Source organism: Photobacterium piscicola, from assembly GCF_046058925.1.
Lineage (GTDB): Bacteria > Pseudomonadota > Gammaproteobacteria > Enterobacterales > Vibrionaceae > Photobacterium > Photobacterium piscicola.
Genome location: NZ_CP175534.1, coordinates 2,249,188 through 2,306,858, shown reverse-complemented (window position 1 = coordinate 2,306,858; position 57,671 = coordinate 2,249,188). Strand labels below are relative to the sequence as shown.

The window sequence follows — 57,671 nt, the reverse complement described above, 5'->3', positions numbered from 1 at the left end:
CCTTATTTGATTATTTTGAAGCTAAAAAAACCACTTCAGCAGTAAATGTTACCTCATTATCTGTCACTGTAAATGCCCATTGCATACGTTCACAAATTCTCTGCACTATCACTAATCCACAGCCATAGCCCTGATTATAAATTTCATTACCATCATGGCGGTTGATAATAGTAAGGCGATCATGGGCTAGTTTTATTTCTATATCGCCAATGCTATAGCTAAAGGCATTTTTTATCAGATTATTAATAATGATAGTGATGAAACTTGACGGCGCACTAATTGTGGCTGAGTGATTGATCTCAAGATAGTAGCTGGCATCCTGTTTGGCAAATAAGGGTTCCATTATCAATAATTGTTGGCGGAGTTCATGTGCTAAATCACAGTGACTAAAGTGATGGCTTTCAATCGATTCTTTACCTAATAATAAGAAGGTTTCAGTGAGTATCCGCATATCAGCACTGGCTTGATATAATCTATTGATGGCTTTTTTTGCGACATTAGGTTGATTGGGAACTTTATTGAGTAAATCTGTCGAACCTTGAATGATCATTATCGGGGTTCTTAGCTCATGGGATGCAAAACGGCTAAATTCTTTTTCACGTCGAAAAAAACCAGCAATGTTATTTTTACTATCAAGTAATGCTTGTTCAATCTTTCGCGTTTCACGAAATTGAGTTTCAACTTCAAAATTGGGTTGGTCAGGGGGCATTTGACGAATTTTTTGATCTATTTTTGCTAATGGTTGCGATAGTGAACGTATAAAATAAAAACTATAGCTTCCCATGACGAATGATAATAATAAGCCAAATATAAACGTGAAATAATGCAGGTTATCTTCATAATCATCAAGGTAATCATCGGCATCATCTTGATAGACAACGTACATTAGCCCACGACCTGAAGGATGATCAAACACTAAAAAATGTTTATCTTCAGTACCTCGTAAATGTTCAAAAAACCCGGGTTGGTTATATCTTTTTAGCCAATCAGGTAACGAACGTTCACTCCAATAGCTCTTAAATTCACTATTGTTTGGCAGCGGTGCATCATCACCCATTGTTTTATAGTCGATAACATATTGGCTTGATTCTTTATCTAGCCAATGATGAAGACTGATCACTTCTAGTTGGTTTTCTGCGACATAAATAACAGCCCAGAATAAAATAAACATGCCAAAAGTCATTAACCCAAAACTTAAACTGACTTTTCGATAAATACTAGGAAAACTAGGCAGTTTTGATGCGGTAACCTTGTCCATGAATCGTCTCTAATCGTGAAGTAGTGAAGTTTTTATCAATGGCATTGCGTAAACCATAAATATGGCTGCGCAGGGCATCGCTAGAGGGGGACTCTTCGCCCCAGACCGCGTCAATGACTTGCTGACGAGTCACAATATTAGGAGCGTGATGCAATAAAACTTTAAGAATTTTAAATTGAATGCGGCTAAGTTTAATCGTTTTCCCATCACGACTGACTTCATCACTGCGGTTATTCATCACCAGATCGGCATATTTTAATAATCCAATATCTTGACGAGGCCCACGGTTAGCTAAGGCACGAAGTCGTAGGCACAGTTCTTCCATTGCAAAAGGTTTTAATAAATAATCATCACCACCAGCTTTAAAAGCGGCAACTTTATCGTCTAGGGTATCTTTGGCGGTTAAAAAGAGAATAGGAGTGCCACAATATAGATCGTTACGAATTTTTTGAACGGCAGCAATACCATCTATTTTAGGCATCATAATATCCATGATGATGACGTCATAATGGTTATTTTCAATAAAAGTTAACGCGGCTTGACCATGATAAGCGCAATCTGCCGTCATCCCTTCTAGCTCTAAGTAATCGGCAATCGTTTCAACAATTTGATGGTTATCATCAACAATAAGAATTTTCATCTTTTTAGTTAGACTCTTCACGAATATTTCACGTTTGGCGTTTTAGTATACTTACCAATAAAACAATATTCATAATTTATTAATAAAAAGGTCTGTATTCATGAACAAAATCACACTGGCGGCACTGATTGGTCTAATTCTTACGGGTTGTGGTGGTGGCGGCGGTGATGATAGTGGTTCACCTCAGCCACCTGTTGAGACCAAGCCTCTAGCCGTTCAAGGTACAATTAATGCAGTGAATGTTTCAGCGAACACCATTGAAGTTAACGGTTATAGTTACGATGTGGCATCTGTCGCGTATGGTGCGGATACTCAGTACTCAATAAAAGATCTGCAAAAAAATATGATGGTTGCTATTTCTACTTCATCAAAAGCCGGTGCTTTAGTGCAATTAGAGCCAACGATGGTTGGCATGGTTACTCATATTGATCGTGCTAACTCAACATTTGTTATTAATGGCGCAACATTAACCTTTAGCCTTGATCAAAATATTGACGTTAATGATTGGGTGATGGTGTCATCATTACCACAAGCGACTGAAACTGGTTTGGGTTATAAAGTACTTTCAGTGGTGAAATTTGAGCATGAAGGTATTGCTAATCATTATGAGATTGAAGGGCAAATTTCGAATTTGACGGATATTCAATTTAATCTTGGTGCTGGAACAAATATTGATTATAGCAATGCTAGAATTGAAGATAATGCAACATTACAAAATGGTCAGTGGGTTGAAGTTAAAGGTCAAATGAACGGTGACACCTTTGACGCCTCTGAAGTGGACGTTGAAACTTACGATGCATCTGATAATGATAATGAAATCGAAGGTGTTGTAACCTGGGTTAGTAATGATAAGTCTCAGTTTGAATTAAACGCTCGCGGTCGTTTTATGGTAACAGGTTCAACTTATTTTGAAGACGGCACGAAAGCAAATTTAAATATTGGGGTGATGGTTGAAGTTACTGCCGTAAATGGTATTGCTCGTGAGATAGAATTTGAAAATGACTTCGATGGTGAGACTGGTAATCAATGGCGCGAGTTTGAAGATAAAGGCATAGCATCAAGTATTGCTGATAAAGGCACCTTTACTGTAAATAGAAACTTGATTCATATTGATGCTTATACTGAGTTTGATGACGGCTTAAATGAAGATAACCTTCATGACCAACGCATTGAAGTTGAAGGTATAATTATTAACGGTAAAAAAATTGCACGTGAAATAGAACGTGATTAAATAACCTCGAACCTCGAACCTCGAACCTCGAACCTCGAACCAAAAGCGCCTATTGCTCAGGCGCTTTTTGCGTTTTAGAACGGTTGGTTTATTTATAGTGACTACTCGTTGATGCAAAACCGTTGTTCTAAGTAACATCGAATCGACTGCTCACTGGCATCAAATTGTGGTGAAGGGACTTGAGTTGGATTTACCCATTGCCATCCTTCACATTTATCTGGTTCTTTTAATGTTAATTCACCGCTGAACTCAGTAGTAAGTAAGGCGACGCTGATATAGTGCTTGCCTGATTCTGAATAGGTAGCAAGATTATTGGTTACAGCAATCACTTGTGGTTGATAGATGGTGAGCCCTGTTTCTTCCTCCACTTCACGAATAGCGCATTGACTAAAGGTCTCACCTAGTTCCATATGTCCACCAGGTATAGAGTAATAAGGTGCATGACTATTTTTACGTTTGCCAATTAAGATTTGACCATGTTGATTAACGATAATAACGCCAATTCCAACCATGGGGGTTATTGCACTCATTATGTCCTCAATATCATTGTTGCTATATACAAGCACTTTACCGTAATTGTGGTGTGGATACTGGCATAATATTCAATAGTGGCGATAAAATTTAAAAAAACTGCCGCTAGATAACTGTGACATTATTGGGTACTCTGCTAGACAAGAAAAAATTAGGATTGGAAGAATAATCAATGGAAAGTTTAACCTTACAGCCGATTGCAAAAGTAAATGGTGAAGTCAATCTCCCGGGCTCTAAAAGTGTTTCAAACCGCGCACTGTTATTAGCCGCTTTAGCACAGGGAACAACACGTTTAACCAATTTGTTAGACAGTGATGATATTCGTCATATGCTGAATGGATTACAGCAACTTGGTGTAAATTATCGTTTGTCGGCAGATAAGACCGAATGTGAAGTTGACGGTTTAGGTCATACTTTTACCGCGATGCAGCCGCTTGAATTATATTTAGGTAATGCCGGAACAGCGATGCGCCCATTGGCTGCCGCACTGTGTTTAGGTGCGGGAGAATATACGCTGACGGGTGAGCCAAGAATGAAAGAACGTCCGATTGGTCATCTTGTTGATGCATTACGCAGTGCTGGCGCTAGTGTTGAATATTTAGAAAATGACCATTATCCACCACTGAAAATTGTAGGCACTGGGTTATCTGGTGGTGAAGTTGAAATTGATGGTTCTATCTCAAGTCAATTTCTCACGGCATTTTTGATGGCAGCGCCTTTGGCTCAGGCAGATACCGTGATTAATATTAAAGGTGATTTGGTTTCAAAGCCTTACATTGATATTACATTGCATATTATGGCGCAGTTTGGTGTTCTAGTTGAGAATCGTGATTACCAACAATTTGTGGTGAAAGGGGCTCAACAATATCAATCACCAGGTGAGTTTTTGGTTGAAGGTGATGCATCATCGGCATCTTATTTTTTAGCGGCAGCTGCGATTAAAGGTGGCGCGGTAAAAGTAACCGGTATTGGTAAAAACAGTATTCAAGGTGACATTCAATTTGCAGATGCACTTGCCAAAATGGGGGCGAATATTGAATGGGGTGATGATTATGTCATTGCGCGTTGTGGTGAATTAAAAGCAATTGATATGGATTTTAATCATATTCCTGATGCTGCAATGACTATTGCAACCACAGCCTTGTTTGCTAAAGGAACAACGTCAATTCGCAATGTGTATAATTGGCGTGTAAAAGAGACCGACCGTCTTGCTGCTATGGCAACAGAATTACGTAAAGTGGGTGCAGAAGTGGAAGAGGGCGAGGATTACATTGTGATCACTCCGCCAGCACAATTAAAACATGCTGAAATTGATACTTATGATGATCATCGCATGGCAATGTGTTTTTCGCTGGTGGCATTAAGTGATACAGCTGTCACTATTAATGACCCTAAATGTACCTCAAAAACATTCCCTGATTACTTCACTAGACTTCAAGGTTTAAGTGTGTAGCGTTGAATGATTAATTATTGATTTCTAAGTTTACATCTATAGTTGCCTTATAGGATTACTCAGAGTTTTTAATTAGTGTAAAAAGGTATGATAGAAAAGGGAATAACTCTATAAATCTTAGATTTTTTTCCGTATAATGTGCCACCGTTTGATGGCTAACCTTAATTAAGGTTAAGTTGCTGCTATTACGGACACCTATTCGGAGAAAACTTATGTCTACTCATGCTCCAGTCATTACTGTTGATGGGCCTAGTGGTGCAGGTAAAGGCACACTATGTATGCTGTTAGCAGAAAAGCTTGGCTGGAATCTGCTTGATTCCGGTGCTATTTACCGTGTTCTTGCACTTGCAGCACTTCATCATGGCGTAGATACTGAATCTGAAGATGCTTTAGTCCCTCTCGCTGCACATCTTGATGTTCAGTTTGTTGCTGAAGGTGAATTGGTTCGAGTTATTCTTGAAGGTGAAGATGTTTCTGATACACTTCGTACTGAAAAAGTAGGCAATGCAGCATCAAAAGTTGCAGCATTACCACGCGTGCGTGAAGCATTATTACGCCGTCAGCGTGCATTTAATGAGCAACCGGGTTTGGTTGCCGACGGGCGTGATATGGGTACAGTTGTATTCACATCCGCGGAAGTGAAGATCTTCTTAGATGCCAGTGCTGAAGAACGTGCAACTCGTCGTATGAATCAGTTGCAAAAAAAAGGCTTAGATGTTAGTTTTAGCAGCCTTTTAAGCGAAATTCAGGAGCGAGACTACCGCGATCGCAATCGTGCTGTAGCGCCTTTACGCCCTGCTGATGACGCTTTAGTGCTTGACTCAACTGAGATGTCAATTGAACAAGTGCTTGAAAAAGTCTTGGCATATGTTGATGTTAAGCTAAAATAAACGAATCCATATTTAGTCGCGTAAGCGGCTAAATAACGTCGGTGTCACGGATGATAACTGACTTTATTATCAACCCCATGCGGTAGGATACCCATGGTTGTTTATCATATTGAAGATTAATTAAATGACTGAATCTTTTGCTCAACTCTTTGAAGAGTCGCTAAACCAAGTTGAAACTCGCCCAGGTGCAATCGTTAAAGGTACTGTAATCGCTATCGAAAACGGTTACGTACTAGTTGACGCTGGTCTAAAATCTGAGTCATCTATTCCTGCTGAAGAATTCAAGAACGCTGCTGGCGAACTAGAAATCGAAGTTGGCGCTCAGGTTGACGTTGCTCTTGACGCGATCGAAGATGGTTTTGGTGAAACTAAGCTTTCTCGTGAGAAAGCTAAGCGTCACGAAGCTTGGATCCAGCTTGAAAAAGCTTATGAAGATGCTGAAACAGTTGTTGGTATCATCAACGGTAAAGTTAAGGGCGGCTTCACAGTTGAACTTAACGGCATCCGTGCGTTCCTACCAGGTTCTCTAGTAGACGTACGTCCAGTTCGTGACACTGCTCACCTAGAAAACAAAGAACTTGAGTTCAAAGTAATTAAGCTTGACCAGAAGCGCAACAACGTTGTTGTTTCACGTCGTGCTGTTATCGAGTCTGAGAACAGTGTTGAGCGTGATGAGCTACTTGCTTCTCTACAAGAAGGCATGGAAGTTAAAGGTATCGTTAAGAACCTTACTGACTACGGCGCATTCGTTGATCTTGGCGGTGTTGACGGTCTTCTACACATCACTGACATGGCTTGGAAGCGTGTTAAGCACCCTTCTGAAATCGTTAATGTTGGCGATGAAATCAACGTTAAAGTTCTTAAGTTCGACCGTGAGCGTACTCGCGTATCACTAGGTCTTAAGCAACTTGGCGAAGATCCATGGGTTGCAATCGCTAAGCGTTACCCAGAAAGCACTAAGCTTACTGGTCGCGTAACTAACCTTACTGACTACGGCTGCTTCGTTGAAATCGAAGAAGGCGTTGAAGGTCTTGTTCACGTTTCTGAAATGGATTGGACTAACAAAAACATCCACCCATCTAAAGTTGTTAACGTGGGCGACGAAGTTGAAGTTATGGTTCTTGATATCGACGAAGAACGTCGTCGTATCTCTCTAGGTCTTAAGCAGTGTAAAGCTAACCCATGGCAGTCATTTGCAGAAATGCAAGCTAAGGGCGACAAAGTAACTGGTAAGATCAAGTCAATCACTGATTTCGGTATCTTCATCGGTCTTGAAGGCGGCATCGACGGTCTAGTTCACCTATCTGACATTTCTTGGAATGTTTCTGGTGAAGACGCAGTTCGTGACTTCAAGAAAGGCGACGAAATTTCTGCAGTAGTTCTTGCAGTTGACGCAGAGCGTGAGCGTATCTCTCTAGGCGTTAAGCAAATCGAAGAAGACCCATTCAACAGCTTCGTAGCTGACACTAAGAAAGGTGCTCTAGTAACTGGTAAAGTTATTGCTGTTGACGCTAAAGGCGCAACTGTTGAGCTAGCTGAAGGTGTTGAAGGTTACCTACGCGCTTCTGAAGCATCTGTAGACCGTGTTGAAGACGCAACTCTAATTCTTGCAGTTGGCGATGCTATTGAATCTAAGTTCACTGGCGTTGACCGTAAGAACCGCGTAATCAACCTTTCTGTACGTGCTAAAGACGTTGCTGAAGAGCAAGAAGCAATGGCTACACTAAACAAAGCAGACGATGCTGCGTTTGGTAACGCTATGGCTGACGCTTTCAAAGCTGCTAAAGGCGAATAATTGAGCGTTGAGGGAAATCGCTTTAGCTTTTTCCCTCTAAACGGCTATACTATTGAGAAACTTACTAAAACGGAGTGTTTATGACAAAGTCTGAATTAATTGAAAGACTGTGTAGTCAACAAACACATCTTTCTGCCAAACAGGTAGAAGATGCAATCAAGGATATTCTTGAACATATGGCGAACACACTTGCAGAAGGTGATCGCATTGAGATCCGTGGCTTTGGTAGCTTCTCTTTGCATTACCGTGCTCCTCGCGTTGGTCGTAATCCAAAGACAGGTGATAAAGTTGAGTTGGACGGCAAGTACGTTCCTCACTTCAAGCCAGGAAAAGAATTACGTGACCGTGTTAATGCATCGATAGCTGCTTAACCGCGAATAGAACAAAAAAACGGCATACACTCTGTATGCCGTTTTTTTATGTCTATAGATCATGGTTTGATCGGTAAAATTACTGCATAATCAGTAATTATAATTTAGATTTAGTGAGAGGATTCACGATGAAGATTTTAGGAATTATTGTTCTAGTAGCTGCCTTTTTGATCACTCTGGCTCTTGGTGCGCAAAATCAAATAATGGTTAATTTTGATTATTTAGTTGCTCAGGGTGAATTTCAGCTTTCTACGTTATTAGGAACAGCATTTGGTGCTGGCTTTGTTATTGGTTGGGTAATTTGTGGTACTTTATACCTAAAAGCACGATTTGCTAAAAATCGTTTAACGAAGAAAGTAGCGAAGCAGCAGCAAGAACTTGACCAGCTTCGTGCTCAGCCTATTAAGGAATAAGAATTAATGCTTGAATTGTTGTTCCTACTTTTACCTATTGCTGCCGCTTATGGTTGGTACATGGGTAACAGGAGCGCAAGTAACCAAAAGCAAGAAAAGTCTGACCACTTATCTCGCCAGTATGTAACAGGTCTTAATATGCTGTTATCAGATCAGTCTGATAAAGCAGTAGACCTGTTCATTGAATTGCTTCAGGTTGACAGTGAAACTATTGATACTCATCTTGCTTTAGGAAATCTATTCCGTAGCAGAGGAGAGGTTGATCGCGCCATTCGTATTCACCAGAATTTGATAGCAAGGCCGAATTTATCGATTGAGCAACGTAACTTATCATTACAGCAGTTAGCTAAAGATTATATGGTCGCTGGTTTTTTTGATCGCGCTGAACGTATTTTTGAACAGTTGTTGGATGAACCAGACTATCGTAAGCCAGCCTTACAACAATTATTAGCTATTTACCAACAAACCCGTGAGTGGGAAAAAGCCATTGAAATGGCCACTCAGTTGGTGAAATTAGGCAAGATCAAATTAAAGCATGATATTGCCCATTACTGGTGTGAACTTGCGATGCTTGAGCTCAGTGCTCAAAATCAAGATAAAGCCATTCAGCTATTAAAAAAAGCACTATCAGTAGATAAACATTGTGTACGCGCATCCATTGTTGTTGCCAAAATTCAGGTTAAACAACAAGAATATAAGCAAGCGGCAAAAACATTAGAACGGATCTCAGAGCAAGATATTGAGTTTGTTGGTGAAGCTTTGCCTCTGTTACTTGAGTGCTATGAGGCGATGAATAATCAAACCGCATGGCTTAAGTATTTACAGCATTGTGTTGATCAAAAAGCAGGGGCGAGTGCAGAACTCATGCTCGCTGATGAAATAGCAAAACACGATGGTGCTGTAACGGCGCAATCTTTTATGACACGCCAACTTCAAAAAAATCCAACTATGAAAGGCTTTTATCAGTTGATGGAATACCATCTTGATGAAGCTGAAGAAGGTCGTGCAAAAGAAAGTTTAACCAGCTTACGTCACTTAGTTGGTGAGCAGCTTAAAGTAAAACCTCGTTACCGTTGTCGTCAATGCGGGTTTGCAACGCATGCTTTGTATTGGCAATGTCCTTCTTGTAAAAGCTGGGGACAAATAAAGCCAATTCGAGGACTTGATGGTGAATAATTGCCACCGTTTGTTTATATCATATTAAAACCAGTGCAGTAATGTACTGGTTTTTTTGTAGTTGTAGCTATCAAATTTAATCAATTGATGTAAAATCCTGCCGGCGGTGGGATAACCGCTCAGTGGATATATTTAGAGATAATAGGAGCCTCAATGCTAGACGCTAAAGTAACAGACCCTAAAGTAATCGTTGCCCTTGACTATGATAATCATAATGAGGCACTCGCTTTTGTCGATCGTATTGAGCCGGGAAGTTGTCGCTTAAAAGTCGGCAAAGAAATGTTTACTTTTTTTGGCCCTGATTTCGTGCGTCAATTGCATGATCGGGGCCATTCTGTATTTCTGGATTTAAAATTTCATGATATTCCAAACACCTGTTCAAAAGCTGTAAGAGCTGCTGCTGAATTAGGTGTATGGATGGTAAATGTGCATGCGAGTGGTGGTGAACGCATGATGACGGCATCACGTGAAATCCTTGAGCCGTATGGTAAAGATCGTCCATTGTTAATTGGTGTTACAGTGTTAACCAGCATGGAAGCCAGTGATTTAGCGGGTATTGGCATTGCATGTCAGCCACAACAACAAGTATTAAACTTAGCGACATTGACTAAAAATAGTGGTCTTGACGGTGTTGTTTGTTCTGCACAAGAAGCGAGTTTATTAAAAGCTCAACTTGGGCAACAATTTAAGTTAGTAACACCTGGCATTCGTCCTGTAGGAAGTGAAGCGGGTGATCAGCGTCGTGTGATGACGCCAGTTGAAGCTGTCGCTGCTGGATCTGATTATTTAGTGATTGGTCGTCCTATTACTCAGGCAAGCGATCCTGCAGCAGTATTAGCCGCAATCAATAAAACATTGGTATAAATTTAATGTATTAAGCAAACGATAACGCCAGTATTTTTCACCTTAATAACGTGATAATACTGGCGTTATTTTTATAACTAATAACTAATTTTAGGGGTGCTATTAAGTATTCGAGTACTTTTTTCTCGGGTTGGTGAGCTAAAGTGACTATCAAGGAGTTTTTGGGTTAATGAATGCTTCGGATTATCAAACACGTTAGCGGTTCGTCCTTTTTCAACCACTTCACCATCTTGCATAACCATGACCTTGTCACTGAAATGTTTCACCACTCCCATATGCTGCGATACATAAACATAAGACAAACCCATCTCTTCTTGTAATTCAAGTAGCAGATTTATCATCTGTGAACGCATTGACATGTCTAAACCATTTAATGCTTCATCGGCGACAATAATACAAGGTTGTAATATCAATGCACGAGCGAGAGATACACGTTGTTTTTGTCCTGTCGCGAGCATTTGAGGGTAAAAATAAGCATGCTCTGGCAGTAAACCAACCCGTTTTAAGGTATCCATAATACGTCGCTCACGTGCTTGTGGGGTCATATTCGTATTTCGTTTTAATGGGCCTTCAAGAATACGTCCAATTTGAATGCGCGGATTTAGCGCAGTATTTGGATCTTGGAAAATCATTCGAATCAGTTTACAGCGGGTTTGATAATCATGGTGATGAAGTAGCTCACCATTAACGCGTACAATGCCTTCTGTGGGCGTGATCACGCCAGCAAGCATTTTAGCTAATGTTGATTTACCTGAGCCATTCTCACCTAATAGTGCGATTGTTTCGCCGGCATTGAGCTGAAATGAAACTGGTTTTACCGCTTCAATAGTGCGGCGACGGAATAAGCCAGAACGATAATGGTAATCTTTCTTTAGATTTACAACTTCAAGTAATGAGCTCATTTGTTGTCATCCTTCATATTTAGCGGGAAATGACAGCTAAATTTATGACCTTTAATTTTCTGACGCTGTGGCACTTCAACACATTTTCGTTGTGCGTAAGGACAGCGCGGCCCTAAACGACAGCCTATTGGTAAATGCTGCAGTGGAGGAATAGAACCGGGTAATGTTTCTAACTTACACTTATGGCTAATGCCAAGTGAAAAGTCAGGCATTGCGCGCATCAGTGCCGCAGTATAAGGGTGATGTGGTAATTCAAGCAGTTGTTTTGATGTGCCTGATTCTACCGATTGGCCACAATACATTACGGTTATTCTATCTGCCCATTGGGTCACAGTCGTGAGATCATGACTAACAAGTAGAATTGTGGTGTTACCTAATTGGTTCATACGGCTGAGTAAACGGAAGATTTGTGCTTGAGTGATAGGATCAAGATCGTTGGTTGGTTCATCTGCAATTAACAGTCGAGGACGGTTCGCAATCGCCATTGCGATCATCACTTTTTGACACTCGCCATCGGTTAGCTCATAAGGATAGCTACGCATAATCCGTTTATGTTCTTTAATACCGACTTTATGCAGTAGTGCGATCGCTTGTTTTTGGCGCCAATGAAAACGCTGCCAAATACGGCCGTTAAATGATGATGACGGGATAGCTTCTTCTAATTGTTCACCAATACGCTCTGAGGGATCAAGGCAAGTTGAAGGCTCTTGAAAAATCATTGCAATTTCACGGCTTACAATTTTACGTCGCTGACGAGGGGACAAGGCGAGTAAATCCACATCACCTAGGCGCATGCGGTCAGCGTTAACCCGCCAGTTATCTTTACATACACCAGCGATAGCCTTAGCAACTAAACTTTTTCCTGAGCCTGATTCTCCCACTAAACCACGAATTTCACTTTCGTTAATGGTTAGGCTCATGCGATCAACTGCTTTTACCATCCCTTGTGGCGTGTCAATCTCTATAGTGAGGTTACGTATATCGAGTAATGGCATGTTAATCAATTCCTGCGTTAAGTGCTTGGCGCATACCATCACCGACTAAGTTAACAACTAAGACGCTAAACATAATTGCAAGTCCAGGTAGAGTAACTGTCCATGGCGCAAGGTAAATAAGATCGATTGAATCACCAAGCATCGCTCCCCATTCTGGCTGTGGCGCTTGTGCACCTAAACCAAGGAAACCCAGTGCTGCAATATCCATAATCGCGACAGAAATAGCCCGTGTCATTTCAGTGGTTATAGTGGTTAGAATGTTTGGTAGTATCGAGTTATAAAGCAAATAAAAGTTATTTGCACCATCAAGGCGCGCTGCAATAATGTAATCTTTTGCAACTTCAATGTGCACAGCGGTATACACAGCACGAATGAAGCGTGGAATTAATGCGAGCCAAATAGCGAGTAATATGTGAGTTTCACCCGGCCCCATATATGCGACAACAATGATAGCCAGTAATAGTGATGGAATAGATAAAACTGTGTCTAAAATATGGTTAAGAAAACTTGATTTAAGACCATTACTCATGCCAGCTAAAATACCAATTAGCAGTCCAATGATGCTAGATGCAATCGCAACTAATAAAGCATAACCAAAGGTTAATTGGCTACCGATTAACAGTCGTGACAGAATATCTCGCCCCAGATCGTCAGTACCAAAAAAGAATGAGACATGACCAGAGTTGTCCCATGATGGCGGCATCAATAATTCACCCACTTGCTCTATCGCAGAATAGGGTGCTAACCAACGCGCATTAATGGTAATTAATAGCAGTGCTAATAAACACCATAAGCCAAACATAGCTAATGAATTGGCGCGAAAGTTTTGCCATGAACGCTCCCATTGTGTCGGGATGGTGGCTTCTTGGTAAACACTATTTGATGGCATACCATTCCTTCCTGACTAATGGATTAATAATGGCACCAACAAGATCAGAGAGAATGTTGGCTAATAAAATAAACCCACCCACAGTAATCACACCTGCTTGAATGGCAACATAGTTTTGAGCGGCAATGGCATTGAGTAACCAACGGCCAATGCCAGGCCAGTTGAAAATAGATTCAGTTAACATTGCAAAAGTCATCATGGCGGCAAACTGCATACCTAATTTAGGAATAATGGGCGGTAACGCATTTTTCATTCCGTGACGGCGTACAATCTCAAAGGTTGATAAACCTTTCGTTTGTGCGACTTTAATGTAGTTTTTAGTCATTACTTCGGCAATTGAGGCTCGTGTTAAACGAATAACTTCAGTGGTTGGTGCCATTGCCAGCACAATAGTTGGTAAGACTAAATGTTTAATGGCATCAAAAAATGCTTCCATACGGTAAGGCTTATCGGAGAGCAAAATATCAATTAATGCAAAACCAGTTATATGATTAAATTGGTATAACAAGCTATAGCGTCCAGAAACAGGTAACCATCCAAGGTGCAATGAAAATAATAGGATAAGTAACATGGCTAACCAGAATAATGGAATCGAATAGCCCAGTAATGTGATCGAAGTGATGATGGTATCAATTGGGTAGCCACGACGGACACCGGCAATGGTACCTAAAGGAATACCAATCACTAAAGACAGCATAAATGCAAAAAAGCACAACTCTAATGTGGCTGGAAAAACTTTGAGTATTTCTGTACTCATAGGAATACCTGCAGGGCTAATACCTAAGTTACCAGAGATTAAGTTTTGTAAGTAAATGAACCAGCCTTGCCAAAAGGGTTCATATGCCCATTGCAATTGAGTATCAAGTCTTAAAATGCTAAAACTCACCATCGTCAGAATGAGTAGAGTAATAACAAACAGATTTAAGCGACGCATAGTGTAAATAAACATACTTTACTCAGTCCGATAGACACTAGAAAATGAGCGTGAGCCAAAAGGACTCATTTGCAGCCCACCGAGTGTTTTGTTATGCGCTTGGAAATGCACACCATGAGCAAGAGGAATGATAGGCACTTGCTGATCAAGAATATCTTGTGCATGTTGATAATAGGTAACTCGCTGTTGAGTTTTATTGGTACGTAATGCTAATTCAATTAAATTATCAAATTGAACATCACACCAATTAGCAACATTGAGTCCTGCATGTTTAGCATTACATGACAATAATGGCCGTAAAAAGTTATCAGGATCGCCGTTATCTGCAATCCAACCCGCCAGCATCATATCGTATTTATTCATATCATTCACACCCAGACGACCAACGTTATCTTGATGATAAATAATCACATTAATCCCAATGGCTTTGAGGTTAGCTTGAATAAGCTCGGCTGTTTTTTGTGGGCTAGGGTTATAAGGTCGTGATTCTAAAGGCACCCACATTGTTAGCACCTGCGCATTGTCATAGCCAGCTTGTTTGAGTAAGGCCTTCGCTTTTTTAGGGTTATAGTTAATGGCTTTACTATTATTATTGTAGGCCCATGATGTTGGTGGTAATAAGCTTTTTGCTTTAGTGGCTGTACCGTAATAGACTGAATTTAATAATGTATTTCTATTAATGGCATAACTAATCGCTTCACGAACTTTAAGGTTGTTTAAGGGTTTTAGATCAGTATTTAATGCTAGGAATGATACGTTCATGCCTGTTTGAGCCAATAGCTCATAATTGTCATTATCAGTAATAACGGGTAGCTGACTTGCAACGGGAGAGGCTAAAACATCACATTCAGCACTTAATAATTTGGTTAGATTGCCCATCCCACGTGATGAAATATCAAACACCACTTGTTCCATCGGCGCAGCGCCTTGCCAGTAATGAGTATGGTGCTTTAATCGAATCAGATCATTTGGAATAAACTGATCCACATAAAAAGGTCCAGTGCCAATAGGGCGACTGTCTAATTTACCTATTTGGCCTGATTTTAATAATTGTTTGCCATACTCTGCAGAATAAATAACCGCATAGCTGGTGGCTAAATTAGATAAAAATGAGTTATCAGGGCGTCTTAAAGTAAATTGAACCGTATGAGGATTAAGGGCTTTAATCGCTTCGATATCATTGGCAAACCCAAGACTTTCAAACCATGGATAGCGTCCGCCTGAAATATGATGAAAAGGGTTATCAGGGTTAATCACGCGATCAAAGCTAAATACGACATCATTCGCATTCATGGTGCGTGTTGGAGTAAACCATGAGGTTGTTTGAAACTGTACTCCCTGGCGCAGAGTAAAGGTATATACTAGACCATCGTCACTGATGGTCCAGCTTTTCGCCAAATCAGGTAACGGTTTGTGGCTAACAGGATCAAGTAATAGCAGACGGTCAAAAATTTGTGCCGAAAGGGTTTCTGCTGTTAGTCCACCGTCTGTTAACTGGGGATTAAGTGTTGTGGGTGTATCTTGACCACAATAGACAAAACCATGACGTTGAGTTGTAGATTCTTTTGTTGGTTGTTTACAGCCATTGAGAGCTAATAAAACCAAACCAACAATAAAAAGACGATAGTAAGCGCTCATATTTAATAGGCGTTATTTGAAATTAAGTTTTTAAATTTAACATTTTCCATGTCGGTCACCAAGTTATCCTGCTAGTTTTGAATTAAATTAGCAAAAAAGCGTCAATTATGTTGAATTTTATGTGTAATTTGGTTGATTAATCACCATTAACATTGAGGTCATATTTGCGTATTAATCCTCTTAGTTGATGGTAGCTAAGCCCTAATAACTCGGCTGCTTTTGTTTGATTAAATTTAGCTAAGACTAAAGATTGTTCAATCCACGTAATTTCTTGCTGTTGTAGCTGTTGGCGTAAATCAATCGGAAAGGTCACGGTTGATGCTGTTTGATTTGGCAGTGGTGTGGCCGTTGGTTGTTCGATGGTTGGTGCAGGAGCATCCCATGAAGTACTAAAAGGATCAATAACAATAGTATCAATAACTTCATCTTCCAGCGCGTGACGAAATACGGAACGTTCAACGACATTCTTTAACTCACGAATGTTACCAGGCCATGGGTAGTCTAATAATTGTTGCTGGGCTTGAGAGCTAAAACCTGCAAAATAACTGAAGTTCATCTCACGACACATACGAACTGCATAATGTTCAGCCAGCGGTAGAATATCATCAATGCGTGCTCTTAGTGGTGGAAGGTGGATCACTTCAAAGGCTAATCTATCTAATAAATCGGCTCTAAATTTACCTTCAGCTGCGAGTTGTGGCAGGTTTTGATTGGTAGCACAAATCAATCTAACATTGGCTTGGCAGCTTTTATTACCCCCAACTCGTTCATATTCACCATATTCAATTACACGTAAAAGCTTTTCTTGTACGCCCATTGGTGCGGTTGCGAGTTCATCTAAAAAAAGTGTGCCATTTTCTGCGCGTTCAAATCGCCCCTGATGTCGACCTTTCGCGCCTGTAAATGCGCCCGCTTCATGACCAAACAGTTCTGAATCAATCACGCCTTCTGCTAATGCGGCACAATTTAAGCTAATCAGTGGTTGTTCCCATCGAGTTGATAAATAGTGAATTCTTTGTGCAATCAGTTCTTTACCAGTGCCTCGTTCACCTAAAATTAGTATTGGGCGATTAAGTGTTGCTAACCGTGATGCGTGATCAAGTACGGCTAAAAAGGCGTCTGATTCACCGATTAATGTTTCGGTCTTTCTCATTGGTCAATCTCACTAATAATTAGTTATATTCACTATATCATTGTTTGCTGAAAGATGAGGATATTTATTATTTATTATAAAAACAATAACTTAAAAATTGGCACGCAAATTGATATGTATATAAAAGAATGACACCTCACATAACAATATACTGTGAGTTTAATGACAGAAACCGTTAATTGAGTGAACTTCAATACGGTTGACCAAGGAGTTTTATTATGGGTATTTTTTCTCGTTTTGCTGATATTGTAAATGCTAACGTTAATTCATTATTAGATAAGACAGAGGATCCACAAAAGTTAATTCGTCTTATTATTCAAGAAATGGAAGATACATTGGTTGAAGTGCGTACTTCATCAGCACGTGCATTAGCTGACAAAAAAGAACTGCGTCGCCGTATTACTGCTATTGAAGCACAGTCAACAGATTGGCAACAAAAAGCCAGTTTAGCGATTCAAAAAGGGCGTGAAGATCTTGCTCGTGCTGCATTAATTGAAAAACAAAAATTGGTTGACGTTGCGTTAACGCTAAATGAAGAATATAAATTAGTTGATGAAACGATTGAGAAACTATCGTTAGAAGTAGCTGAACTTGAGCGTAAATTACAAGAAACGCGTGCTCGTCAACAAGCATTAGTGACCCGCCATAAAGCGGCTGGTACTCGTCGAGACGTACGTCGTCAGCTTGATACCAGTAAAGTGGATGAAGCTATGTCGAAGTTTGAACAATATGAGCGTCGAATTGATGAAATGGAAGCAGAAGCGGATAGCTATAGTTTTGGACGCGGAAAAAGCTTAGAGTCAGAATTTGCTGATCTTCAAGCACAAGATGATATTGAAAAAGAGCTTGAACGTCTAAAAGTAAGCATGAACGAAAAACAACAATAAATAATTGTAGGTATTGCCTTTTCAATAAGAGCAAAAGAAGAATAGTGCTATTACCTTTGCGTGAAAGGAGAACAACAAATGTCGATGGGTTTTATTAGTGTTCCGTTAGTGGTGTTTATGATCGTTGTGGCGCCACTGTGGTTGATTCTTCATTACCGCAGTAAGCGTAAATCAGGTGAGGGATTATCTGGTGAGGATCATCAAAAGTTAGAAACCTTAGTGGCACGCGCAGAGGTGATGCAAGAGCGGATTGTTACGCTTGAGCGAATTCTAGATGCTGAAGCGCCACAATGGAGGCAAAAGTAATGCGTAAAACATTATACCGTGATCCTAAAAATGGTAAGTTGGGTGGTGTTTGTGCAGGTTTGGCTGAATATTTTGGTGTTGAAATTTGGCTGATGCGGATTTTGGCTGTGACAGCTTTTTTATTGGGTGTCGGTTTTTTCGCAACGGTTGCTTATATTGCCGCTTGGTTAATTTTAGATAAGATGCCTTTGCAGCGTAAAGAACAACAACATCAATATACTGAACATAACGTCAAACAAAAACCGTGGCAAAGTGGGCAGTCACCCCAGCAGATATTGCATAACGTTGAAACTGAACTTGAGCGTAGTGAAGTCCAAATTCAAAAAATGGAAGCTTATGTGACATCATCAGCCTTTAAAGTTGATCGTGAATTTAATAAACTTTAGTGTCAAACACTAAAGTACTTGATGTTACTTGCCGGAATTTAAGTAAAGAACATCAATATAAACAGGTACTGATGGTTCAGGCCTGCTTTTTTTATGGGTGTTTATTAAACCATATATGTTAATTAGGAACCGTAATGAATCGAATTAGCAATGAAGTGAATAAATGGGTTAATCGCAGCCTTGATCGCCATGTGCGTCTTGCGGTAACGGGTTTATCACGCGCAGGAAAAACGGCCTTTATTACCTCACTGATTAATCAGCTATTGCACGTAAGTACCAATCCTCGCTTGCCGATGTTTTCTGCGGTAAGAGAAGGTTATTTATTGGGCTCAAAACGTGTTCCACAGTTAGACATGCATGTGCCTAAATTTGGCTATGATGATGGGATCAACGCTTTATTATCATCGCCACCGTCATGGCCGCAACCAACCAGTGATGTTAGCCAGACACGATTAGCATTGCGCTTTAAGCCGCAAAAAGGGGCATTAAAATTATTTCAAGATACGGCAACTCTGTACCTCGATATTATTGATTACCCAGGTGAATGGCTATTAGATTTACCGTTACTTGAGCTTGATTTTATTAGCTGGTCTAAGCAACAAGCACAAGTATTAAAAGGACAGCGTTTAGCATTAGCACAATCATGGTTAGCAATGGGGGAGCAATTTGATCCGTTTGCTCCTGCTGATGAAGCGTTAATTGAAACTATCGCGGCGTCATTTACAGATTATTTGCATCAATGCAAGGCTGAAGGTGGGTTACATTGGGTTCAACCGGGGCGATTTGTATTGCCAGGGGAATTAGCGGGCGCCCCAGTATTGCAGTTCTTCCCGATGATATGGACCAATAAGTACACCGAGCAACAACTTGCTACTGCCACTGATGATAGCAATTTTGGCATGCTAAAAAAACGTTATAAGTATTATCAACAACATGTTGTAAAAGCTTTTTATAATGATCATTTCTCAAAGTTTGATCGACAAATTGTACTCGTTGATTGCTTACAACCACTAAATGCTGGGCATGAGTCGTTTAACGATATGCGCCAAGCGTTAGATCAATTAATGCAAAGTTTTAAATATGGGCGTAGTTCAATGTTACGTCGATTGTTTGCTCCACGGATTGATAAGGTGCTATTTGCCGCAACAAAAGCGGATCATATTACACCAGAGCAACACCCAAACTTAGTGGGATTATTACAGCAGTTAGTTAATGAAGCATGGCAGACCGCCTCGTTTGAAGGTATTACCATGGATTGTGTTAGCTTAGCATCGATTCAAGCCAGTGAACCTGGGTTTGTTAACTATCAAGGCAAACAAGTGCCAGCATTACGTGGAACGGATATTGATGGTAATGCACAAACATTCTTTCCTGGTGATGTGCCGCGACGATTACCTAATCAAGATTTTTGGAATAGGAATGGATTTGATTTTATTAATTTACGTCCATTACCTCAGCAAGTAGATGAACCTTTACCACATATTCGAATGGATAAAGCATTGGAATATCTTTTGGGAGATAAATTGCAATGACAGAGCCATTAAAAGCAAAAATAGTGTTTGATGAATCACAACAGCCATTAAGTGATCAGCAACCGGATTTAACGGTAAAGATGAACTTTGAACAGCAAAGCGAGTTTTTACCCGATACCGTTGAAAGTGCTGAAGTTGAAAGTGAACAAACACTTGGTCAAATTTTAGCAGCTAAACCTAAGCGCCGTTACCGTTGGTTTAAGGGGTTATTAGTTGCTGGTGCTGCGATGGTGGGCTGGCAAACAGTAGACCATGTCGTAACAGCTTATCAAACCAGTAATTGGTTATCATTAGGATGGAGTGCCATTGTTGCCGGTATTGCTGTTGCAGGTATCGGTGCGTTAGGGCGTGAGTTAATTAATTTACGTCGTTTAAAACAGCGTCAGACAGAACGTGATCAAGCCCATCAATTATTAACCGCTGATGGCATTGGTTCGGGTAAAGCTTTTTGTGTGAAATTAGCTAAATTGAGTCAAATTTCAACGGATAATCATGGCTATGATCGTTGGTTACACGCACTAGCGGCAACCCATAATGATCGGGAAGTGTTGGCACTTTATGATCAAATGGTAGTGAGTCAACAAGATAAATTAGCCCGACAACTGGTTGCAAAATACTCCAGTGAAGCGGCATTAATGGTAGCGTTGAGCCCGCTAGCAGCAGCTGATATGTTGCTCGTTGCTTGGCGTAACTTTCGTCTAATTGAGCAGATATCTGCTGTTTATGGTATTGAACTTAGTTATTGGTCACGGATTAAATTAGTAAAGTTAGTGCTCGCCAATATGGCATTTGCTGGTGCATCTGAAGTCGTGGCTGATTTAGGGATGGATATGCTTTCAATGGATCTTGCTGGACGGATGTCAACACGAGTAGCACAAGGGGTTGGTGTTGGTTTACTTACTGGTCGATTAGGCCTTAAAGCGATTAACCTTATGCGTCCATTACCGTGGATGGAAGGAGAACAACCAAGGTTAAGCGAAATTCGTCGAGATTTGTTAAGTCAACTAGGCAAACAAGATAAAAGTTAATCAAGCATTAGCACTTAAAAAAGAGAACTTCGGTTCTCTTTTTTATTACCGAAATATCTCTTTTTATATTTAATCAGTACAGATGCGATCTCGTAGCTTGACTCATTAATAGGTTCGTCGCACACTGACATAACTGTCAGGAATAGTTGACAGTATGCACTAACAAATTGTTTTCATTATGTGGATTAAGACGCTCAATTATAAACCTTAACACTATGATTATTATTACTATTGTTAAAGATTATCCTCGATGGATAACTGTAATGAATTACGCACAAAAAACGAATAACAAGAAGGTGTAAACAATGAGATTACAGGTCTTTTGCGAAGATAGAGTCGGCATGACTCGTGAACTGTTAGATATTTTAACCAGTCAAGATATTGATCTTCGTGGGATTGAAATTGATCGTATCGGTATTATTTATTTAAATTGTCCTGAAGTTGAATTTGAACAATTTAGCCAATTAATGTCGCAGATCCGTCAGCTTGATGGCGTTACCGATGTACGTAAAATTCAGTTTATGCCCAGTGAGCGTGAACACACTGAATTATCTGCTTTATTACAGACATTACCCGATCCCTTCTTTACTATTAATCTAAACGGTAAAGTTGATTTTGCCAATCAGGCAGCCGAGCAATTAATGGGTCATCGTAGTGATGATCTCTTTAATGAAAATATTCATACTTTATTAGGGTTTAATTTTTCCCGTTGGTTAGATAGAAATCAAGCTCAGAAACATAGCGAGATTGTGGTTATTGCTGGGTTAGATTATCAAATGGATATTATGCCCGTCTGTGTTAATGATGATACCTCTGAACCTGTACTCGTTAGTGTGTTGATTTTATTAAGATCGCTTTCTGAAGCTAAAATGCCTGTAGTGATGCGAAGCATTAATGGTGACAGTGGTTTTGAGCATTTAATCGGGCAGTCATCACGATTTAAACACTTATTGGGTCAAGCAAAGAAATTGGCGTTATTAGATGCACCTTTACTGATTCAAGGTGAAACCGGTACAGGCAAAGAAATGTTGGCGCGTGCTTGCCATCAACGCTCGGTGCATCGTGATAAACCATTTTTAGTCGTTAACTGTATTTCTATGCCAGATAATGCGGCAGAAACAGAGTTATTTGGTTGTATTGAAAGTGCTAATGAACCGGCAAAGAAAGGGATTTTTGAACAAGCGGCTGGGGGGACTGTTTTCTTGTATGAAATTGGAGAAATGTCAAAACACCTACAGATTAAATTACTGCGTTTCCTACAAGATGGCACATTCCGTCGTGTCGGTGAAGAAGCTGAAATAAAAGTATCGGTACGAGTGATTTGTTCAACTCAGAAAAAACTGCCTGATTTAGTCGCTGAAGGGGCATTTCGTGAAGATCTTTATTACCGACTGAATGTACTGGCTTTAGTGGTGCCACCACTTCGTGAGCGTGCTGCTGACATTGTGCCATTAGCTGAATTATTCTTAGCGCAATTTGCACAAGAGTTACATCAACCTAAGCCGTTATTATCGGAAGAATTAGCATCCACACTGAAACAATATGCTTGGCCGGGTAATATTCGTCAGTTGCGTAACGTGCTATTTCGCGCGATGACGCAGGTGGAAGGGGATGAAATGACATCGACTGATGTGCAATTACCTGAGAATGAGTCAAGTACGGTTATCAATGAAGAAACCTTAACGGGATCGTTAGATGAAATAATGAAACGGTACGAATCTGGTATTTTATCGAATCTATATCAGAGTTATCCATCCACTCGTAAATTGGCTAAACGGTTAGGGGTTTCTCATACTGCGGTGGCGAATAAGCTTCGAGAATATGGGCTTAGCAAACGCAGTTGATCATTAAACGTAAAATAAAAGAGATAGCTTTCATTGCTATCTCTTTATTTTTTATAACAAACAATAAAGCGATGGGAGTTTGAATTAATCGTTCTGATGCGCTTCTAGTAAGATGGTGTCGCCAGCCTCTAGGGCTAATAGTAGTGCGACAATATCTTCGCCATAGCGATAACCACATAATGAGTTATGACTGTTTAATACGCGGTGACAGGGGATTACAATGGGGATGGGATTAACATTTTTAGCCATACCGATTGCTTGGGTTGCTTTGGTATTGCCAATATTTGCGGCTATTTGCTCATAGGTAACGGTTTCACCGTAGGGAATATCAGCAATAGCATGCCATATTTGTTGTTGAAACAAGGTGCCTTGTGGGGCAAGAGGGAAGGTGAATTTTTGTCTAGAGCCGATGAGGTATTCTTTGAGTTGTCTAATGAAGGGGGCCATAAACTCGGGGTTATGTTGCCATATTTCATTAGGGCTATAGCTGGGACTCGTAATTGATAGTTGTCGAAGACCTTGATGATCTGCCAGCAACATAATATTTCCCAGTTCTGTTTCAATACAATCGTAATACATCAATAACTCACTAAAGGCGTAATAATTAATAACATTGACTGACAAAGAGTAACAGACAACGACATGCTAATATATCGAATATTGAATGCGGCTTGTATTCAATATCATGTAAACTCATAAAATGTGCGTTATATCAATTAACATTGTCATGTCGAGGTCGTACTTGTTTCATTCAATTATACATCGCTCATCAACTATTGTACTTGATGATATAAAAATTCGCTTGATTGAAACGCGAGATGCGGAACAAATTTCAGCATACTATCAGCGTAATCGTCACTTTTTAGCGCCGTGGGAGCCATTACGGCATGAGGCTTTTTTTAGCTTAGCTGGTTGGCAGCAACGTCTTGAACAAGTTGCGACTCTGCATCGTCACGAGATGGCTTTTTATTTTGTTATTGAGCATCGTGAAACGAATACTATTATCGGGGTGATTAATTTTAGTAATTTAGTGAAGTCGCCTTTTTATGCCTGTCATGTCGGTTATTCATTAGATCAAGATTATCAGGGTAAAGCGGTGATGCGTCGTGCATTAACTGCTGTATGTGAGTGGATATTTATTGATAAGCATTTTCATCGCGTTATGGCGGCGTATATGCCACATAATAATAAAAGTGGTAGTGTATTAACGGCGGTAGGTTTTGAGCAAGAAGGGTTAGCGAAAGATTATTTATTGATCAATGGCCAATGGCAGGATCATATTTTAACATCATTAGTGAACCCGAATTGGTCACTGCCGATAAATTAAGTTTGTTTTAAAACTGAAAAGGCTGAGAATGTGATCTCAGCCTTTGTCATCCATATTTCCACTGCTATCAATGATACGTGTATAGCGGTGTAGTTAAGGGTTAATCAACCGTCAAAATACGCATATTATTGGTTGATCCAACGGTATCCATTTTATCACCTTGAGTAATAATGGTTAGATCGCCAGGTTGTACATATCCTGTCTCTTTTAGAACATTCAACGCATGCTTTGCCGCATCTAAACCTGCGTCACTGTCGCGATCAAAAAAGACGGGAGTAACACCGCGATATAATGAAGCTTGGTTCAATGTCGTTTTATTTCGCGATAATGCAAAAATAGGTAATCCTGAAGAAATACGAGACATTAAGCGTGGTGTACGGCCTGATTCTGTCATCACGACAATCGCTTTAATGCCCACCATATGGTTAGCGGCATACATGGTTGCCATTGCAATGGTTTCTTCAGGGTTTGAGAACTTACGATCTAAGCGATGATTGGAAATATTAATACTTGGTTCTTTTTCTGCACCAAGACAAACACTGGCCATTATTGCTACTGTTTCAACAGGGAAGTCTCCCGCAGCTGTTTCTGCCGATAACATAACCGCATCAGTACCATCTAATACCGCATTGGCAACGTCCATCACCTCGGCACGTGTTGGCATTGGACTAGTGATCATTGATTCCATCATTTGAGTTGCAGTAATAACGGTTCGATCAAGACTACGCGCGCGACGGATTAGCTTTTTCTGCACACCAACAAGTTCAGGATCGCCAATTTCAACGCCTAAATCGCCACGAGCAACCATCACCACATCAGACGCTAGAATAATATCGTCCATCGCTTCTGTTGTTGCCACTGTTTCTGCACGTTCTACTTTGGCGACTAATTTCGCCGTTAGTCCTGCTTCTGTTGCTAATTGACGGGCATAATGCATATCTGCACCATTGCGAGGAAAAGAAACCGCAAGGTAATCGACCTTCATGGCTGCAGCTGTAATGATATCTGCTTTATCTTTTGCTGTTAATGCTGCCGCAGATAAGCCGCCGCCTTTTTTATTTATGCCCTTGTTATTCGATAAAGGGCCAGCAACGGTAACGATGGTATGTACTTTATTACCAGCAACTTCAGTTACTTGTAGTTGAACTCGACCATCATCAAGTAACAACACATCACCTTTCACAACATCATTAGGTAATTCTTTATAGTCAAGACCGACGGCATCTTGATGGCCTTCACCTTTGGGTAAGTCACTATCAAGAGTAAAACTATCGCCAATGCTAAGCTGAATTTTGCCATCTTTGAAAGTTGATACACGAATTTTAGGTCCTTGAAGATCGCCTAAAATAGCGACATGTTTACCTAAGCGCGCTGCAATTTCGCGTACTTGTTGAGTGCGAAGGATATGATCTTCTGGGCTACCATGGGAAAAGTTCATGCGAACCACGTTAGCACCCGCAGCAATGATTTTTTCTAGGTTATTATCACGATCAGTTGCAGGTCCTAGGGTCGTCACAATTTTGGTACGTCTTAGTTGTTCTAACATTATAAGCTCCATGTAAATAAACTGATTTATCTATCCAATGCCATTGCAGTATAAGTGATTGGATAAAGAAGATGTGTGTATAAATGCGACTCAGTAATTTAAGATAAGGCGATGATAGGTATTATCAAACAGAGGGGTAATGAGAGTGCACAGTAATGTGTGTTAGCGAAGCCGAAACTTCGCTATCTATCTGTATTACAATAAATGACGTTCTTTTGAAAAACGAGAGTCTTTAAGTGAGTCTTTTACACGTTTTAGGTTATCGCGAAAACTCGATCCTCGACGTAATGTAAAGCCGGTTGCGAGAACATCAATGACAGTCATTTGTACAACACGGCTCGCCATTGGCATATAAATATCGGTATCTTCAGGAACATCAAGGCAAATCGATAATGAACATTCACGCTCTAATGGTGAATGTTTTGCTGTAATACCAATGACTGTTGCGCCATTTTCACGTGCCATTTGTGCTATTTCAACCAGACTTTTAGTTCGTCCTGTGTGTGAAATAACAACCACAACATCGCCATCACTGCAATTAATGACACTCATGCGTTGCATAACAATGTCGTCAAAACACACAATCGGGATATTAAATCTAAAGAACTTATTTTGAGCATCATGTGCTACGGATGCTGAAGCGCCTAATCCAAAAAAGGATATTTTTTTTGCTTGTGTCAATAAATCAACCGCTCGGTTAATTTGCATCGGATCAAGACTATTTTTGGCGACATCTAAGCAAGCCATGGTTGATTCAAATATTTTTGCCGTGTAAGCATCAGGGCCATCATTTTCTTCAACATTACGGTTTACATAAGGAGTGCCGTTTGCCAAACTTTGGGCCAAATGTAATTTAAAGTCAGGGAAGCCTTTAGTATCAAGTCGACGACAAAAACGGTTAACGGTAGGTTCACTTACATCGGCCATTTTGGCTAATGTTGCAATGCTAGAGTGAATAGCCGTTTGTGGCGATGCTATAATAACTTCCGCTACTTTACGTTCAGATTTGCTGAAGTGTTCTAAGTTATTTTGTATTTTTTCTATGGTATTCATAGGTATTTATGCACTTCGTTATTGAATTTCATTTGTAGCATTCTTGTCATCAAGTTGCCCATATAATGAAACTATACTACTTAACTCTTAACATATTCTAGCTGTTCACGGTCTTTTTCAGTGTGTTCTTATTAGATTTTGATCGAGATCGACTTTTTATTTTCAGAATTGAAATTTATAAAACAAATAATGTTAGTTTTTGTTGTTTTATTTTATCAGTTTTGAGTATTTGTTTTATAAATAAAGACTTATTTCAAGCTCTGAAATAAATAATAATGACTATGTTCTATCATTTTTGAATAATATTTAAATAAAAAAAGGATAATCAATGAAAGTCAGTATTTGTGGCTGTGGATGGCTCGGATTACCGTTAGCATTATCATTAAAAAGCCAAGCGATTGAAGTATGGGGCTCTAAAACAACGATAGAGGGCGTCAATGTATTACAGCAACTAGGCATTAATGGCTGCTTATTAACATTGCCATTAACTGAAGAGATGAATCCAACAACAATCCAATTTTTAACAACGGATGTGTTGATTATTGCAATCCCGCCTGGCCGTAGAAATCTTGAACCTCAGGTTCATATTGAAAAGATCATGTCATTAGCAACCGCAGCAAAGAAAGCTGGGTGTCAGCGGATTATTTTTATCAGTACTACGTCGGTATATGATCCACTACAAGGGGAGGTGTTAGAAACAACCCCAATACATCCTAATTCCGCTTCTGGACAATTACATTACACATTAGAACAGCAATTACGTCAGCAATGGCAACAACAACTGACAGTATTACGTTTATCTGGATTGATTGGACCGCAACGGCATCCGGTGACGTTTTTATCTGGTCGTCAACAATTGAGTGCAGGTAAGCAGCCCGTTAATTTAGTGCATTTAGATGATTGTATTCGTGTTATCTCAGCCATTATTGCGCAGCACCCTTCGATGCCAATCATGCATTTAGCCGCCAGTACACACCCTAGTCGTGAACAATACTATACTGCGATGGCGATTAAATCACAGCTGCCAATTCCTGAGTTTAGCGATGATAATCATGGCGTTAATGGTAAAAAAATAAATTCAAATCAGACTCTTAATACCTTAAGTGTAGTGTTGCAACATGATGACTTATTATTAGGTACACCACAAATTAGCTTAAAATAAGCAAAAAAAAACGCTGAAATAAGTATTTCAGCGTAAAAAATTACAATTAGGAGTTAAAGCAGCAGTAGTAGCAATTTAAATTACAGATGTTGTGTTTGACGGCCTGAAAAACATAATAATCATCTATAATTTTAATTCTTATATAATCAGACTGCGCGTTAGTAAAAGAGTTCATTTTAATCTTAGAAAGATTCAATTATTTTATTGAAGGATATGTTGACTCTTCTTATGTCTGCGTTTGATAGCATAAAAGTCGTGATGGCAGATAAAAAAATCCCGCTGATAAGTATCAGCGGGAAGGAGATTATCCAAAAATACAATTAGGAGTTAAAGCAGTAGTAACAATTTAAATTACAGATACTGTGTTTGACGGCCTGAAAAACACATTAATCATCTATAACTTCAATTCTCATATAATCAGACTGCACGTGAGCGAAAGAGTTCAACTTAATCTTAAAAAGATGCAATTATATTATTGAGGGATGAAATTACTCTTCTTATATCGATGTTTAATCGCGTAAAAACCATGGCGACAGATAAAAAAATCCCGCTGATAAGTATCAGCGGGAAGGAGATTATCCAAAAAAATACAATTAGGATTTAAAGCAGTAGTGAATTAAACATTTAATAAAAAGTATTATTGCCATGCAAAATAGCGGTTTATCAAATTGAATACATAAGTAAGAGTACCGCTATAAGATAAAGTTCAAAAAAAAATAGTTTTATTTGAAAATGATATTTTGTAGCGCTTGATTGCCGTGTAGATAAAGAAAACCCATCAACAAATATTTGTTAATGGGCTCTGAAGTAAAAACTTCTAAAAAAAGCAGTGGTATTCGTAAGACATTATTTTTTCATATTGGTTCCAATCTTATTTTATAAATTATGGTTTTTTTTGTCATTGATTATAAAGCGTTTAATTGATTTTTACGTGACGAAATAACAAATTGTGATGTAGCGCATTTGTTAAATGTTATGGTCTTGTGTAATATTCAAACAAGCGTTTTAATCGGGGCTGATTATATGAAACAACAAGCAACGACGAAGAATCGAATACTGGATACTGCTGAATTATTGTTTGCAGCTCGTGGTTTTAAAGCAACGTCATTACGTGCGATTACGACAGCTGCGGGGGTTAATCTGGCCTCAGTTAATTATCATTATGGCGATAAGAAAGGATTAATTCGTGCGGTATTAAGCCGTTATCTTGAACAATTTATGCCAGCATTAGAAATGGAATTAGTCACGTTACATCAGCGTGATGAGTTTTCTATGGAAGAGGTATTTTTCTGCGCTAAACAGCCATTGTTAACTTTGGATACTTGCAAGGCTAATGGTACTACTATTTTCATGTCTTTACTTGGCCGCGGCTATACCGATGTACAAGGGCATTTACGGTGGTTTATCACCACTCATTATGATGAAGTTATTCAGTTATTTATTAGCGCTGTACGTCGTGCCCATCCTTGTTTAGATCCTGAAACATTATTTTGGCGATTACATTTTACCCTTGGTGCTGCAGTATTTACGATGGCATCAAGTACAGCCCTATGTGAAATAGCTGCCAATGATTTTTCTAATCAGATCCAAAGTGACGATTTAATTAATAGATTAGTGCCTTATCTTGCGGCAGGCGTTGCTGCACCAATAGAACTGAATCAGTCTTTTGTCGTCAATATTAGCGGTTAATAAACCATAAATACTCGCCATTGAATCACAAAAGGATATGCATTATGAGCTCGTTATCAAGCATGCGTAAACGTTATATAAGTGATCCTGTTTTTAAACGGTTTAAAACATTATTACCCCCACTATCTAATACTGAAAAAGAAGCAATGGAAGCCGGTAGTGTGTGGTGGGATGGGGAGTTATTTGGTGGAGATCCACAATGGCAAACATTGCTTGATTACCCTAAACCAATATTGACACAAGAAGAACAACACTTCATTGATACAACATTGCAGACTTTATTAGCAATGTTAAATGATTATCAAATTGTGCAGCAGCAAAAAGATTTACCTGAGGACGTTTGGCAATTTCTGCGTCGTGAAAAATTCTTTGCATTAATTATTAGTAAACAGTATGGCGGTCTTGATTTTTCTGCTCATGCTAATTCAACTATTGTGGCACAAATAGCAACCCGTAGTTTAAGTGCTGCGGTTTGTGTAATGGTACCTAATTCACTTGGTCCTGGTGAGTTACTTACCCACTATGGTACTCAACAACAAAAGGATTATTGGTTGCCTCGTCTTGCTAATGGGGCAGATATTCCTTGTTTTGCATTAACTGGCCCTGAAGCGGGATCTGACGCTGGCGGTATTCCTGATGAGGGAATAGTTTGTTATGGCGAATATGACGGCGAGCAAGTTATTGGCTTAAACCTCACATGGAATAAGCGTTATATTACGCTTGCGCCTGTTGCGACGGTACTTGGGCTGGCATTTAAAATGCAAGATCCTCAAAGCTTACTTGGTGATAAGGTTGATTTAGGTATTACTTGTGCGTTGATTCCTGCTGATCATGCTGGCGTTGAGATTGGTGAGCGGCATGATCCTCTTAATATGGCATTTATGAACGGTCCTACGCGCGGTCATAATGTGTTTATTCCATTAGACTGGATCATTGGCGGCCAAGATTATGCAGGAAAAGGTTGGCGAATGCTGGTGGAGTGTTTATCTGCGGGACGTGGTATATCCTTACCCGCTTTAGGAACTGCTGTTGGGCATTTAGCCGCTAAAACAACGGGAGCTTATGCTGTTGTTCGAAAGCAGTTTGGTATGCCAATTGGTAATTTTGAAGGTGTCGCACAAGCATTAGGTCGTATTGGTGGCTTTACTTACATGCTAGAAGCCGCTCGAACATTGACGACCACAGCATTAGATATGGGACAAACACCTGGCATTGTGACTGCTATTGCTAAATACCATATGACGGAGATGTCTCGAACCGTTTTAAATGATGCAATGGATGTGCATGCTGGACGGGCTATTCAATTGGGGCCAATGAATTATTTGGGTCATCATTATTTTGGTATTCCAGTGGCAATAACGGTTGAGGGAGCAAATATAATTACCCGTAATCTAATGATCTTTGGTCAAGGTGCAACCCGTTGTCATCCTTATGTATTAGATGAAATGGCGGCAGCTGCAAATCCTGATGCAGAACAAGGGATGAAAGATTTTGATAGTTTGTTGATACAACATATTGGTTTTGCAACTCGCAATATAATTAAGTCATTATTAAACGCAGTGAGTGGTAGTTGTTTTAATCGTGCCCCTGTTAGCGGTGAAACGCGACATTACTATCGTCATTTAAGCCGTATGTCAAAAGCGCTCGCGGTTTGTGCTGATATATCAATGTTGAGCTTAGGAGGCGAATTAAAACGTCGAGAGTTATTGTCAGCTCGCTTAGGTGATGTGCTTAGTTATTTGTATTTAGCGTCAGCAACATTGAAGCGATTTGAAGATCAAGGACGCCAACAACAAGATCTACCGTTAGTTGATTATGCATTACAGCATTGCTTGCATCAATGTGGCGTCGCATTTGATGAAGTGTTTACAAATTTTCCTCGTAAAGGGGTTGGGCGCACATTACGCTTATTAACATTTCCATTAGGTATACATTATTCAGCGCCAAAAGATGCGCTTAGTATCAGTATTGCATCATTATTAATGATACCAAGTGTGCACCGTGATCGATTAACACATTTATGTTATGTCGGAGATAAGAATGATGATCCCGTTGCTATTATGGAACGTGCATTTATTGCATTGCATGAGATCAAACCTTTGGAGCGTAAATTAATGCAAGCAACACGCAATGGTGAGATCCCACGCAAGGCTTTATTAAATAAGAAGTTACAGTTAGCTTTGGATGCGGGAGTGGTCACAGAAGAAGAGATCAAAAGGATAGAAAATGCAGAGCAACTAAGGCAGAAAGCGATCCAAGTTGACCATTTCTGTGCTAACCATTTTAATAACTAAGTTTGCTACCAGGAAAGGCAACTTAGGGTACTTAGTCTTTGATATATAAACCTGGATTCTCCCGTGTGCCACGTTAATACGTGGCACTTTTTTTGACCAAAATTTAGTGTAACACCTCCAACCACTACGATTTTTGCTCATTTATGGCATAAATTTAATGCGTATCTGTCATTAACCTTTTATCCTATTCACAATTATGTAAGGGAAGTTGAAAATGATCATCAAACCTAAGACTCGTGGATTTATTTGTACAACAACGCACCCTGTTGGTTGTGAAGAAAATGTAAAGCAGCAAATTGCTGACACTAAAGCACAAGGCCCAATTGCAAATGCACCTAAGCGTGTATTAGTTGTAGGTTCTTCTAGTGGTTATGGCTTGTCATCTCGTATTGCTGCGGCATTTGGCGGTGGCGCTGCAACAATTGGTGTTTTCTTTGAAAAACCAGGTACAGAGAAGAAGCCAGGTACTGCAGGTTGGTATAATTCTGCGGCATTTGACAAGTTTGCTAAAGCTGAAGGGCTTTATTCAAAAAGTTTAAATGGTGATGCTTTCTCTAACGAAGCAAAACAAAAAACAATTGATTTGATTAAACAAGATCTTGGTCAAATTGATATGGTTATTTATTCACTGGCATCACCAGTACGTAAATTGCCAGAGACTGGTGACGTGATTCGTTCATGCCTAAAACCTATGGGTGAAACGTACACAACAACAGCGGTCGATACCAATAAAAACGTATTAATTGAAACCAGCATTGAACCTGCAACAGAACAAGAAGTTGAAGATACTGTTACTGTTATGGGTGGCCAAGATTGGGAACTATGGATTGATGCGCTAGCGAATGCTGATGTATTGGCTGATGGTTGTAAGACCGTTGCCTTTAGTTACATTGGTACTGAGCTTACATGGCCAATTTACTGGCATGGCGCGTTAGGCAAAGCAAAAATGGACCTAGATCGTGCCGCGAAAGAGCTAAACACCAAGCTAAGTGCGACAGGTGGTTCTGCAAATGTTGCTGTGTTAAAGAGTGTTGTTACACAAGCAAGCTCTGCGATTCCAGTTATGCCGTTGTACATTGCAATGGTATTTAAGAAAATGCGTGAAGAAGGCGTACATGAAGGCTGCATGGAGCAGATTTTACGTATGTTTAAGCAACGCTTGTATAAAGAAGATGGCACAGCACCTGACGTTGATGCAGAAAATCGCCTTCGTTTAGATGACTGGGAATTGCGTGAAGATATTCAACAGCATTGCCGTGATCTATGGTCAACAGTAACTAATGACAACTTATATGATGTTGCTGATTACCAACAATACAAAGATGAATTCTTGAAGCTATTTGGCTTTGGTGTTGATGGTATTGATTACGATGCTGATGTGAATCCTGTGGTTGATTTTGACGTAGCAGACATCTAATAATCGCATCATAAAATAGATATTGAATAAACCGCCAGTGATGGCGGTTTTTTTATATCTGCTCTTTTTTCTATCTGTTAAGCGGATAGTTAATGACTTTTATTGGTGAAATTTGTAGATATATTAGTGAAAGATATTATTGGTTCACAACAGAGCATTTACTATGAGAACAACGTTTGATCGCATTCGCCATGCTATTGGTTTTGAGATTATTGGTCTGATATTGATGGTGGGTATTTTAAGTCAATTTGGGTTTGAACTTGGACATGTCGGCATTATGGGGATATTTTTTTCTATTGTAGCCACAGTATGGAATTACTTATATAACCTATGGTTTGATCGGTTAATGTATAAAAAATATAACGTGACTCAAAAAACAATGTCGCAACGGATAGTACATAGTTTAGGTTTTGAGGTTGGATTATTAATTTTCACTATTCCAGTTTTAGCATGGGTGCTGAATGTGAGTTTATGGCATGCGTTAGTGTTAGATATTGGTATGGTGATATTTTATTTATTCTACGCGTATGGATATAATTTGATTTATGATCGTGTTTATCCTATTGATGTATAATAATTTTATATTTTTCAGGTATTAAAAAGCCAGCATAAAAGTGCTGGCTAATAAATCAGAGAAAACGATTAATCATTAGCTTTTTGGTAGTTCGATAATGAAAGCGGCACCTTCAAGTTCAGAGTCTTCAACATGAATCTTACCTTGGTAGCTATCAATGATTTCATTGCAAACAGAGAGACCAATACCTTGTCCCGGATTGAGTTGATCTGCACGTACTCCACGTTGGAAAATAGCTTCACGTAAGCTAGGCTTAACACCTGGGCCATCATCTTCAATGATAATAATGAAGGAATCACTATTTTCAGTAACGGATAATTTCACTTGGCTAATGCAAAAACGAAAACTGTTTTCTAGCATATTGCCAAATAATTCCATTAAATCATCTTTATTAATGGGTAATTTTAAGTCGTCATCGAAGTGATAATGCAACGTCGCGTATTTATCGGCATAAATCTTATTTAACATTCGATTAAGACTAACGACGATAGGTTTAAGCTCGACATTACTTTTTTGTAACCCTTGTTGACCTACCATGGCACGTTTGAGTTGATATTGTACCAAATCATCCATTTGGCTGATTTGTTCCATGATACGCTGATTAAGTTCGCGGCGATCTAAAGATGAATCATCAAGCAGGGCATTAGTCGCAGCTAAACGTGTTTTTAAACTATGGGCAAGATCATCCATTGCGTGACGATAACGTCCTTGCTGATCGTTACTGATGCGGCTAAGTCGATTAACCGCCATGGTGACTTCTTGTAACTCCATTGGATAATCATCATCAAGTTTTTCTCGCTTCGCTTCTGTCATTTGATCTAACTGAGAGGCTAGTTTCCGTAGCGGTTGAAATCCCCAATGAAAAGCTGCGATAAGGAAGGCAACTGCAATTAAAACAAACAACCCTAAATAGAAAGCCGTACGTTTATGCAGTTGTGATAAGGAATATTCGTAAGCATCAGCAGAACGCAAAACCACTAATTGATAAATGGTGCCATCTTCTTGATTACGAGTAAGATTATAAGCAATATAATCTTGATGATTCTTCATTTTAATCAATGTTGGTGTCGAAATATTTTCTGGTAAATATCGACAAACATCATGTAAATTGGCTTTTGATGATTGATTTGAAACCCAAGTTGTTTTATCACTTTGATCACAGACAACAGCAATATAATCAGTATCAGAAGGATCGAGAGAATCTATCCATTTATCAACATCTTTAATTAATCCAGCTCGATTAAGTTGGGCTACTACCATTGGCATTTGAGCAACAAGTTCTGAGGAATATGATGCCATATAACTTTGAGAGTAAAGTTTATTGATAACCGCAGCTAGTGCCGACGTCACTAAAGCAATAATAGCGACGGAAGTAATCAATACTCGTTGTCTTAATCGAGGCTGGAAAAATCGCTTCATTGAGCACTGATTTCAAAAATATACCCTTGACCACGAATGGTAGAGATAGGGTTATTTTGTCCTGTTTTAGTGAATTTTTTGCGCAGGCGACTGATCATTACTTCAATGGTATTTGGATCACCTTCTTGGTCTTCATATAGCACATCAAGTAAGCGTTGTTTTGAGACCACTTGGCGGCTATGGCGCATTAAATACTCTAATAAATCATATTCAAATGCAGTGAGTTCAAGCAGTTCGTCGCAAACATAAACTTGTTTTGCGAGCAAATCGACACGAATATCACCCGCGGTCATTTCTGGTTTAACAAAGCCAGCACTGCGACGAACCAGGGCACTAAGGCGAGCAACCATTTCTTCTTTTTGAAATGGCTTAACAAGGTAGTCATCAGCACCTGCTTCAAGCCCCGTTACTTTATCTTGCCAGTTTGAACGTGCAGTTAAGATCATGATGGGCAATCGTAGACCTTTCTTACGCATGTCTTTAATTAAACTGATTCCATCTCTATCAGGTAAACCGATATCGACAATAACAATATCATTGGGATAGTTCTGTGCAAAAAACAGCCCTTCTTCGGCAGTGTTAGCACATTGAACTTGGTTTCCTAGTTCGCTTAGTTGCGATTTTAGGTGATGGCTAAGAATAGCATCGTCTTCGACAATAAGAATACGCATGGTTTGGGCACCAGAGATAACAAATGGTATTGATAAGCTATGGTAAAGTATCAACTAATAAAGTGCATCAGTTATTGTTACCATAACGTCATGAAAGGGTATGCAAACTAGCGTAAATAGTATGATAAAAGATAGAATTAACGTTAGGCTAGTTACAGTTTAATGTGCGTATTTAGTGTAGATAATTTGACTGAATAGGGGCTGACTCATCAGTGAACTAATAAGCCCGCCCGCTATCAAGATTGTCTGATCATTATTATTGGAAGATAAAGATCAGCGTACCTGCGATGGTAAGTAATACGTTAGCAATCGCGTAGGTTCCAGCATAACCTAAAGCTGGAATCGTACTACGAGCATGCTCATTGATCATGTCCATAGCTGGCGCACAAGTACGCGCACCAATAATGGCACCAAACAATAATGCGCGGTTCATTTTTAGTACATAAGCACCAAATAAATACGCTAACACGACAGGAATAACACTGACCATTAGGCTGGTAACAAAGACGGTTAAACCAATATGTCCGATAGAAGCAAAAAGGTTAGAACCCGCGCTTAAACCTATACCTACCATAAACACCATCAGACCTAAATCTTTCGCCATATTTAGCGCCCCTTGTGGGACATAGCCAAAAGTTGGGTGGTTGGCACGTAAGAAACCTAACGTAATACCTGCAATCAATAAGCCCGCTGCACTGCCTAAACCAAAAGCAACATGACCAAACTTCATGGTTACTAAGCCCATTAATAGGCCAATAATAAAGAAGCAACAGAACGCGAGAAGATCTGCAATTTGGCTGTGAATAGAGATAAAGCCAATACGTTCAGCTAGCCCTAAAACACGACTTTTCTCGCCGCTGACTTGTAGAATATCCCCTTTATTTAATAGGATATTATGGTCCATTGGCATTTCAATTTGTGCTCGAACTACGCGGTTCAAGAAACAGCCATATTCAGATAAGTTTAATTCTGATAAACGCTTACCAGCTATACCGTCATTTTTAACTACAATTTCTTCTTCAACAATACGAAGATCGAGTAAGTCGCGGTCAAAAACTTCTTTACCGTTACGGAAACTAGGATCAAGCCGGGCATGGCTATCAGGGTAACCTACAAGTGCGATTTCATCGCCTTCTTGTAAAATAGCGTCACCATCAGGATTTGCTAAAATACCATTACGACGCACGCGTTCAATATAACAGCCCGTTTGGCGGTAAATACCCAATTCACGTAAGTTACGGCCATCGATCCAGTTAATCAGTTCAGGACCCGCACGGTAAGCGCGAATAATCGGTAAATACACTTTACGCTGCGCAACTTCACCAATACCGCGTTCACGTGCAATTTGTTGCGATGACTCGGCAAGGTTTTGTTTTTGCAATTTAGGCATTAATTTAGCAAGGAAAATTAAGCTAACTAAGCCGACAAGATAAGACATGGCGTAGCCAACACTTAAACTTTCGCTTAATTGTTTAATGACTGCAGGATCGGTAATACCCGCCAGACCTGTATTCAGTGCATCTTTTGCACCCACAAGGACAGGTGTTGCTGTAAGTGAGCCGGCCATTAAACCCGTTGCTAAACCGATATCCATGTGTAAATAACGCGCCATGGTCATGGTGATAGCAATCGATGAGAGTAGGACGACTAATGCGAGTAATAAATAGTGTTTACCGTCGCGGAAGAAGATGCCAAAAAAGTTTGGTCCAGCTTCTATACCAACGCAGAAAATAAACAGCATAAAGCCAATATTTAGTGCATCTGTGTCAAACGTAAAACCCGCATTACCAAATAATAAAGCAGTAAGTAGAACGCCAATAGAGTTACCTAGTGTCATCTTGGCAAAACGAATTTTACCGAGACTTAAACCAACAGCAAGGACTACAAATAGCAATAAAATATCATTTTGGTGTAGAAGAGCGGCTACATCAATGTTCACGACGGATTTCCGAAATAATGGAAAGATAAAAGTGAGGTAAATTCTAGCTGATTTTGAACAGAGGTTATAGTTTATATTATAAATAAATGGTGAAAATCCATTTTATAAACCAACTCTTCAAAATAATGGGTGCTTTTATTTCAGCGAGCTTTTTAAAGGAGCGGCATACGTTAAAAAATAGTGTTTTAATGATGAATAATAATAGCGGAATGATAAAAAAAGGCTGATATTGTCAGCCTTTCGATTAATCAAGCTTGAGGCTTATTTATAAAGAAGGTTATGTTCTTTTGCATAAGCTTCAAATTCAGTGCAACCACCAATGTGATCTTGATCAACAAAAATTTGAGGTACCGTTTCAACGGGTTTACCAACAGTTTTTTCTAGATCCGCTTTACTGATCCCTTCTGCGTGGATATCAACGTAGCGGAAGTTAAAATCGTCGCGCTCTTCTTTGATTTTTTCTGCTAATTCTTTTGCACGAACACAAAATGGGCAACCTGGACGACCAAAAATAACAACGAACATAAATTTCTCCTCATAATTTGTTATTACTATAACGCGGAGAAGGCAATAGCGAAAGCGGGTTTTTTCTGTTAAACCAATAGATAAAAGCGATATAGCAACCATAAATAAAAACAATATCCAACAACAAAAAGCCAAACACTGAGTCTGGCTTTAATATTGTGGTTTATTTAGAAATCGTAGCGAATACCTGCTTGTAATTCATCATCTTTTGTATCGAGTTGTTGGAATTTATAACCAATATAAGTGCGTAGCGATTTGTTGAACTTATATAGACCTTCTAGAGCAAAGTAATCTACTTCATCGGTAGTGGTATTATTCTGTTCTGATTGCTGAAAGTTATAAACACCTCGCGCCGTAAACTGATCAAAGGTGTAAGCGGCTGCTAACTCATAACCACTTAAATCAGCATCACCATGTTTACCATTAGCGTAAGTTGCGGCAGCATAAATGTTATTGAGTTGGTAACTCATAGCAAGGTTAAATTGGCGAGCATCAATATTAGCGCCATCATTACCATTAACGTAACCTGCACCCACATTTAATCCAAATGGGAACTGATATTGTGCTGCGATACCATAGCTATCGCTGTCTTTTAGGTTGTTATTATTTTCAGCGATGTAGTTAGTGGCAACTGCAATATTATTAAATTCACCAATGTATAAAAAATTGTTTTCTCGTTTGTCTTTATTACCAGCAACAAGGTCAACGGCATCTCCGCCAAAAGTCGATAAGATATCGGTGTAATCGGTCAGCATAACTTGTGCTGAATCCTGTTTACCGTAAGAAATCGTACCAACCGCAGTATCGAGACCAGCATAAAGATAACGAGTATCTACAGTACTGTTGTTATTATCTGAAATTTCAACTTCATATTTACCAAAGACTGCGAATTGCTCATTAATAACTGATTCGCCTTTTAATGCTAAACGCGCCCGGCTTTTATCTTTAAATTCATTGTCGTCATTATTATCACCTTTATTTTCTTTAGAAAGATTAAAGCGGGGTTCAGCTCTACCCCCAAGTTCAATATTGGTGTCGTTATTATCATAGATGGTGGCGGCGGTTGTTGTTCCGGTAAATAGACTTGTAAAAATAGCGGCGACCACTGCTGCATTTTTCATGGTTCATTCCTCATAGATTATTATACGGCTTCATTGCCTTTGAACTCTACGCAGACTAACGATGTACTATTACGCTTCTATTACGATGAGAAGTCACTTTTAGGACACGTGTTTTATTGTGGTGATCAACATTAAGTGTGAGTCAGTATTGATCTTGGGGCGATAGCCATTGAAATAGATAAAAACTTGTTTGTTATCAATATAGAGTTAAGCAATCTAACAGAATCTAATTTTAGACAGCTTATAAATCAGCGAACCTTGGTAAAGATGCAGCGAAGGTCAAATACGAGGTTTCTATGGCATAAACATTATTTAGAACAGGATAAATAACTATGTTTCAGTTTATGACTTCAACACGGATTGTTTTTGGTGAAGGTGCTCTGCATGATTCTTTATCGCTGCTTAATCAATTTGGTTACAGTGTGCTATTAGTGACAGGGCAAGATCAGCAACGATCATTACAATTGGAACACTATTTTAAACAACAGAATATGCGTTATCAGCGGTTAGTTATCAAAGGTGAGCCTTTAATCGCAATGATGGAAGAGTTAGCGGCAATGGGGCGGACTTTCTGTCCTGATATGGTGATTGGTATTGGAGGGGGGAGCGTACTTGATGTTGCTAAATCTCTCGCGGCTTTAATTCCTAACCAAGGCAGCGTTTATGATTATGTCGATGTTGTCGGGCGCAATGTTCCATTACAAGTTAAATCATTACCATTTATCGCTATTCCTACGACTGCTGGCACTGGCGCTGAAGTCAGTAAAAGTGCTGTCTTACAATCTGCACAAGAACAAGTAAAAGTTAATTTAAGTAATGTAGAGTTGTTTCCTGATTTAGCCATTATTGATCCAACTTTAACCTATGGTATGGATGCGGTGCTATCTGGATATTGTGGTTTGGATGCCTTTACCCATTTAATGGAAGCATACGTGTGTGGCGAACCGAATCCGTTGACCGACATGATTTGCGAGGAAGGATTAAAGCGTATTGCAATGTCAATATTGCCAGCGTGTAAAGATGATCATTATCCTTCACGAAGTAACATGGCTTTTGCTGCAATGCTTGGTGGTATGGCGCGGTCAAATGCTAAGTTAGGAGCAGCACATGGATTAGCATCTGCATTAAGTGGCCGGTTAAATGCTCCCCATGGTTTGATCACTGCACGTTTATCGCCTTATGTAATGACTGAAAATATCTCTGTTGCAATGGAACTTGGTCGTAGTGATGTTCTGGCTCGTTATCGTAAATTAGCGGTTATATTGACATTAAATAATGAGGCTAAGATTGAAGATAGTGTGCAATGGGTTGATAGCATGCTAACAAAACTACAGTTACCGTCGTTATCTGATTATGGGCTATGTAATACTATGTTTGAAGAGGTTGCAGAAGATGCATTACGTACCTGTGCTATTAAAGGTAACCCGTTACCATTAAATCAACAGCGATTAATTACAATTTTGAGGCAAGTTTGTCACAATGATTGTCATGCTTAAATGGCGTAACCACAGTTATAAGTGAAAATAGTCCTGATACAATGTATTTATGATTATATTGAATTTTGTTTGTTTTATATAAAAAAGTGACTTAGGTCGCTTTTTTTTAGCTCTAATTTTTAGAAAAATCGATTTTTTAGGGGTGTTTGTTGTGTTTTAATTTTAAATTATCAAATAAAGTTAATAACAAAAAGAGGGTGGTAATTTAACCACTTAAATAATATATAAAATTAAACGTTTAAAATCAATGTGTTGAGTGATTTTGGTTTCTGGTTTATAAATAAAAAGGCAACAAAATTGTGATTTTAATAGAGCAAATAAAATTAAGCGTTCAGTGTCATAATACAGAGTTGTTCTTTTAATGCCTTAATGGGATTTTTTAATTTAGATGCTGGTTTTAGTGATATAAGCATTGATCTGTTTCTCGGCTTACATTAAGATCCTCCGCGCATAAATATGCGCACATATTTTTAATTTTTATTATTTTTGTTGTAAATCCTGTAGGGGAAAAAAATGTCTACAAAACTTGCTAATCCAGCACCATTAGGTCTAATGGGCTTTGGTATGACGACCATTGTACTGAATATTCATAATGCTGGATTTTTTCCTCTAGACTCGATGATTCTAGCTATGGGTATTTTCTATGGCGGTTTAGGGCAAGTTCTTGTTGGTATGATGTGCTTTAAGCGTGGTGATACTTTTGGTACCACAGCATTTACTTCTTACGGCTTATTTTGGTTATCATTGGTTGGTTTACTAATCTTGCCAAAACTTGGCTTTGCGGCAAGCCCTGCACCGTTTATGGCATGGTACTTACTACTATGGGGTGTGTTTACAGCATTTATGTATGTTGGTTCTTTACGTTACCCACCAGCAAAGCAAGTTGTTTTCGGTTCTCTAACGATTCTATTCTTCTTGCTTGCGGCGCGTGATTTTACGGGTAACGAAACGATTGGCTTTATTGCAGGTATTGAAGGTATCTTCTGTGGTTTAAGTGCTATCTATTTTGCAATGGCACAAGTATTAAATGCAGAGTACGGTCGTGTGATTCTACCTGTAGGTGTTGCACCTAAAGATCGCGAATTACAACAAGCTAACGCTGTAGCGTAACGTGTTATAATTTGAAATTAGCCCTACTTTATTAAGTGGGGCTTTTTTATATCTGCTTTTTACGACATATAAAAAAACCTCGCATTGACGAGGTTTTTTAGTGAACGGCTATTGCTAATGACAAACTTCTGGTAGATATTCAGTGTGATCTTTACAGGTAAAACAACCATCAGTATCCATATCATTTTCTTTTCTTGAGCTAGTTCTAAATTGTGACGGTGTTACATTATATTTACGTTTAAACGCATCACAAAAATACGCGGCACTACCAAACCCAGACCGATTACCGATTTGTGATATAGAGTAATTGGAAAAGGTTAGAAAATTAAGTGCAAGCCCCATTCGAACATCCAGTAATAGCTGGCTAAATGAGACACCTTCTTTTGCTAAATGACGACGTAAAGTAGATTGCGTTGTAAAGAGGGCCTTTGCCATATCATCAACACTCCATTTGCGTTGAGGATCTTGAGTAATTAGCCGTGCAATTGTACGTTCTTTAGGTTCGTCATAATTAAAGCGATAAACATTAAAAACATCAATTCCAGTATTATTAAGTGCAATCAAAAGGAATACTAAGCATTGGCTCAGCAAAGTTTGCTCCATTGTTGATCCACTAATGCTAGGCAATAGTTGATTAAATAATGCGAAATTTTGCTCAACAATTTCTGATGAATCAATAAGATAAATAGGTGAGCAATTTGAAGTTGCTAAGGCTGGTTGCTTAAGAGCACTTATATATTTAAATGCTTCCGTAATGGATTCTTCATTGATCATTAAAATTTGTAGTTCAATGTTTTCTTGGTTATTTAATTGATTAATTGAACAAGAAATATGACTAAATTTAGGTATAACTAAAATGCTATTATTTTTTACATCTATAACATTACCATTAATGTGAATATTACCTTCTGCATTAGATAACTTCACAATTAAATGATGATCGACATAAAACTCTTTCAGAACGACATGGCTCTGCGAGAGGATACGCTTATATTTCATAGCAATATTGCTTCTCTATAAAGGGAATAAATCCTTCATTACATATCGTACATCAATGATGTAAGGGCGATATACGCATCCATGCTTACACTACATTAATGATAATGAGTATATTTAACTGAGTATAGGACTAAAAGAAAAGAAAGAATAGACACAATTGATGATATAAGAAGCAATGAGCAGTGCTAATGGTTATATTGATACGATGTGACTTAATATCTTAACGCAATGCTATTGCAAGGTGATTAATAATGAATCAAGTTGAATATGATTGTGGTTTTTATGTAGTAATTTGAGTGTAAAACAAAAAAACTATCCGAAGATAGTTTTTTTAGTTAATTGCGTTAAATGTTCATTTTATATTAGCAAATGACTTTAATCGCCAAGCCACCTTGTGATGTTTCACGATATTTAGCATTCATGTCTTTGCCTGTTTCAAGCATCGTTTCAATAACTTTATCAAGTGATACACGTGGTGCTGATGAACGACGAAGCGCCATACGGGTTGCATTGATTGCTTTTACTGCTGCAATACCGTTACGTTCAATACAAGGAACTTGTACTTGTCCTGCAACTGGATCACATGTTAAACCTAAGTTATGCTCCATTGCGATCTCTGCCGCCATACAAACTTGCTCAGGGCTTCCCCCCATCAATTCAGCTAGACCTGCTGCAGCCATTGAGCATGCAACGCCTACTTCACCTTGACAGCCTACTTCAGCGCCAGAAATAGAAGCATTACGCTTATATAGACCACCGATAGCACCAGATGCTGCGAAGTAACGAGTGTATTCTTTTGGTCCAACAGATTGTACAAATTTGTCGTAGTAAGCTAATACGGCAGGAATAATGCCACAAGCGCCATTAGTTGGTGCTGTCACTACTCGACCACCGGCTGCATTTTCTTCATTAACAGCGAACGCATACATGTTAACCCAGTCAACGACTGTCATTGGGTCATTGCTTAGCTTTTCTGTGGTAATCAGTTGTTGACGTAATGCTGCTGCACGACGAGGAACACGTAGTGGCCCAGGAAGAATGCCTTCTTCATTCATACCACGTTCCATACATTCACGCATGGTTTTCCAGATGTTCGCGAAGTATGTGCTAATTTCATCTTCTGCATTCATCGCGCGTTCGTTAGCCATTACTAGTGAACTAACAGAAAGGCCATGTTCACTACACTGCTCTAGCAATTCAGATGCATAAGAGAAAGGGTAGGGAACTTCAACAGTATTTGTTTGTTCTTTACCAAAGTTTTCTTCATCAACAATAAACCCACCACCGATTGAGTAGTACGTTTTAGAGAAAACAACGTCATCACCAATCCAAGCGTGGATTGACATACCGTTTTCATGAAGAGAAAGGTTAGTTGTATGGAAATTCATACCGCCATCGCGTGGAAAATCAACAGTGTGGCAATGCATACCAACTGGAAGACGTTCTGTTTCTTCTACGCGGGAGATAAAGCCAGGAATGCTATCAATATCAACATGTTCAGGTGAATTACCAGCAAGACCCATAATGATAGCGATATCAGTGTGATGACCTTTACCTGTAAGCGATAAAGAGCCGTAAACATCAACGGTAATTTTTGTCACGTCACGTAATTGGCCTAACGCACGTAAGTCGTCGATGAACTCTTTACCTGCTTTCATTGGGCCAACAGTGTGAGAACTGGAAGGGCCTACACCAATCTTGAATATATCGAAAATACTGATCATGTTATTACCTCAGTCATAGGGGAAGCGGTTCTTGCCTCCTGTAAAGACTGTTATTCGTTGATATCCTCGCTCCTTCCTTGGCGAGCGCACTTAAACTAAAAGAGTAAAATGCTTAAAGCATATTTACTCTTAAGTATCGTCTATTTTACGTTATTTGTGCTAGTAAACACCATGAGTACTAGCACATATTTTTGCTTTTATACGATTAATTATTCGTAATCAGTACATTTTTAATAGTTAAATTAAAATGCACCGTAAATAACAGAAGTGATTGCTGCGATACCACATAAAACTGTGAAGATACGAGCAAATAATGATGTTTTGTACTTAGCCATTGCTGGTACTGTTTGCATCGCAATAACTGGCAGTAGGAATAAGATACCGGCAATCATTGGTGCACCCATTGTTTCAATCATACCTAGAATACTTGGGTTAATGATAGCGACAATCCAGGTTGTAATTACAATGAAAGCTAATGAGATCTTTTCAATTTTAGCCACTGGCATGTTAGAGCGAGACTTAGTCAAGCCAACTAGACCTTCGTGTGCACCAAGGAAGTGACCGAAGTAGCTTGATGTGATCGCTGCAAATGCAACTAGTGGACCTAAGTAAGAGATTGCTGGTGAATCTTTTACGTTAGCTAAGTATGACAATACTGAAATATTTTGCTCTTTTGCCATGTTTAGTTGCTCAGGTGTCATTGAAAGCACAACTGAGAATACGAAGAACATAACAAAGCCCATTAGCATCATTGCCGCGCCGCCAGTGATCATGTCCGTTTTCTTAACGGCTTCATCACCGTAAGTACGACGTTGCTCTTTTGCAAACTGGCTGATAATTGGGCTGTGGTTAAATGAGAATACGATAATTGGAATTGCAAGCCAGATAATTGTTGGCATTGCTGACCAATCTGCTTCTGTTTGTACCATTGACATGTTCCAGTCAGGGATTAGGTATACAGAAAGAATCAACAGAATAACAACTAATGGGTAAACCATTGCTGATGTCGCTTTCAACATCAGTTCTTTACCAAAGACTACACCCGCAGTCATTAGTGAAATTAATACGCCAGATAGTAGCCAGCGAGGTGCTGATTCCATACCAAGTTGGTTAACCATGAATGAATCAACAGTGTTTGTAATACCAACGCCGTAAATTAATACGATAGGGTAGATAGCAAAGAAGTAAGCGAAGGTAATTAAGTTAGCACCTGTTTTACCATAATGCTCTTCTACAGTATCAGTGATATCTGCATTAGGATTTTTAGACGATAGTACAAAACGAGCTAGACCTTTATGTGCAAACCATGTCATTGGTGCTGCAATAAGAGCCAAAATAACTAATGGCCAGAAACCGCCCGCACCCGCTTTAATGGGTAAGAATAGAACACCGGCACCTACTGCAGTACCAAACAGAGAAAGAGCCCAAGTGAAATCTTTGTAGGTCCATCTGGTTTTTGTCGTACTTGTTGCTGACGCTGTCGATGTGTTTTGCATACTGTAATATCCAATAAAAGGGAACGGAACGGAATATAGGAACGAGCGCATTGTCGCTATTTACGAGGGGAAAACAAGGATAAAGATCTCGTTCTGTAATACGAACTTTTTGTGATACAAATAAATCAGACCCACATCACACAAATAGGCTTGTAAGATTAAAATAAAACGTCTATTTGGTTATTTTTTATCTTCCCAAATTTGGTTGGATAACAGTTTAATCATCTGTGCTGTTGCGCCCCAGATGGAATAATTGTGGTAAGGAATGGCATAAACACGGTGGGATTCACCTCGAAGGCGAAACTGGTGTGAGCGGATATTATTGGGATTAAGCAGGTAATTGAGTGGCACTTCAAAGATGGCATCGACCTCACCGGGATCGGGTTTAGGTTTATAATCATTGCTGATCGTTGAAATAAAGGGGGTCACTATATAGCCACTGGTCGTCGCTAAGGGTGTTAATTGACCGATAACGTTATTACGTTGGCAAACAATGCCTGTTTCTTCAAATGTTTCACGTAATGCGGTGGTGATAAGATCGCTATCTTGGGTTTCAAAACGCCCACCCGGGAAGGCTATTTGTCCCGGGTGGTGCTTTAAATGTTCAGCTCGACGGGTTAATACCACATTAAAGCCATGATCTCTAGGGACTAATGGGATCAAAACGGCAGCAGGTTTGAAATAGGTATCATCATTAAAATGACGATCAATTCTACGCTTATGGCTCGCGTCATACTGTTGACTTGGTGCCATAAGAAACCGTGTTAAAATCTGCTGCTGTTCACCCATTAAAGCCTCCATTACACTTTTTTTATTATATTTAGCGCTATTATAAGGTTGGCAGAATTTTACTTAATTTGTCGAGAGTTTCTTGGTATTCACTCTCGGCATCACTGTCAGCAACGATACCGCCGCCGGCCCATGCGTATAAATTATGTTGATAAGCCACAAGCGTTCTTATCGCAATATTGGTGTCCATGGTGCCACAACGACTGATATAGCCAATACTGCCACAATAAATGCTGCGTCGATGTGGTTCCAATTCTTCAATGATCTCCATTGCTCTTATTTTTGGTGCTCCTGTTATCGATCCTCCAGGAAAACAAGCTCGTAATAAATCTGTAGCTGAGTAGTGACTGGCCAATTTACCCGTTACGGTACTCACTAAATGGTGTACTGCTGGAAAGCTTTCAATGGCAAATAAAGCAGGTACACGAACACTACCAGGTGTTGCAACACGACCAATATCATTACGTAATAAATCTACGATCATTACGTTTTCAGCCCGATCTTTAGGTGCCAACTGAAGTGCTTGTGCGTTGGCATTATCTTCTATGATGTTTTTACTTCTCGGGCGTGTGCCTTTAATCGGTTTTGTTTCAATATTTTCTTGTTTTAACTGTAAAAAACGCTCCGGTGATACAGAGAGAATCGCACTATTATTGGTACGAATAAAACTAGAAAAAGGTGCACCATTTGCGGTGTCTAAGCGACAATAAGCTTGCCACTCATCCCCTAGGTAACTGGCTTTAAATCGCTGAGCAAGGTTAATTTGGTAGCAATCACCGGATAATAAATAAGATTGTATGGTGTTAAATTTGTTGCAGTAATCCTCTTTAGTCATATTAGATGACCAAGAAGATGTTAATTGGAATGTCTTATTCTGGTTATTAGATTGTAGTGTTATTGCTTGTTCTCGTTGTTGGTTTAACCAGACCAAGCGGTGGCTATTTTTAGGCTCAATAAGCCATGTCTGCTGTAATTTATGATCAACAATGAGAGCCCAGTCATAAATACCAACGGCCATTTCTGGTAAGTGAATATCATGGTTTGCAGTCGTCGCCATTTTTTCTACACGGCGGCCTAAATCATAACTGAAATACCCTAATGCACCACCTAGAAATGGTAAGTCTAATTCTGTGCTAAGTGGTGGTAATAACTCATGTTGTAGCGCATTGATGACCGCAAAAGGATCGTCAGTTGTGCTACGTTGGTCACCATTTGAAAACTTAATATAAGTTGTATCAGATTGTGATTCAATTGTGGCTAAAGGATCAGCAACTAAAATATCATAGCGATTATCTGGGTGCGCTTCTGCTGCCGAACGTAATATCATTGCCCAAGGTAATCCCGATAATGGTGTAAACCATGACAGTGCGGCATCTTTTGAGTAGGGCAATGAGATAATGCTTAATTCTGGGTGTGATTTACAAATCATTTTCTTTTTTGTGACAAGGGGTTTGATTGGCGCATAGCGCAATGTTATGGGCAAGAGTATCATATTCAGCGAAAGACGCCCAAGATTGAGCAACGCTATTTTGTTGTTTAATACCTACAATTTGGAAGATTTTATAGGGCGCCATGGAATGATAATACTTAACGAGGGTAATTATGACCATCATCCGTAAAGAAGATGTAATCAGTAGCGTGGCCGATGCTTTACAATATATTTCTTACTACCATCCTTTAGATTTTATTAAAGCATTAGAAAAAGCGTACAACAAAGAACAAAGCCAAGCAGCAAAAGACGCTATTGCCCAGATTTTAATTAACTCCCGCATGTCTGCAGAAGGCCGTCGACCTATTTGCCAAGATACGGGCATTGTTACCTGTTTTGTAAAAATCGGCATGAATGTGCAGTGGGACAGTGATTTAACTGTGCAGCAAATGGTGGATGAAGGGGTGCGACAAGCTTACACCAATTCAGACAATCCATTACGCGCTTCTGTTGTTGCTGATCCTGCGGGTGCACGTAAGAACACTCAAGATAATGCACCTGCTGTGGTACATATTGAGATGGTGGCTGGTAATAAGGTCGAGATTCAAATCGCGGCTAAAGGTGGTGGTTCAGAAAATAAAACTAAAATGGTGATGCTGAACCCTTCTGATGATGTTGCTGAGTGGGTTGAAAAAACAGTACCACTAATGGGGGCGGGTTGGTGTCCTCCAGGTATGTTAGGTATTGGTATTGGCGGTACCGCAGAAAAAGCGGCCGTGCTTGCTAAAGAATCGTTGATGGAAGCGGTTGATATTCATGAGCTACAACAACGTGGCGCAAAAACAACAGAAGAAGCATTACGGTTAGATATCTATGATCGTGTCAATCGTTTGGGTATTGGTGCACAGGGCTTGGGCGGTTTAACCACTGTACTTGATGTTAAGATCAAAAGTGCGCCAACGCATGCAGCCTCTAAGCCTGTATGTATGATTCCTAATTGTGCCGCAACTCGTCACGTGCATTTTACGCTTGATGGTTCTGGCCCTGCGGAGTTAACACCACCTAAACTCAGTGATTGGCCACAAGTAACATGGGACGTTGGTGACAATGTTCGTCGTGTTAACCTTGATAATGTGACCAAAGCTGATGTACAAGAATGGCGTTCAGGTGAAACGGTACTGTTATCAGGTAAGATTCTTACGGGTCGTGATGCTGCCCATAAGCGTATTCAAGAAATGCTCGCTAATGGTGAAGGCTTACCTGAAGGGGTCGATTTTACTAATCGTTTTATTTACTATGTTGGCCCTGTTGACGCCGTTGGTGATGAAGTTGTTGGACCTGCTGGACCGACAACCTCGACCCGTATGGATAAATTTACTGAAATGATGCTGGGCGAAACAGGCCTTACGGGCATGATAGGTAAAGCTGAACGTGGACCTGCAACGATTGAATCGATTAAACACCATAAAGCGGTTTATTTGATGGCAGTAGGTGGCGCAGCATACCTTGTTGCCAAAGCCATCAAAAAAGCGCGAGTGGTCGCTTTTGCTGATTTAGGCATGGAAGCGATTTATGAATTTGAAGTAGAAGATATGCCAGTAACCGTTGCTGTTGATGCTGAAGGTGTTAATGCTCATCAAACAGGTCCTGATACATGGCGTGTGAACATCGCTGAAATGGCAAAATAAGCCATTTAGAAATAATTTAAAAAAAGGAGCCTTGGGCTCCTTTTTTTTGTCATTGTTATATCAGCATAGATTGTGATATTGACGCTATTCTAATAAATGAAAAGAGATTTTTTGGTTATCCACTTCTATTATTCATAGATATCTTTTATTCATACAATATTTTAACAATAACAAATATTCAGTATGGGACATCATGGAGAGTAGTATGAGATATCACTTTTTTGCGGCATTGTTTATATGTTTAGCATTAAGTGGGTGTAAGGATGATCAAGCAGTAATTGTTGAACCTGAATCTCGCCCCGTAAAATTACAATCAGTTTCCGTTGGAGATAATGAATCACAACGTGCGTTTCCAGCGATTGTTGAAGCTGGAGATAAAGCGGTCTTAGCCTTTCGAGTATCAGGCCAACTTGCGAGTGTTGACGTACATCCTGGTCAGTTTGTGACGAAAGGGCAGACACTTGCCTCATTAAACACCGATGAATTGTCACTGTTGGTAAAACAAGCACAAGCGAAATATGATTTAGCAAATGTACAATTTAAGCGTGATAAAAAACTGCGTGAAAAAAAAGTAGTATCCGAACTTGATTATGATACTTCGAAAGCAAATCTAAAGCAGGCCAAAGCGGCGTTAGATAAAGAAAAGTCAAATTTAAGCTATGCTGAGCTAATTGCACCTTATAATGGGCATCTTTCTTTGTCCATGGTTGAAAACTATGAATATGTTGTTGCTAAACAGCCGGTTATGCATATTCAAAGTGCCAAATTAATCAATATGACATTTCAGCTTCCTGATTACCTTTTAGCACGGTTTCAAGGTAATGCTGAAAATATTGATCCTACCGTTGCGTTCGATACTTTAGCCAATCAAACCTTTCCGGCCCAATTTAAAGAAATTGATACAGAGCCTGACAGTAAAACATCCAGTTATAAAGTAACACTTTCACTGGCTCGACCTGAAGGCAGTAATATTATGCCGGGAATGTCTGGTAGTGTAACAATTGTATTACCACAAGGAAATGCGGGTGCAATACCGGTGCGAGCAATCATAGTTGAAGGTAATAAAAACTATGTGTGGCGTGTTGATGATAAGCAGCAAGTTGTCAGAACAGAAGTGACATTAGACAGTAATAACCGTGTTATTGCAGGATTGAATGATGGTGATGTTATAGCGACATCGGGTGTCTCTGAATTGCAATCAGGTCAAAAGGTCCGCTCATGGATCAAGGAGCGAGGACTATGATCAAATGTTGCCGTTTATCTGTACTATCAATCAGTATTACGTTGCTCGTTGTCGGGTGTGATAAACCGACTGTTGAGCCACGTGAAGAACTGCCTTTAGTGAAAGTACAACAGGTAAAATTAAGTAAGCAAGTACCGAAATTAACCTTCCCTGCAGTAGCATCTGCCGCCGATAAATCTATTTTATCATTTCGTATTGCGGGAGAAGTGACACAGATATTAGTACGCTCAGGTGACAGGGTGAAAAAAGGCCAAGTATTAGCACGATTAGATCCCAGTGATTTTAAATTAGAAGTTGATGATGCTCAGGCAAAATACAACGTTAATAATAGCCAATACCGTCGTTCAGCAACATTATTAAAAAATGGTTATTTACCTCAATCTCAATTTGATGAGTTAAAAGCCAAACGAAGTATTGCAAAAGCCAATCTTGATTTAGCCCAATTAAAATTAAGTTTTACCGTGCTTAAAGCGCCTTTTAGTGGCGTCATTTCAATTGTTCCGGTTGAGCAATTTGAGAATGTCAAAGTCGGTCAGCAAATTATGAATATTCATAGTACTGATTCTGTTGATATTGAGATTCAGGCCCCTGATATGATTTATTCCAAGCAAAGTATATTAGATGTTGATAAAGGGCAACGTGCGACGGCAAAGGCGATTTTACCTAATGGTGAAAAATACGCGGTGATATTAAAAGAGTTTACGACTGAACCTGATCCAGAGTCAGGCTCTTTTTTGGTTACCTTAACTATGCCAATGCCTAAAAATCAGTTCATTTTAGATGGTATGTCGGTTGAAGTTGAAGCTGATGCTCAAAAGTTACAAGTGTATACAGTGGGGCAACAAATTGTGCCATTAGAGGCATTATTTAATTTGGATGGGGATGACATTACACCATCTAATAAATATGTATGGGTACTTGCGGCCGATAATACAGTGTCAAAGCGTCAAGTTGTCACAGATAAAGTTGTTCCAGAAGGGGTGCGATTAAAATCGGGTGTAAAGGAAGGAGAAAAGGTCGTAGTTACAGGCGTTAACCGCTTAAGGGATGGACAAAAAGTGGTGGTATTTACTCAGGAGGAGGCACTGTAATGAAACAAGATATCGCGACTTATTTTATTAAAAACAAAGTGATTAGTTGGATGTTAACACTGATCTTTCTCGTGGGTGGAACGGTATCTTTCTTTGGTCTTGGTCAGTTAGAAGATCCCGCTTTTACGATTAAAGATGCGATGGTTGTGACCGCTTATCCAGGGGCGACACCTCAACAAGTAGAAGAAGAAGTGACTTATCCAATAGAGAAAGCAATTCAACAACTGACGTATGTTGATGAAGTTAATTCACTGTCTAGTCGAGGCCTTTCGCAGATCACAGTTACCATGAAAAACAATTATGGGCCTGATGATTTACCACAAATTTGGGATGAATTACGGCGTAAAGTGAATGATATTTCATCGAATTTGCCTCCAGGTGTTGCAAAGCCAAAAGTGATTGATGATTTTGGTGATGTATTTGGAATTTTATTGGCGATCACTGGTGAAGGTTATAGCTACAAAGAGCTAAGTGATTATGTTGATTATTTACGTCGTGAAATTGAACTGGTCGATGGTGTCGGTAAAGTTTCTGTAACGGGTAATCAGCAAGAACAAGTATTTATTGAAATATCGATGCAACGTTTAAGCAGTTTAGGTATTTCGCTTGATACTATTTATAACATTTTAGCGACTCAAAATTTAGTTACGAGTGCGGGTGCGGTGCGTATTGGTGATGAATATGTTCGTGTTCACCCAACTGGTGAGTTTAAGAATGTTGATGAATTAGGTGATTTGATTATTACCGATAAAGGGGCTGACGGGCTAATTTATTTGCGAGATGTGGCCGATATTAAAAAAGGTTTTAAAGAGATCCCTGATAACTTAGTCAGCTTTAATGGTCATCAAGCCCTTAATATGGGGGTGTCATTTGTCGAAGGGGTTAACGTTGTTGAAGTAGGTCAACGTGTAATGCAGCGATTAGCTGAACTCAAAGAACAACAACCTGTTGGTATTGATATTGATGAAGTGTATAGCCAGCCGACAGAAGTTGATAAATCAGTCAGTGGTTTCGTGGTTAGCTTAGGTCAAGCGGTTGCGATTGTTATTATTGTACTGTTGTTTTTTATGGGGTTGCGCTCAGGATTGTTAATTGGCCTTATTTTGCTATTAACTGTACTTGGTACCTTTGTGTTTATGAAGTGGATGGCAATAGATCTCCAACGTATATCATTAGGCGCATTGGTTATCGCGCTGGGTATGCTGGTGGATAATGCTATTGTGGTAGTTGAAGGTATTCTGATCGGAATGCAAAAGGGGCGTACGCGAATGCAAGCAGCCTCAGATATTGTCACGCAAACTAAGTGGCCGTTACTGGGCGCAACTGTGATTGCGGTAATGGCTTTTGCACCTATTGGTTTATCGCAAGATTCAACGGGTGAATATTGTCGAACTTTATTTACAGTGCTACTGATTTCATTGATGTTGAGTTGGTTTACCGCTATTTCATTAACACCTTTCTTTGCTGATATTTTCTTTAAAAATGTCAAAGTTGAACAAGGAGCAGATCAAAAAGATCCCTATAGCGGTGTTTTCTTTGTGGTATATCGTAAGTCACTAGAGTTTTGTATGCGTCGTGCATGGCTAACGGTACTGACATTGGTACTGATGCTTGGTGGTAGCTTATACGGCTTTACGTTATTGAAACAATCATTCTTCCCTGCTTCAACAACGCCAATGTTTATGGTTGATGTCTGGTTACCTGAAGGAACGGATATTCGCGCCACTAATGACACCTTAAAATCGTTAGAAAAAGTGGTTAATACAGAACAAGGCGTTCAGCATGTTAGTTCTAGTGCGGGTAAAGGCTCACAGCGTTTCATGTTGACTTACGCGCCTGAAAAGAGCTATGCCTCATACGGTGAATTAATCGTTCGAGTTGATAGTTTTGACGATGTAATTCCTGTCATGCGTAAATTTAGCCAAACGATGAATAAGGATTATCCAGAGGTTGAGTATAAATTGAAACAGGTGATGCTTGGCCCATCATCAGGTTCTAAAATTGAAGCCCGTATTGTGGGCTCTGATCCCACAATTCTGCGTGGTATTGCCTCGCAAGTTGTTGATGTAATGAATGCCGATCCTGGCGCTTTTAACATTCGTCATGACTGGCGAGAGCGCACGAAAGTCATTGAACCTGTATTTAATGAAAGCCAAGCAAGACGTTACGGTATTACTAAAAAAGATGTTGATGAATTACTACAGATGGCATTTTCAGGAATTAACATTGGTTTATACCGTGAAGGGACAAACTTGATGCCAATCGTGGCACGGTTACCTGAAGAAGAGCGGGTTGATATTAGTACAATTGAAGGTATGAAGATTTGGAGCCCTGCGATTCAAGGTTATATTCCACTACAGCAAGTAGTATTGGATGTTAATGTGCGCTGGGAAGATCCATTAGTGGTGCGTAAAAACAGAAAACGTATGTTAACCATTATGGCAGACCCTGATCCTTTAGGTGATGAAACCGCAGCGTCGGTTCAAGCGCGTATTTTACCCGCTATTGAAGCCATTGATTTACCCGCAGGTTATAGCTTGGAGTGGGGCGGTGAGTATGAATCATCTGCAGATGCGAAAGCGTCACTATTCCAAACTATGCCAATGGGTTACTTAGCCATGTTTTTAATTACAATATTCTTATTTAATAAAGTTAAAGAAGCTCTCATTGTATGGGCAACAGTGCCACTGGCGATTATTGGGGTAACGGTAGGATTACTGCTTCTGAATACGCCTTTTGGTTTTATGGCATTACTTGGCTTTTTGAGCCTTTCTGGCATGTTGGTGAAAAACGGCATCGTATTGTTAGATCAAATTGAAATAGAGATCGCCAGTGGCAAAGAGAAATATCTTGCGGTGGTTGATGCGGCGGTCAGTCGTGTGCGCCCTGTGTGTATGGCGGCGATAACCACTGTTTTAGGTATGTTACCCTTACTACCTGATGTTTTCTTTAAGCCGATGGCGGTGACGATTATGTTTGGGTTGAGCTTTGCCACAGTGCTGACACTGATTGTAGTACCTGTGTTATATCGTTTATTTCATAAATTGAAAATACCAGTAGATCAAACGACACCACAGCCGGTAGTGTAAAATAAAGGCAGCTTAAAATAATAATGATGTAGACTAAAAAGGCTTCCTGTAATAGGAAGCCTTTTTTGTCATCATAAAAGCGGTTAAATTAAGCGAGTACTTTCCAAGTCATCATTTCACCGGCTTTAATTGGCACCACGGTATCATGACCAAATTGCATTTCTTCAGCAACTTGCCATGCTTCTTTGGTTAATGTAATGGTGTCGGTGTTACGGGGCAGGCCATAAAAATCAGCACCATTGAAACTGGCAAAGGCTTCTAATTTATCCAGTGCGCCTGCTTGTTCAAATACTTCAGCATATAATTCAATTGCAGCATGGGCGGTGTAAGAGCCTGCACAACCACAAGCCGCTTCTTTGCGTCCTTTGATATGTGGTGCGCTGTCTGTGCCCAAGAAGAACTTCGCATTGCCGCTGGTTGCTGCAGCAACTAACGCTTGTTGATGAGTATTACGCTTTAAAATCGGTAAGCAATAGAAGTGCGGACGAATACCGCCGACTAACATATGATTACGGTTAAACATTAAATGGTGCGCAGTAATGGTCGCTCCAACATTTGGACCTGCATTGGTTACAAACTCAACCGCATCAGCCGTTGTGATATGTTCAAGTACGATTTTTAGTGCGGTAAATTCATTAACGATAGGCGCTAATACGGTGTCTAAAAACGCTTTTTCACGATCAAAAATATCAACATCATGATGGGTGACTTCACCATGAATCAGTAGCGGCATGCCGACTTGTTGCATGGCTTCTAATGCTGGGCGAATATGATTGATTGAAGTAACGCCTGAATCTGAATTGGTGGTGGCACCCGCAGGGTAAAGTTTAGCGGCGTAAACATGACCAGAAGCATGTGCACGCTGAATTTCTTCAGCTGATGTTTTATCGGTGAGATAAATAACCATTAGCGGTGAGAAGTTATCTTGATGATTTACTTGAAGAATGCGGTCACGGTAGGCTAAAGCAGATGTGGTATCTGTAACAGGGGGAATAAGGTTTGGCATGATAATCGCGCGTCCCATATAACGGCTAATATCACGAACTGTATCAGCGAGTACGTCGCCATCACGTAAATGTGTATGCCAGTCGTCCGGACGTGTAATTGTTAACATCGTCATTTTTTCTTCCCTCCCAAAAAATTTGTCCGATTCTAAAAGTATCACACGCTGAAGTAAAGTTGATAAATCAAACAATGTGGTTAATTGCTGCTTTAAAAAGCAATCGTTTGCTGGTGGCGGTAGATAAATGAAGAAAACTCACCGACTGTGTCGCCGGTGAGTGGGGTAATTATAATTTAAAGCGGCTCACGAGAGTATTTTGTTCAGTTGCTAAGTGTTCAAGCTTGACGCCCGTATCAGCCATTTTTTCCATAGTGTTATAACTATTATCAGCAATGTGGCTAATGTCTTCTAAACTACGGGCTATTTCTGTTGTCGTACAACGTTGCTCTTCGGCCGCTTGTGCAATTTGTGTACTCATATCACTTATTTCAATGATAATCGCTTGAATTTCTTCCATTGAACTATTGGCATTAGAAGCAAGGCTAATACTGTTATCCATTTCAGTGACACAGCTTTGCATCATATGCATAGCCTGACCGGAGCTGGATTGTAAGTTTTTGATCATATCTTCAATTTCTGCAGTAGAGTCGGTGGTGCGTTT

Annotated in this window: 51 protein-coding genes (1 of these 51 running past the window's edge); 26 read left to right on the top strand and 25 right to left on the bottom strand. The window is 39.6% G+C overall.

Annotation, left to right across the window (positions count from 1 at the left end):
- Positions 1–10 precede the first annotated feature (10 nt).
- Positions 11–1,258: a HAMP domain-containing sensor histidine kinase gene (locus tag ACJZU6_RS10960; RefSeq protein ID WP_080156731.1), complete on the bottom strand. Its 1,248-nt coding sequence runs from the start codon at positions 1,256–1,258 to the stop codon at positions 11–13.
- Positions 1,227–1,898, bottom strand: a complete 672-nt coding sequence (locus ACJZU6_RS10955; RefSeq protein ID WP_080156730.1) for a response regulator transcription factor — start codon at positions 1,896–1,898, stop codon at positions 1,227–1,229. The genes ACJZU6_RS10960 and ACJZU6_RS10955 overlap by 32 nt, the downstream gene beginning before the upstream one ends.
- A 100-nt stretch (positions 1,899–1,998) precedes the next feature.
- Between ACJZU6_RS10955 and ACJZU6_RS10950 the strand changes: the two genes are divergently transcribed.
- Complete coding sequence (locus ACJZU6_RS10950) at positions 1,999–3,129, top strand: DUF5666 domain-containing protein (protein ID WP_408900265.1); 1,131 nt, start codon at positions 1,999–2,001, stop codon at positions 3,127–3,129.
- A gap of 101 nt (positions 3,130–3,230) precedes the next feature.
- On the opposite strand, the gene ACJZU6_RS10945 is transcribed toward ACJZU6_RS10950, so the two are convergent.
- Positions 3,231–3,659 (bottom strand): NUDIX hydrolase, encoded by a 429-nt coding sequence (locus ACJZU6_RS10945; RefSeq protein ID WP_080156728.1) that lies wholly within the window; start codon positions 3,657–3,659, stop codon positions 3,231–3,233.
- Between the two features lie 173 nt (positions 3,660–3,832).
- Between ACJZU6_RS10945 and aroA the strand changes: the two genes are divergently transcribed.
- From aroA to pyrF, 7 genes are all read left to right on the top strand, one after another.
- Positions 3,833–5,113 carry a 3-phosphoshikimate 1-carboxyvinyltransferase gene (aroA, locus tag ACJZU6_RS10940; protein ID WP_408900264.1) on the top strand — a complete coding sequence of 427 codons (1,281 nt, stop codon included), beginning with the start codon at positions 3,833–3,835 and terminating at the stop codon, positions 5,111–5,113.
- 212 nt (positions 5,114–5,325) lie between these two features.
- Complete coding sequence (cmk, locus tag ACJZU6_RS10935) at positions 5,326–6,003, top strand: (d)CMP kinase (RefSeq protein WP_080156726.1); 678 nt, start codon at positions 5,326–5,328, stop codon at positions 6,001–6,003.
- Between the two features lie 124 nt (positions 6,004–6,127).
- Positions 6,128–7,798, top strand: a complete 1,671-nt coding sequence (gene rpsA / locus ACJZU6_RS10930; RefSeq protein ID WP_080156725.1) for a 30S ribosomal protein S1 — start codon at positions 6,128–6,130, stop codon at positions 7,796–7,798.
- 80 nt (positions 7,799–7,878) lie between these two features.
- A complete protein-coding gene (gene ihfB, locus ACJZU6_RS10925) occupies positions 7,879–8,169 on the top strand; it encodes an integration host factor subunit beta (protein WP_036795301.1) in 291 nt (96 codons plus the stop codon).
- Positions 8,170–8,297: 128 nt separating this feature from the next.
- Positions 8,298–8,582, top strand: a complete 285-nt coding sequence (locus ACJZU6_RS10920) for a LapA family protein (protein ID WP_080156724.1) — start codon at positions 8,298–8,300, stop codon at positions 8,580–8,582.
- A gap of 6 nt (positions 8,583–8,588) precedes the next feature.
- Positions 8,589–9,758, top strand: a complete 1,170-nt coding sequence (lapB, locus tag ACJZU6_RS10915; RefSeq protein WP_408900263.1) for a lipopolysaccharide assembly protein LapB — start codon at positions 8,589–8,591, stop codon at positions 9,756–9,758.
- A gap of 153 nt (positions 9,759–9,911) precedes the next feature.
- Positions 9,912–10,622 carry an orotidine-5'-phosphate decarboxylase gene (gene pyrF / locus ACJZU6_RS10910; RefSeq protein ID WP_408900262.1) on the top strand — a complete coding sequence of 237 codons (711 nt, stop codon included), beginning with the start codon at positions 9,912–9,914 and terminating at the stop codon, positions 10,620–10,622.
- A gap of 77 nt (positions 10,623–10,699) precedes the next feature.
- Here the strand turns inward: pyrF and ACJZU6_RS10905 are convergent, their stop codons facing one another.
- The 6 genes from ACJZU6_RS10905 to pspF all read right to left on the bottom strand — a co-directional run bounded on the left by ACJZU6_RS10905 (position 10,700) and on the right by pspF (position 17,133).
- Positions 10,700–11,524, bottom strand: a complete 825-nt coding sequence (locus ACJZU6_RS10905) for an ATP-binding cassette domain-containing protein (protein ID WP_080156721.1) — start codon at positions 11,522–11,524, stop codon at positions 10,700–10,702.
- Complete coding sequence (locus ACJZU6_RS10900; protein ID WP_080156720.1) at positions 11,521–12,519, bottom strand: oligopeptide/dipeptide ABC transporter ATP-binding protein; 999 nt, start codon at positions 12,517–12,519, stop codon at positions 11,521–11,523. Before ACJZU6_RS10900 ends, ACJZU6_RS10905 begins: the two co-directional genes overlap by 4 nt.
- Position 12,520: 1 nt before the next feature.
- Positions 12,521–13,408 (bottom strand): putrescine export ABC transporter permease SapC, encoded by an 888-nt coding sequence (sapC, locus tag ACJZU6_RS10895; RefSeq protein WP_080156719.1) that lies wholly within the window; start codon positions 13,406–13,408, stop codon positions 12,521–12,523.
- Positions 13,395–14,357, bottom strand: coding sequence for an ABC transporter permease subunit (locus ACJZU6_RS10890; protein WP_080156718.1), 963 nt, complete (start codon positions 14,355–14,357; stop codon positions 13,395–13,397). The genes sapC and ACJZU6_RS10890 overlap by 14 nt, the downstream gene beginning before the upstream one ends.
- A gap of 3 nt (positions 14,358–14,360) precedes the next feature.
- Complete coding sequence (gene sapA / locus ACJZU6_RS10885) at positions 14,361–15,980, bottom strand: ABC transporter substrate-binding protein SapA (protein WP_408900261.1); 1,620 nt, start codon at positions 15,978–15,980, stop codon at positions 14,361–14,363.
- 136 nt (positions 15,981–16,116) lie between these two features.
- A complete protein-coding gene (gene pspF, locus ACJZU6_RS10880) occupies positions 16,117–17,133 on the bottom strand; it encodes a phage shock protein operon transcriptional activator (RefSeq protein WP_408900260.1) in 1,017 nt (338 codons plus the stop codon).
- Between the two features lie 218 nt (positions 17,134–17,351).
- Here pspF and pspA point away from each other — a divergent pair, with 218 nt between their 5' ends.
- The 6 genes from pspA (at position 17,352) to tyrR (ending at position 23,116) form a co-directional block, all read left to right on the top strand.
- Positions 17,352–18,020, top strand: a complete 669-nt coding sequence (pspA, locus tag ACJZU6_RS10875; protein WP_408900259.1) for a phage shock protein PspA — start codon at positions 17,352–17,354, stop codon at positions 18,018–18,020.
- A gap of 78 nt (positions 18,021–18,098) precedes the next feature.
- Positions 18,099–18,326, top strand: coding sequence for an envelope stress response membrane protein PspB (pspB, locus tag ACJZU6_RS10870; protein WP_045026590.1), 228 nt, complete (start codon positions 18,099–18,101; stop codon positions 18,324–18,326).
- Positions 18,326–18,712, top strand: coding sequence for an envelope stress response membrane protein PspC (pspC, locus tag ACJZU6_RS10865; RefSeq protein ID WP_080156714.1), 387 nt, complete (start codon positions 18,326–18,328; stop codon positions 18,710–18,712). The genes pspB and pspC overlap by 1 nt, the downstream gene beginning before the upstream one ends.
- Positions 18,713–18,846: 134 nt before the next feature.
- Positions 18,847–20,244: a YcjX family protein gene (locus tag ACJZU6_RS10860; protein ID WP_408900258.1), complete on the top strand. Its 1,398-nt coding sequence runs from the start codon at positions 18,847–18,849 to the stop codon at positions 20,242–20,244.
- Positions 20,241–21,272, top strand: a complete 1,032-nt coding sequence (locus ACJZU6_RS10855; RefSeq protein WP_408900257.1) for a YcjF family protein — start codon at positions 20,241–20,243, stop codon at positions 21,270–21,272. The genes ACJZU6_RS10860 and ACJZU6_RS10855 overlap by 4 nt, the downstream gene beginning before the upstream one ends.
- Before the next feature lie 305 nt (positions 21,273–21,577).
- A complete protein-coding gene (tyrR, locus tag ACJZU6_RS10850) occupies positions 21,578–23,116 on the top strand; it encodes a transcriptional regulator TyrR (protein WP_080156711.1) in 1,539 nt (512 codons plus the stop codon).
- Positions 23,117–23,200: 84 nt separating this feature from the next.
- Here tyrR and ACJZU6_RS10845 read toward each other — a convergent pair whose 3' ends face one another.
- Positions 23,201–23,695: a methylated-DNA--[protein]-cysteine S-methyltransferase gene (locus tag ACJZU6_RS10845; RefSeq protein ID WP_080156710.1), complete on the bottom strand. Its 495-nt coding sequence runs from the start codon at positions 23,693–23,695 to the stop codon at positions 23,201–23,203.
- 163 nt (positions 23,696–23,858) lie between these two features.
- Between ACJZU6_RS10845 and rimJ the strand changes: the two genes are divergently transcribed.
- On the top strand, positions 23,859–24,443 hold the full coding sequence (gene rimJ / locus ACJZU6_RS10840) for a ribosomal protein S5-alanine N-acetyltransferase (protein ID WP_408900256.1): 585 nt from the start codon (positions 23,859–23,861) through the stop codon (positions 24,441–24,443).
- 100 nt (positions 24,444–24,543) lie between these two features.
- On the opposite strand, the gene pyk is transcribed toward rimJ, so the two are convergent.
- On the bottom strand, positions 24,544–25,989 hold the full coding sequence (pyk, locus tag ACJZU6_RS10835; RefSeq protein ID WP_107275411.1) for a pyruvate kinase: 1,446 nt from the start codon (positions 25,987–25,989) through the stop codon (positions 24,544–24,546).
- A 195-nt stretch (positions 25,990–26,184) separates the two neighbouring features.
- Positions 26,185–27,042: a MurR/RpiR family transcriptional regulator gene (locus tag ACJZU6_RS10830; protein WP_080156707.1), complete on the bottom strand. Its 858-nt coding sequence runs from the start codon at positions 27,040–27,042 to the stop codon at positions 26,185–26,187.
- A gap of 328 nt (positions 27,043–27,370) precedes the next feature.
- Between ACJZU6_RS10830 and ACJZU6_RS10825 the strand changes: the two genes are divergently transcribed.
- The 5 genes from ACJZU6_RS10825 (at position 27,371) to ACJZU6_RS10805 (ending at position 34,178) form a co-directional block, all read left to right on the top strand.
- Positions 27,371–28,204, top strand: a complete 834-nt coding sequence (locus ACJZU6_RS10825; protein WP_080156706.1) for an NAD-dependent epimerase/dehydratase family protein — start codon at positions 27,371–27,373, stop codon at positions 28,202–28,204.
- A 1,023-nt stretch (positions 28,205–29,227) separates the two neighbouring features.
- Complete coding sequence (locus ACJZU6_RS10820) at positions 29,228–29,893, top strand: TetR/AcrR family transcriptional regulator (protein WP_408900255.1); 666 nt, start codon at positions 29,228–29,230, stop codon at positions 29,891–29,893.
- A 44-nt stretch (positions 29,894–29,937) separates the two neighbouring features.
- Positions 29,938–32,187 carry an acyl-CoA dehydrogenase gene (locus ACJZU6_RS10815; protein ID WP_408900254.1) on the top strand — a complete coding sequence of 750 codons (2,250 nt, stop codon included), beginning with the start codon at positions 29,938–29,940 and terminating at the stop codon, positions 32,185–32,187.
- A 214-nt stretch (positions 32,188–32,401) separates the two neighbouring features.
- Positions 32,402–33,604, top strand: coding sequence for an enoyl-ACP reductase FabV (gene fabV, locus ACJZU6_RS10810; RefSeq protein WP_408900253.1), 1,203 nt, complete (start codon positions 32,402–32,404; stop codon positions 33,602–33,604).
- A 163-nt stretch (positions 33,605–33,767) separates the two neighbouring features.
- Positions 33,768–34,178: a PACE efflux transporter gene (locus ACJZU6_RS10805; protein WP_080156703.1), complete on the top strand. Its 411-nt coding sequence runs from the start codon at positions 33,768–33,770 to the stop codon at positions 34,176–34,178.
- A 75-nt stretch (positions 34,179–34,253) separates the two neighbouring features.
- Here ACJZU6_RS10805 and ACJZU6_RS10800 read toward each other — a convergent pair whose 3' ends face one another.
- From ACJZU6_RS10800 to ACJZU6_RS10780, 5 genes are all read right to left on the bottom strand, one after another.
- The gene (locus ACJZU6_RS10800; RefSeq protein ID WP_080156702.1) at positions 34,254–35,597 is read right to left on the bottom strand and encodes an ATP-binding protein; all 1,344 of its coding nucleotides are present in this window, start codon (positions 35,595–35,597) and stop codon (positions 34,254–34,256) included.
- Entirely contained in the window at positions 35,594–36,268 is a 675-nt protein-coding gene (locus ACJZU6_RS10795) for a response regulator (RefSeq protein ID WP_080156701.1), read from the bottom strand. Before ACJZU6_RS10795 ends, ACJZU6_RS10800 begins: the two co-directional genes overlap by 4 nt.
- A 256-nt stretch (positions 36,269–36,524) precedes the next feature.
- The gene (locus tag ACJZU6_RS10790) at positions 36,525–38,207 is read right to left on the bottom strand and encodes an aspartate:alanine antiporter (protein ID WP_080156700.1); all 1,683 of its coding nucleotides are present in this window, start codon (positions 38,205–38,207) and stop codon (positions 36,525–36,527) included.
- Positions 38,208–38,468: 261 nt separating this feature from the next.
- Positions 38,469–38,732 carry a GrxA family glutaredoxin gene (locus tag ACJZU6_RS10785; protein WP_045035599.1) on the bottom strand — a complete coding sequence of 88 codons (264 nt, stop codon included), beginning with the start codon at positions 38,730–38,732 and terminating at the stop codon, positions 38,469–38,471.
- 167 nt (positions 38,733–38,899) lie between these two features.
- Entirely contained in the window at positions 38,900–39,853 is a 954-nt protein-coding gene (locus ACJZU6_RS10780; protein ID WP_408900252.1) for a porin, read from the bottom strand.
- 332 nt (positions 39,854–40,185) lie between these two features.
- On the opposite strand from ACJZU6_RS10780, the gene ACJZU6_RS10775 reads away from it, so the two are divergent.
- On the top strand, positions 40,186–41,349 hold the full coding sequence (locus tag ACJZU6_RS10775; RefSeq protein WP_080156698.1) for an iron-containing alcohol dehydrogenase: 1,164 nt from the start codon (positions 40,186–40,188) through the stop codon (positions 41,347–41,349).
- Between the two features lie 513 nt (positions 41,350–41,862).
- Entirely contained in the window at positions 41,863–42,459 is a 597-nt protein-coding gene (locus ACJZU6_RS10770) for an acetate uptake transporter (protein WP_045035596.1), read from the top strand.
- Between the two features lie 114 nt (positions 42,460–42,573).
- Here the strand turns inward: ACJZU6_RS10770 and ACJZU6_RS10765 are convergent, their stop codons facing one another.
- The 6 genes from ACJZU6_RS10765 to ACJZU6_RS10740 form a co-directional block, all read right to left on the bottom strand.
- On the bottom strand, positions 42,574–43,458 hold the full coding sequence (locus ACJZU6_RS10765) for an AraC family transcriptional regulator (RefSeq protein ID WP_080156697.1): 885 nt from the start codon (positions 43,456–43,458) through the stop codon (positions 42,574–42,576).
- 362 nt (positions 43,459–43,820) lie between these two features.
- Positions 43,821–45,182, bottom strand: a complete 1,362-nt coding sequence (locus tag ACJZU6_RS10760; RefSeq protein WP_080156696.1) for an L-serine ammonia-lyase — start codon at positions 45,180–45,182, stop codon at positions 43,821–43,823.
- Positions 45,183–45,424: 242 nt separating this feature from the next.
- Positions 45,425–46,678: an aromatic amino acid transport family protein gene (locus ACJZU6_RS10755; protein WP_107275417.1), complete on the bottom strand. Its 1,254-nt coding sequence runs from the start codon at positions 46,676–46,678 to the stop codon at positions 45,425–45,427.
- Positions 46,679–46,858: 180 nt separating this feature from the next.
- Positions 46,859–47,467, bottom strand: a complete 609-nt coding sequence (locus tag ACJZU6_RS10750; RefSeq protein WP_080156694.1) for a CoA pyrophosphatase — start codon at positions 47,465–47,467, stop codon at positions 46,859–46,861.
- A 40-nt stretch (positions 47,468–47,507) separates the two neighbouring features.
- On the bottom strand, positions 47,508–48,896 hold the full coding sequence (gene pabB, locus ACJZU6_RS10745) for an aminodeoxychorismate synthase component 1 (protein ID WP_080156693.1): 1,389 nt from the start codon (positions 48,894–48,896) through the stop codon (positions 47,508–47,510).
- A complete protein-coding gene (locus ACJZU6_RS10740) occupies positions 48,886–49,041 on the bottom strand; it encodes a hypothetical protein (RefSeq protein ID WP_158258902.1) in 156 nt (51 codons plus the stop codon). The genes pabB and ACJZU6_RS10740 overlap by 11 nt, the downstream gene beginning before the upstream one ends.
- A 28-nt stretch (positions 49,042–49,069) precedes the next feature.
- Between ACJZU6_RS10740 and ACJZU6_RS10735 the strand changes: the two genes are divergently transcribed.
- The 4 genes from ACJZU6_RS10735 (at position 49,070) to ACJZU6_RS10720 (ending at position 56,007) form a co-directional block, all read left to right on the top strand.
- Entirely contained in the window at positions 49,070–50,584 is a 1,515-nt protein-coding gene (locus tag ACJZU6_RS10735; protein WP_107275418.1) for a fumarate hydratase, read from the top strand.
- A gap of 205 nt (positions 50,585–50,789) precedes the next feature.
- Positions 50,790–51,827 carry an efflux RND transporter periplasmic adaptor subunit gene (locus ACJZU6_RS10730; protein ID WP_080156691.1) on the top strand — a complete coding sequence of 346 codons (1,038 nt, stop codon included), beginning with the start codon at positions 50,790–50,792 and terminating at the stop codon, positions 51,825–51,827.
- On the top strand, positions 51,824–52,918 hold the full coding sequence (locus ACJZU6_RS10725; protein WP_408900251.1) for an efflux RND transporter periplasmic adaptor subunit: 1,095 nt from the start codon (positions 51,824–51,826) through the stop codon (positions 52,916–52,918). Before ACJZU6_RS10730 ends, ACJZU6_RS10725 begins: the two co-directional genes overlap by 4 nt.
- Positions 52,918–56,007, top strand: coding sequence for an efflux RND transporter permease subunit (locus ACJZU6_RS10720; protein ID WP_408900250.1), 3,090 nt, complete (start codon positions 52,918–52,920; stop codon positions 56,005–56,007). Before ACJZU6_RS10725 ends, ACJZU6_RS10720 begins: the two co-directional genes overlap by 1 nt.
- An 88-nt stretch (positions 56,008–56,095) precedes the next feature.
- On the opposite strand, the gene pyrC is transcribed toward ACJZU6_RS10720, so the two are convergent.
- Together pyrC and ACJZU6_RS10710 are read right to left on the bottom strand one after the other, a co-directional pair.
- Positions 56,096–57,127, bottom strand: a complete 1,032-nt coding sequence (gene pyrC, locus ACJZU6_RS10715; RefSeq protein WP_408900249.1) for a dihydroorotase — start codon at positions 57,125–57,127, stop codon at positions 56,096–56,098.
- 169 nt (positions 57,128–57,296) lie between these two features.
- Positions 57,297–57,671 carry the end of a methyl-accepting chemotaxis protein gene (locus ACJZU6_RS10710; RefSeq protein WP_408900943.1) on the bottom strand. 1,593 nt of this gene lie beyond the right edge of the window, so only the last 375 of its 1,968 coding nucleotides appear in the window; its start codon lies beyond the right edge, outside the window — the gene reads right to left on this strand; it ends in the stop codon at positions 57,297–57,299.

Bases quoted from the DNA above. Each gene is read 5' to 3' on its own strand.
- ACJZU6_RS10890 (WP_080156718.1), bottom strand. From the start codon at position 14,357: ATGTTTATTTACACTATGCGTCGCTTAAATCTGTTTGTTATTACTCTA.
- pyrF (WP_408900262.1), top strand. From the start codon at position 9,912: ATGCTAGACGCTAAAGTAACAGACCCTAAAGTAATCGTTGCCCTTGAC.
- pyk (WP_107275411.1), bottom strand. From the start codon at position 25,989: ATGTTAGAACAACTAAGACGTACCAAAATTGTGACGACCCTAGGACCT.
- ACJZU6_RS10955 (WP_080156730.1), bottom strand. From the start codon at position 1,898: ATGAAAATTCTTATTGTTGATGATAACCATCAAATTGTTGAAACGATT.
- ACJZU6_RS10760 (WP_080156696.1), bottom strand. From the start codon at position 45,182: ATGATCAGTATTTTCGATATATTCAAGATTGGTGTAGGCCCTTCCAGT.
- ACJZU6_RS10775 (WP_080156698.1), top strand. From the start codon at position 40,186: ATGTTTCAGTTTATGACTTCAACACGGATTGTTTTTGGTGAAGGTGCT.
- ACJZU6_RS10820 (WP_408900255.1), top strand. From the start codon at position 29,228: ATGAAACAACAAGCAACGACGAAGAATCGAATACTGGATACTGCTGAA.
- pspC (WP_080156714.1), top strand. From the start codon at position 18,326: ATGCGTAAAACATTATACCGTGATCCTAAAAATGGTAAGTTGGGTGGT.
- pabB (WP_080156693.1), bottom strand. From the start codon at position 48,896: ATGATTTGTAAATCACACCCAGAATTAAGCATTATCTCATTGCCCTAC.
- sapC (WP_080156719.1), bottom strand. From the start codon at position 13,408: ATGCCATCAAATAGTGTTTACCAAGAAGCCACCATCCCGACACAATGG.
- ACJZU6_RS10905 (WP_080156721.1), bottom strand. From the start codon at position 11,524: ATGAGCTCATTACTTGAAGTTGTAAATCTAAAGAAAGATTACCATTAT.
- rpsA (WP_080156725.1), top strand. From the start codon at position 6,128: ATGACTGAATCTTTTGCTCAACTCTTTGAAGAGTCGCTAAACCAAGTT.
- pspF (WP_408900260.1), bottom strand. From the start codon at position 17,133: ATGAGAAAGACCGAAACATTAATCGGTGAATCAGACGCCTTTTTAGCC.
- cmk (WP_080156726.1), top strand. From the start codon at position 5,326: ATGTCTACTCATGCTCCAGTCATTACTGTTGATGGGCCTAGTGGTGCA.
- ACJZU6_RS10960 (WP_080156731.1), bottom strand. From the start codon at position 1,258: ATGGACAAGGTTACCGCATCAAAACTGCCTAGTTTTCCTAGTATTTAT.
- pyrC (WP_408900249.1), bottom strand. From the start codon at position 57,127: ATGACGATGTTAACAATTACACGTCCGGACGACTGGCATACACATTTA.
- ACJZU6_RS10755 (WP_107275417.1), bottom strand. From the start codon at position 46,678: ATGCAAAACACATCGACAGCGTCAGCAACAAGTACGACAAAAACCAGA.
- fabV (WP_408900253.1), top strand. From the start codon at position 32,402: ATGATCATCAAACCTAAGACTCGTGGATTTATTTGTACAACAACGCAC.
- pspB (WP_045026590.1), top strand. From the start codon at position 18,099: ATGTCGATGGGTTTTATTAGTGTTCCGTTAGTGGTGTTTATGATCGTT.
- ACJZU6_RS10740 (WP_158258902.1), bottom strand. From the start codon at position 49,041: ATGGCGCCCTATAAAATCTTCCAAATTGTAGGTATTAAACAACAAAAT.
- pspA (WP_408900259.1), top strand. From the start codon at position 17,352: ATGGGTATTTTTTCTCGTTTTGCTGATATTGTAAATGCTAACGTTAAT.
- ACJZU6_RS10855 (WP_408900257.1), top strand. From the start codon at position 20,241: ATGACAGAGCCATTAAAAGCAAAAATAGTGTTTGATGAATCACAACAG.
- ACJZU6_RS10795 (WP_080156701.1), bottom strand. From the start codon at position 36,268: ATGCGTATTCTTATTGTCGAAGACGATGCTATTCTTAGCCATCACCTA.
- ACJZU6_RS10815 (WP_408900254.1), top strand. From the start codon at position 29,938: ATGAGCTCGTTATCAAGCATGCGTAAACGTTATATAAGTGATCCTGTT.
- ACJZU6_RS10805 (WP_080156703.1), top strand. From the start codon at position 33,768: ATGAGAACAACGTTTGATCGCATTCGCCATGCTATTGGTTTTGAGATT.
- ACJZU6_RS10830 (WP_080156707.1), bottom strand. From the start codon at position 27,042: ATGAATACCATAGAAAAAATACAAAATAACTTAGAACACTTCAGCAAA.
- ACJZU6_RS10725 (WP_408900251.1), top strand. From the start codon at position 51,824: ATGATCAAATGTTGCCGTTTATCTGTACTATCAATCAGTATTACGTTG.
- ACJZU6_RS10845 (WP_080156710.1), bottom strand. From the start codon at position 23,695: ATGTATTACGATTGTATTGAAACAGAACTGGGAAATATTATGTTGCTG.
- ACJZU6_RS10770 (WP_045035596.1), top strand. From the start codon at position 41,863: ATGTCTACAAAACTTGCTAATCCAGCACCATTAGGTCTAATGGGCTTT.
- ACJZU6_RS10720 (WP_408900250.1), top strand. From the start codon at position 52,918: ATGAAACAAGATATCGCGACTTATTTTATTAAAAACAAAGTGATTAGT.
- sapA (WP_408900261.1), bottom strand. From the start codon at position 15,980: ATGAGCGCTTACTATCGTCTTTTTATTGTTGGTTTGGTTTTATTAGCT.
- ihfB (WP_036795301.1), top strand. From the start codon at position 7,879: ATGACAAAGTCTGAATTAATTGAAAGACTGTGTAGTCAACAAACACAT.
- ACJZU6_RS10900 (WP_080156720.1), bottom strand. From the start codon at position 12,519: ATGCCATTACTCGATATACGTAACCTCACTATAGAGATTGACACGCCA.
- aroA (WP_408900264.1), top strand. From the start codon at position 3,833: ATGGAAAGTTTAACCTTACAGCCGATTGCAAAAGTAAATGGTGAAGTC.
- tyrR (WP_080156711.1), top strand. From the start codon at position 21,578: ATGAGATTACAGGTCTTTTGCGAAGATAGAGTCGGCATGACTCGTGAA.
- ACJZU6_RS10785 (WP_045035599.1), bottom strand. From the start codon at position 38,732: ATGTTCGTTGTTATTTTTGGTCGTCCAGGTTGCCCATTTTGTGTTCGT.
- ACJZU6_RS10945 (WP_080156728.1), bottom strand. From the start codon at position 3,659: ATGAGTGCAATAACCCCCATGGTTGGAATTGGCGTTATTATCGTTAAT.
- ACJZU6_RS10825 (WP_080156706.1), top strand. From the start codon at position 27,371: ATGAAAGTCAGTATTTGTGGCTGTGGATGGCTCGGATTACCGTTAGCA.
- ACJZU6_RS10765 (WP_080156697.1), bottom strand. From the start codon at position 43,458: ATGAAATATAAGCGTATCCTCTCGCAGAGCCATGTCGTTCTGAAAGAG.
- ACJZU6_RS10800 (WP_080156702.1), bottom strand. From the start codon at position 35,597: ATGAAGCGATTTTTCCAGCCTCGATTAAGACAACGAGTATTGATTACT.
- ACJZU6_RS10735 (WP_107275418.1), top strand. From the start codon at position 49,070: ATGACCATCATCCGTAAAGAAGATGTAATCAGTAGCGTGGCCGATGCT.
- ACJZU6_RS10780 (WP_408900252.1), bottom strand. From the start codon at position 39,853: ATGAAAAATGCAGCAGTGGTCGCCGCTATTTTTACAAGTCTATTTACC.
- ACJZU6_RS10950 (WP_408900265.1), top strand. From the start codon at position 1,999: ATGAACAAAATCACACTGGCGGCACTGATTGGTCTAATTCTTACGGGT.
- ACJZU6_RS10750 (WP_080156694.1), bottom strand. From the start codon at position 47,467: ATGGGTGAACAGCAGCAGATTTTAACACGGTTTCTTATGGCACCAAGT.
- ACJZU6_RS10860 (WP_408900258.1), top strand. From the start codon at position 18,847: ATGAATCGAATTAGCAATGAAGTGAATAAATGGGTTAATCGCAGCCTT.
- ACJZU6_RS10920 (WP_080156724.1), top strand. From the start codon at position 8,298: ATGAAGATTTTAGGAATTATTGTTCTAGTAGCTGCCTTTTTGATCACT.
- lapB (WP_408900263.1), top strand. From the start codon at position 8,589: ATGCTTGAATTGTTGTTCCTACTTTTACCTATTGCTGCCGCTTATGGT.
- ACJZU6_RS10730 (WP_080156691.1), top strand. From the start codon at position 50,790: ATGAGATATCACTTTTTTGCGGCATTGTTTATATGTTTAGCATTAAGT.